The 45,730-nt window shown below is 46.8% G+C and carries 43 protein-coding genes and 2 pseudogenes; 17 read left to right on the plus strand and 28 right to left on the minus strand.

Going from position 1 to position 45,730, the window contains the following annotated elements; all coding sequences use genetic code 11:
• Positions 1–170 precede the first annotated feature (170 nt).
• Positions 171–1,121 (minus strand): hypothetical protein, encoded by a 951-nt coding sequence (locus MJ770_RS03635; RefSeq protein ID WP_239250248.1) that lies wholly within the window; start codon positions 1,119–1,121, stop codon positions 171–173.
• A gap of 521 nt (positions 1,122–1,642) precedes the next feature.
• On the minus strand, positions 1,643–4,468 hold the full coding sequence (gene uvrA, locus MJ770_RS03640) for an excinuclease ABC subunit UvrA (RefSeq protein ID WP_239250249.1): 2,826 nt from the start codon (positions 4,466–4,468) through the stop codon (positions 1,643–1,645).
• Positions 4,469–4,556: 88 nt separating this feature from the next.
• Here uvrA and MJ770_RS03645 point away from each other — a divergent pair, with 88 nt between their 5' ends.
• Positions 4,557–5,912 carry an MFS transporter gene (locus MJ770_RS03645; protein ID WP_239250250.1) on the plus strand — a complete coding sequence of 452 codons (1,356 nt, stop codon included), beginning with the start codon at positions 4,557–4,559 and terminating at the stop codon, positions 5,910–5,912.
• Positions 5,913–5,916: 4 nt separating this feature from the next.
• Positions 5,917–6,372, plus strand: coding sequence for a single-stranded DNA-binding protein (locus MJ770_RS03650; RefSeq protein WP_239250251.1), 456 nt, complete (start codon positions 5,917–5,919; stop codon positions 6,370–6,372).
• 426 nt (positions 6,373–6,798) lie between these two features.
• Here the strand turns inward: MJ770_RS03650 and ccmE are convergent, their stop codons facing one another.
• The 14 genes from ccmE to MJ770_RS03720 form a co-directional block, all read right to left on the minus strand.
• Positions 6,799–7,275 (minus strand): cytochrome c maturation protein CcmE, encoded by a 477-nt coding sequence (gene ccmE / locus MJ770_RS03655; RefSeq protein ID WP_239250252.1) that lies wholly within the window; start codon positions 7,273–7,275, stop codon positions 6,799–6,801.
• 159 nt (positions 7,276–7,434) lie between these two features.
• Positions 7,435–7,599 carry a heme exporter protein CcmD gene (ccmD, locus tag MJ770_RS03660; protein WP_239250253.1) on the minus strand — a complete coding sequence of 55 codons (165 nt, stop codon included), beginning with the start codon at positions 7,597–7,599 and terminating at the stop codon, positions 7,435–7,437.
• Positions 7,596–8,333 (minus strand): heme ABC transporter permease CcmC, encoded by a 738-nt coding sequence (gene ccmC, locus MJ770_RS03665; protein WP_239250254.1) that lies wholly within the window; start codon positions 8,331–8,333, stop codon positions 7,596–7,598. The genes ccmD and ccmC overlap by 4 nt, the downstream gene beginning before the upstream one ends.
• 33 nt (positions 8,334–8,366) lie before the next feature.
• Positions 8,367–9,050 carry a heme exporter protein CcmB gene (ccmB, locus tag MJ770_RS03670; protein WP_239250255.1) on the minus strand — a complete coding sequence of 228 codons (684 nt, stop codon included), beginning with the start codon at positions 9,048–9,050 and terminating at the stop codon, positions 8,367–8,369.
• Entirely contained in the window at positions 9,047–9,661 is a 615-nt protein-coding gene (ccmA, locus tag MJ770_RS03675; RefSeq protein WP_239250256.1) for a cytochrome c biogenesis heme-transporting ATPase CcmA, read from the minus strand. Before ccmA ends, ccmB begins: the two co-directional genes overlap by 4 nt.
• Positions 9,662–9,927: 266 nt before the next feature.
• Positions 9,928–10,926 (minus strand): endolytic transglycosylase MltG, encoded by a 999-nt coding sequence (gene mltG, locus MJ770_RS03680; protein ID WP_239250257.1) that lies wholly within the window; start codon positions 10,924–10,926, stop codon positions 9,928–9,930.
• Positions 10,913–11,728, minus strand: coding sequence for an aminodeoxychorismate lyase (pabC, locus tag MJ770_RS03685; RefSeq protein WP_239250258.1), 816 nt, complete (start codon positions 11,726–11,728; stop codon positions 10,913–10,915). Before pabC ends, mltG begins: the two co-directional genes overlap by 14 nt.
• A gap of 26 nt (positions 11,729–11,754) precedes the next feature.
• Complete coding sequence (gene fabF, locus MJ770_RS03690; RefSeq protein WP_239250259.1) at positions 11,755–12,993, minus strand: beta-ketoacyl-ACP synthase II; 1,239 nt, start codon at positions 12,991–12,993, stop codon at positions 11,755–11,757.
• Positions 12,994–13,033: 40 nt separating this feature from the next.
• Entirely contained in the window at positions 13,034–13,270 is a 237-nt protein-coding gene (gene acpP / locus MJ770_RS03695; protein WP_239250260.1) for an acyl carrier protein, read from the minus strand.
• Positions 13,271–13,511: 241 nt separating this feature from the next.
• Positions 13,512–14,264, minus strand: a complete 753-nt coding sequence (pssA, locus tag MJ770_RS03700; RefSeq protein ID WP_239250261.1) for a CDP-diacylglycerol--serine O-phosphatidyltransferase — start codon at positions 14,262–14,264, stop codon at positions 13,512–13,514.
• A gap of 30 nt (positions 14,265–14,294) precedes the next feature.
• Positions 14,295–14,945, minus strand: a complete 651-nt coding sequence (locus MJ770_RS03705) for a phosphatidylserine decarboxylase (protein ID WP_239250262.1) — start codon at positions 14,943–14,945, stop codon at positions 14,295–14,297.
• A gap of 121 nt (positions 14,946–15,066) precedes the next feature.
• Positions 15,067–16,083 carry a ketol-acid reductoisomerase gene (gene ilvC / locus MJ770_RS03710; RefSeq protein WP_239250263.1) on the minus strand — a complete coding sequence of 339 codons (1,017 nt, stop codon included), beginning with the start codon at positions 16,081–16,083 and terminating at the stop codon, positions 15,067–15,069.
• A 34-nt stretch (positions 16,084–16,117) separates the two neighbouring features.
• A complete protein-coding gene (gene ilvN / locus MJ770_RS03715; RefSeq protein WP_239250264.1) occupies positions 16,118–16,609 on the minus strand; it encodes an acetolactate synthase small subunit in 492 nt (163 codons plus the stop codon).
• Positions 16,609–18,315 carry an acetolactate synthase 3 catalytic subunit gene (locus tag MJ770_RS03720; protein ID WP_239250265.1) on the minus strand — a complete coding sequence of 569 codons (1,707 nt, stop codon included), beginning with the start codon at positions 18,313–18,315 and terminating at the stop codon, positions 16,609–16,611. Before MJ770_RS03720 ends, ilvN begins: the two co-directional genes overlap by 1 nt.
• Positions 18,316–18,653: 338 nt before the next feature.
• On the opposite strand from MJ770_RS03720, the gene MJ770_RS03725 reads away from it, so the two are divergent.
• The 4 genes from MJ770_RS03725 to MJ770_RS03740 all read left to right on the plus strand — a co-directional run bounded on the left by MJ770_RS03725 (position 18,654) and on the right by MJ770_RS03740 (position 21,926).
• Positions 18,654–19,223 carry an RNA polymerase sigma factor gene (locus MJ770_RS03725; protein ID WP_239250289.1) on the plus strand — a complete coding sequence of 190 codons (570 nt, stop codon included), beginning with the start codon at positions 18,654–18,656 and terminating at the stop codon, positions 19,221–19,223.
• The gene (locus MJ770_RS03730) at positions 19,220–19,564 is read left to right on the plus strand and encodes a DUF3619 family protein (protein WP_239250266.1); all 345 of its coding nucleotides are present in this window, start codon (positions 19,220–19,222) and stop codon (positions 19,562–19,564) included. The genes MJ770_RS03725 and MJ770_RS03730 overlap by 4 nt, the downstream gene beginning before the upstream one ends.
• 8 nt (positions 19,565–19,572) lie before the next feature.
• Positions 19,573–19,890: a DUF3106 domain-containing protein gene (locus MJ770_RS03735; protein WP_239250267.1), complete on the plus strand. Its 318-nt coding sequence runs from the start codon at positions 19,573–19,575 to the stop codon at positions 19,888–19,890.
• Positions 19,891–20,531: 641 nt separating this feature from the next.
• Positions 20,532–21,926 (plus strand): hypothetical protein, encoded by a 1,395-nt coding sequence (locus tag MJ770_RS03740; RefSeq protein WP_239250268.1) that lies wholly within the window; start codon positions 20,532–20,534, stop codon positions 21,924–21,926.
• 507 nt (positions 21,927–22,433) lie between these two features.
• Here the strand turns inward: MJ770_RS03740 and MJ770_RS03745 are convergent.
• From MJ770_RS03745 to MJ770_RS03755, 3 genes are all read right to left on the minus strand, one after another.
• A complete protein-coding gene (locus MJ770_RS03745) occupies positions 22,434–23,030 on the minus strand; it encodes a hypothetical protein (RefSeq protein ID WP_239250269.1) in 597 nt (198 codons plus the stop codon).
• A gap of 110 nt (positions 23,031–23,140) precedes the next feature.
• Positions 23,141–23,539: a hypothetical protein gene (locus MJ770_RS03750; protein WP_239250270.1), complete on the minus strand. Its 399-nt coding sequence runs from the start codon at positions 23,537–23,539 to the stop codon at positions 23,141–23,143.
• A gap of 43 nt (positions 23,540–23,582) precedes the next feature.
• Positions 23,583–24,209 (minus strand): DUF1294 domain-containing protein, encoded by a 627-nt coding sequence (locus MJ770_RS03755; RefSeq protein WP_239250271.1) that lies wholly within the window; start codon positions 24,207–24,209, stop codon positions 23,583–23,585.
• An 812-nt stretch (positions 24,210–25,021) separates the two neighbouring features.
• On the opposite strand from MJ770_RS03755, the gene MJ770_RS03760 reads away from it, so the two are divergent.
• Together MJ770_RS03760 and MJ770_RS03765 are read left to right on the plus strand one after the other, a co-directional pair.
• Positions 25,022–25,324 (plus strand): type II toxin-antitoxin system HigB family toxin, encoded by a 303-nt coding sequence (locus tag MJ770_RS03760; RefSeq protein WP_239250272.1) that lies wholly within the window; start codon positions 25,022–25,024, stop codon positions 25,322–25,324.
• A gap of 17 nt (positions 25,325–25,341) precedes the next feature.
• Positions 25,342–25,710 carry a helix-turn-helix domain-containing protein gene (locus MJ770_RS03765; protein ID WP_239250273.1) on the plus strand — a complete coding sequence of 123 codons (369 nt, stop codon included), beginning with the start codon at positions 25,342–25,344 and terminating at the stop codon, positions 25,708–25,710.
• 442 nt (positions 25,711–26,152) lie between these two features.
• Here the strand turns inward: MJ770_RS03765 and guaA are convergent, their stop codons facing one another.
• From guaA to MJ770_RS03785, 4 genes are all read right to left on the minus strand, one after another.
• A complete protein-coding gene (gene guaA, locus MJ770_RS03770; protein WP_239250274.1) occupies positions 26,153–27,718 on the minus strand; it encodes a glutamine-hydrolyzing GMP synthase in 1,566 nt (521 codons plus the stop codon).
• A 146-nt stretch (positions 27,719–27,864) separates the two neighbouring features.
• Entirely contained in the window at positions 27,865–29,325 is a 1,461-nt protein-coding gene (guaB, locus tag MJ770_RS03775; RefSeq protein ID WP_239250275.1) for an IMP dehydrogenase, read from the minus strand.
• Between the two features lie 599 nt (positions 29,326–29,924).
• Complete coding sequence (locus tag MJ770_RS03780) at positions 29,925–30,386, minus strand: Lcl C-terminal domain-containing protein (protein ID WP_239250276.1); 462 nt, start codon at positions 30,384–30,386, stop codon at positions 29,925–29,927.
• A gap of 207 nt (positions 30,387–30,593) precedes the next feature.
• Positions 30,594–31,079, minus strand: a complete 486-nt coding sequence (locus MJ770_RS03785) for an Lcl C-terminal domain-containing protein (RefSeq protein WP_239250277.1) — start codon at positions 31,077–31,079, stop codon at positions 30,594–30,596.
• A gap of 382 nt (positions 31,080–31,461) precedes the next feature.
• Between MJ770_RS03785 and MJ770_RS03790 the strand changes: the two genes are divergently transcribed.
• The 5 genes from MJ770_RS03790 (at position 31,462) to MJ770_RS03810 (ending at position 36,949) form a co-directional block, all read left to right on the plus strand.
• A complete protein-coding gene (locus MJ770_RS03790) occupies positions 31,462–31,845 on the plus strand; it encodes a VOC family protein (protein ID WP_239250278.1) in 384 nt (127 codons plus the stop codon).
• Between the two features lie 79 nt (positions 31,846–31,924).
• On the plus strand, positions 31,925–32,785 hold the full coding sequence (locus MJ770_RS03795; RefSeq protein WP_239250279.1) for a PA4780 family RIO1-like protein kinase: 861 nt from the start codon (positions 31,925–31,927) through the stop codon (positions 32,783–32,785).
• 74 nt (positions 32,786–32,859) lie between these two features.
• Positions 32,860–34,761: a molecular chaperone HtpG gene (gene htpG / locus MJ770_RS03800; protein ID WP_239250280.1), complete on the plus strand. Its 1,902-nt coding sequence runs from the start codon at positions 32,860–32,862 to the stop codon at positions 34,759–34,761.
• A gap of 453 nt (positions 34,762–35,214) precedes the next feature.
• The gene (locus tag MJ770_RS03805) at positions 35,215–36,465 is read left to right on the plus strand and encodes a hypothetical protein (RefSeq protein ID WP_239250281.1); all 1,251 of its coding nucleotides are present in this window, start codon (positions 35,215–35,217) and stop codon (positions 36,463–36,465) included.
• Between the two features lie 52 nt (positions 36,466–36,517).
• A complete protein-coding gene (locus MJ770_RS03810) occupies positions 36,518–36,949 on the plus strand; it encodes an HIT family protein (RefSeq protein ID WP_239250282.1) in 432 nt (143 codons plus the stop codon).
• Here MJ770_RS03810 and MJ770_RS03815 read toward each other — a convergent pair.
• The 3 genes from MJ770_RS03815 to MJ770_RS03825 all read right to left on the minus strand — a co-directional run bounded on the left by MJ770_RS03815 (position 36,946) and on the right by MJ770_RS03825 (position 40,152).
• Complete coding sequence (locus tag MJ770_RS03815) at positions 36,946–38,256, minus strand: FGGY-family carbohydrate kinase (RefSeq protein ID WP_239250283.1); 1,311 nt, start codon at positions 38,254–38,256, stop codon at positions 36,946–36,948. The genes MJ770_RS03810 and MJ770_RS03815 overlap by 4 nt on opposite strands.
• 85 nt (positions 38,257–38,341) lie before the next feature.
• Complete coding sequence (gene ppa / locus MJ770_RS03820; protein WP_239250284.1) at positions 38,342–38,890, minus strand: inorganic diphosphatase; 549 nt, start codon at positions 38,888–38,890, stop codon at positions 38,342–38,344.
• A 116-nt stretch (positions 38,891–39,006) separates the two neighbouring features.
• The gene (locus MJ770_RS03825) at positions 39,007–40,152 is read right to left on the minus strand and encodes a cupin domain-containing protein (protein WP_239250285.1); all 1,146 of its coding nucleotides are present in this window, start codon (positions 40,150–40,152) and stop codon (positions 39,007–39,009) included.
• A gap of 1,082 nt (positions 40,153–41,234) precedes the next feature.
• Here MJ770_RS03825 and MJ770_RS03830 point away from each other — a divergent pair.
• Together MJ770_RS03830 and MJ770_RS03835 are read left to right on the plus strand one after the other, a co-directional pair.
• Positions 41,235–41,720 carry an FKBP-type peptidyl-prolyl cis-trans isomerase gene (locus MJ770_RS03830; RefSeq protein ID WP_239250286.1) on the plus strand — a complete coding sequence of 162 codons (486 nt, stop codon included), beginning with the start codon at positions 41,235–41,237 and terminating at the stop codon, positions 41,718–41,720.
• A gap of 502 nt (positions 41,721–42,222) precedes the next feature.
• The gene (locus MJ770_RS03835) at positions 42,223–42,426 is read left to right on the plus strand and encodes a cold-shock protein (protein ID WP_239187831.1); all 204 of its coding nucleotides are present in this window, start codon (positions 42,223–42,225) and stop codon (positions 42,424–42,426) included.
• A 276-nt stretch (positions 42,427–42,702) separates the two neighbouring features.
• On the opposite strand, the pseudogene MJ770_RS03840 reads toward MJ770_RS03835, so the two are convergent.
• A pseudogene (locus MJ770_RS03840) lies at positions 42,703–42,888 on the minus strand (leucyl aminopeptidase family protein); the annotation flags it as partial.
• Positions 42,842–43,834: pseudogene (locus MJ770_RS03845) on the minus strand (M17 family metallopeptidase). The pseudogenes MJ770_RS03845 and MJ770_RS03840, both read right to left, overlap by 47 nt.
• A 291-nt stretch (positions 43,835–44,125) precedes the next feature.
• Here MJ770_RS03845 and MJ770_RS03850 point away from each other — a divergent pair.
• Positions 44,126–44,920 (plus strand): thymidylate synthase, encoded by a 795-nt coding sequence (locus MJ770_RS03850; protein ID WP_239250287.1) that lies wholly within the window; start codon positions 44,126–44,128, stop codon positions 44,918–44,920.
• Positions 44,917–45,435, plus strand: coding sequence for a dihydrofolate reductase (locus MJ770_RS03855; RefSeq protein ID WP_239250288.1), 519 nt, complete (start codon positions 44,917–44,919; stop codon positions 45,433–45,435). Before MJ770_RS03850 ends, MJ770_RS03855 begins: the two co-directional genes overlap by 4 nt.
• The last annotated feature ends 295 nt before the right edge of the window (positions 45,436–45,730 follow it).

Consider the following 45,730-nt stretch of genomic DNA (forward strand, 5'->3'; position numbering starts at 1 on the left):
ATTATTTAATCATGTGCTTGGTGAAACTTGCTTTCACACAACCCGTTTAAGCTAGCACGCTAGTATAAAACTGGTACCGCCCTGAATGGCGACGGTACCGTAATTTTACACAACTCACATGCACTATACGGACGGTACAGTTCAAGTTTTACAAGTGCGATCAGATCACTTTAAACTGTGATTGAAACACAAGCTTGAGTTCCAAGATTAACCACCTCATGAAACTCATCTACTATCTTGATACAGAAGTCATTCTTTCCTTTTTTCAGCAGATCCAAGCCAACTGTATAGCCATAGCTACCGTTTAACAAATGCACACCGGAATAATGCTTGCCGTTTATGTACAGATGACCATGCTCTTCACTGTATATAATGGCAGGGGATTGATAACGATATGTTCCTTCAGGTGCAAATTTTGTATAACCAGCATTTTGAGGTTGACGAGTCGTATCTACAAAGTTGCCACCGGGTGTGATTGCATATTGCAGCCTGACCTTTGATGGTTTTGAACCTGCATCTGGCATAGTATTTTCTGCGATTGCATTCATTGTGACCGTTGTGCCTTGACCACGTACGCCATTATCAAGTTTGAAGTATTGCAAAGAGCGGGTTAAGCCTGCACGGGTTTCTGCTGGTGTATAGCCGAGACCTGTCTCAATTGGAGCTACGCAATATGGAGCAGCACTGGCTACACAGCCGCCAGTTCCGTTCAGCCTGTCTCCCGCCCATGATTCGTCAAAGTCAGTATCGTATATAGGCTTGCCATCTACGTATGGGATGGCAGTTTTGTAATTTGGGACAAATTTAGTGGGCTGTTTGCCATGATAGCTGGCTTGTCCGGCACCACCTTCTTCACCCGCCCATTTATCGATATGATGTTTTCCAATGTTAAATTGGCCTTGCGTTTCATATTGGTATGCAGGTGCAACCTCACCGCCGCCGGGAGGATAGTTACCTGGTATGCCGAGTTGTGCTTCAGGATGCAGATTGCCGGCTTCTTCATCGAGTGAAATTTCACCTGCCGGAGGTAGGAAATTGTATTCAGCCTTTGGGCCATCATATGCCATCGCAACTGGGGAACTAATAGCAAGCAGTAGTGCCAGTGAGTTAACTCTGCGCATAATTATTACTCCTCTAAGTAAATTAATAAAAAAGATAAACCCACTCGTACCGTCCGCGGGGGCTCTTAGAAACTTCTAACAGCTGGTGCAGCGTAACATAATGTTAGTGAGTATTGCAAAAAATATTTAAAATTTTGAGCTATGACTTAATAGCTTTATATTCTCTGTTACCTAGCAGCTTGTCGGACTTAAAGTAAACCGACTCCAAATTAAGTTGAAGCAGCTATGTTCCGCCACTTTCTGGGTAACAGAGTTACTACTATACTCTGCTAAATTGTCAAAATCTAGCCTCGATCAGTTAAATTGTAGCTACGATTCTTTATGGACGACAGGCTGCCCGAGTTTAACAATGATGCAGCAATATGCTGTCATTAATCTAGAAGAGGTGCTGCTTCAGCAATAGATCTCCCCAATAATGGAGATCATCCAAGCTATGTAGCACGAGATGAGCTGCGGGTGGCACGTGATTCGACGTGATGCAAGAGTGGCCCGAGCGAGTGATGAAGGGAGTTAGTCTCGTGTTATCTGATCGTATTCAACACCTGCTCTAGGTATATACCAGTAACACTTGCTGGATTGGCAGCGATGTCTTTTGGTGAACCTTGTGCAATGATATGTCCGCCGCCCTCACCGCCCTCAGGGCCAAGGTCTATTATCCAGTCGGCGGTCTTTATTACGTCGAGGTTATGTTCGATTATTACTACAGTATTTCCTTGGTCACGCAGCTTCTGAATGACTTTTAAAAGTAAGGAAATATCGTGGAAATGCAGGCCAGTCGTGGGTTCGTCCAAGATATACAGAGTACGTCCGGTGTCGCGCTTGGAAAGCTCAAGCGACAATTTGATACGTTGCGCTTCGCCGCCGGATAGCGTGGTTGCACTTTGTCCCAATGTAATGTAGCCGAGTCCTACGTCGAGCATCGTTTGTAGTTTTCGTGCGATGATTGGTACCGGTTTGAAAAACTCATGTGCATGTTCCACGGTCATCTGCAAAATCTGGTGGATGTTTCGACTCTTATATTGCACCTCTAGCGTTTCGCGGTTGTAGCGCATGCTGTGGCACACGTCGCATGGCACATAAAGATCAGGCAGAAAATGCATTTCAACTTTGATTACGCCATCACCTTGACAGGATTCGCAGCGCCCGCCTTTTACGTTGAACGAGAATCGTCCTGGACCATAGCCGCGCTCACGCGATTGCGGTACGCTGGCGAATAGCTCGCGGATGGGAGTAAACAGGCCAGTATAGGTGGCGGGGTTGGAACGTGGGGTACGTCCTATGGGTGACTGATCTACGTTAATGACCTTGTCAAAAAATTCCAGCCCGTCGATTTTTACGAACGGCGCAGGTTCGGCGTTGCTTCCATACAGGTGCTGTGCGACTGCCTTGTACAACGTGTCGTTGATGAGGGTGGACTTGCCGGAACCAGACACACCTGTTACGCACACCAGCAGGCCGACAGGGAGATTAAGTGTGACTTCTTTCAGGTTGTTGCCACATGCACTCTGAATTTGCAGCATGCGTGCCGGATCGGGGGGTAGATATTTTTTTGGGGCTTCAATGTTGCGCCGACCGGAAAGATAATCACCCGTTAGCGATTGCGGGTGGGTACACACTTCTTGTGGCGTGCCTTGCGCGACGACCATGCCCCCATGCTCACCCGCACCGGGCCCCATGTCCACTACGTAATCAGCCGCATGGATGGCATCCGCGTCATGTTCCACAACAATTACACTGTTACCCATGTCGCGCAGGCGTTTCAGCGTCTCCAGCAAGCGATCATTGTCACGCTGATGCAGGCCGATGGAAGGTTCGTCCAATACATACATCACACCTGTCAGGCCGGAGCCAATTTGCGAGGCTAGGCGGATGCGCTGTGATTCGCCACCAGACAGAGTCTCTGCCGAACGATCTAACGACAGATATTCCAAACCCACGTTGTTGAGGAAAGTAAGGCGGCTAGCAATTTCATGTACGATTCTTTCCGCGATAGCCTGCTTGTGACCTGGTAACTGCACCTGTTGAAAGAATGTGAGCGCTTGCTTCAAGGGTAATGCGCTTAATTCGTAAATGGCATGGTCTGCGATGCGCACGTTGCGGGCCTCTAAACGCAGGCGTGTGCCCTTACATTCAGGGCAGACGCAGGTGTTGAGATGTTTCGCTAGCTCCTCGCGTACGGCAGGTGATGCGGTTTCCTTGTAGCGCCGCTCGAAATTATTAACGACGCCTTCGAACTCATGCTCGCGTAGCGTGGGCTTGCCGCGCTCGTTGAAATAGCTGAATGGAATTTTTTCCTTGCCACTGCCGTACAAAACAATCTCCTGTGTTTTTTCCGGCAGGCTTTCAAATGGGCGTTCCAGATCAAAATCGTAATACTTGGCCAAGCTGTCCAGCATCTGGTAATAAAATTGGTTGCGTCGATCCCAACCTTTTATTGCCCCAGAGCTTAGTGATAATTGCGGGAAAGCCACAATTCGTTTTGGGTCGAAGAAACTGGTGCTGCCCAACCCATCGCATTTAGGGCAGGCACCCATCGGGTTGTTAAATGAGAACAAGCGCGGTTCCAGCTCAGGCAATGAATAGCTGCAGATTGGGCAAGCAAACTTAGCTGAAAATATATGCTCTTTGCCACTATCTATTTCCACTGCCAATGCGCGTCCGTCGGCATGACGCAATGCAGTCTCGAATGATTCCGCCAAGCGTTGCTGGTTATCTGCGTTGGCCTTCAGCCGATCCACCACAATCTCAACAGTATGTTTTTTGTTTTTTGCCAGAGTGGGCAGCTTATCTATCTCATGCACGGTGCCGTTTACGCGTAGCCGCATAAAACCTTGCGCACGCAACTCGTTAAACAAATCGACTTGTTCGCCTTTGCGTTCAATAACTAATGGAGAAAGAATCATGATGCGCGTGTCTTGTGGTAGTTGCAGCACATGGTCCACCATCTGCCCAACGCTTTGGGCCTGTAACACCAGATCATGCTGTGGGCAATAGGGATCACCTGCACGCGCAAACAGCAGGCGCAGGTAGTCGTGAATTTCTGTCACCGTGCCAACGGTAGAACGCGGGTTATGCGAGGTGGCTTTTTGCTCAATGGCGATAGCAGGTGACAAACCTTCGATCAAGTCTACATCTGGCTTTGCCATTAATTGCAAAAATTGGCGCGCGTAAGCTGAAAGTGACTCGACATAGCGTCGTTGCCCCTCGGCATATAAAGTATCGAAGGCTAGGGAAGACTTGCCGGAACCCGATAGTCCAGTGATAACCACAAGTTGATTGCGCGGCAAATCGAGGCTGATGTTTTTCAAATTGTGTGTGCGAGCGCCGCGTATTTTGATACTGTCCATACCGGTTACCGTAGGTTGAGCTAAACCTGCTAATATACGCGATTTTTCGCGCTTTAAATACTTCAATATGGAACACAAGCCTGATTCAATGACTCAACTTGAGCGCCGTGCCAGCATGGGCTTAGCCGGTATTTACGGTTTGCGCATGTTGGGGCTGTTCATCATTCTGCCGGTATTTGCACTTTATGCCGCTGAGCGCCTGCCCGGCGGTGAAAATCATGTCCTGATTGGCATTGCCCTCGGTGCTTACGGCCTGACCCAGGCTGTGTTGCAGATCCCTGCCGGCTGGATTTCCGACCGTTACGGGCGCAAGCCCGTGATCTATGCTGGACTCCTTTTATTTGCGATCGGCAGTTTTATCGCAGCTTCGGCAGACAATATTTATTGGGTCATCGCCGGGCGTGCGATTCAAGGCGCAGGGGCAATCAATGCTGCAGTGATGGCGTTAACCGCCGACCTGACACGCGAGGAAGTCCGCACCAAGGCGATGGCGATGATAGGTATCACCATTGGTATTACATTTTCGATATCACTGGTTCTGGCACCGGTTCTGTATCAAGCGATAGATGTGCCCGGAATTTTTGCACTTACTGGCGCCTTGGCTCTTCTGGCTATGTTGTTTGTGGCCTTTATAATTCCTAATCCTGCTATCACGCGTTTCCATTCTGGTTCCGGGGCGAGTAGCAAGCGATTTGGCGATGTGCTGCGTAACAAAGATTTGCTGCGGCTCGATTTCGGTATTTTTTCCTTGCATGCAATCCTGATGTCGGTATTCATGCAAGTGCCATTCGTACTACAAAAGAACGGGCTGGAAATTGCGCAACATTGGCAAGTATATCTACCGGTTATGCTGCTAGCCCTCGTGTTGATGGTGCCACCCATCATCGTCGCCGAGAAAAAAGCAAAGATGAAGCAGGTGTTTATGGGCGCGATTGCGCTGGCAGCGCTAGGCCAATTATCATTAATGCTAATGCAGAATAGTGTATGGGGGGTGATGCTGTCACTGTTGCTGTTTTTTACCGCATTTAACGTACTGGAGGCGACATTGCCTTCAATGATCAGCAAGATTGCTCCACTGGCGTCCAAGGGAACAGCAATGGGCGTATATAGCAGCGTGCAATTTCTCGGCGCATTCCTTGGTGCGATTGTGGGCGGTTTTTTGATGCAATATTACGGCGGCAATGCTGTGTTTGCATTCGCAGTAGGTTTGTTATTGCTGTGGTTGCTAGTTGCCAGCACCATGCAGCCGCCTGCAGCGGTGCGTACCAAAATGTACCCATTGCCAGAAATGGATGGGCGCGCGGGCGCTGAATTGCAACAAAACTTAGTGCAATTAAATGGGGTGCGCGAAGCAATGGTGGTGCCAGCCGAATGCATGGCTTGTCTTAAAGTGGATATGAGTGGTTTTGACGAAGACGCGGTAAAAAATTTAGTGAAAGGGTAATGACATGTCGGTAAATAAAGTGATTTTAGTAGGGCGGTTGGGTAAAGATCCGGAAACACGTTACATGCCCAATGGCGAAGCAGTAACCAATGCCACCTTGGCTACCTCAGAAAACTGGAAAGACAAAAGCGGCGAAAAGCAGGAAAAAACAGAATGGCATAACCTGACTTTCTATCGACGCCTGGCGGAAATAGCTGGAGAGTACCTGAAGAAAGGTTCTATGATTTATGTTGAAGGCAAGCTTGCCACGCGCAAATGGCAGGACAAGGAAGGCAAGGATCGCTATACCACTGATATCATTGTTAATGAGATGCAGATGCTATCCAGTAAATCTGGTAGCGGTAGTTTTGACACGGTGGGTAATTCTGCTGCATCATCAACTAGTGCGCCTGCTACTAGTAAACCGACACCAGCCAAGAGCGGTGGCTTCGATAACTTCGATGATGACATACCGTTCTAAAAATCCTGGGACTGTTTTGTTGATATTAAATAATTAACCCCCTGCAAAAACAGGGGGTTAATTATTTAATATCCGATTTTATTGGTTAACACAGCCAGATGTGTATAAGTTACATTGACGCTCATGTAGTTGCATAGCACTTCGATTAGACCCTCTGCCCGGTATCAATACAGTTCAGAGCATTGAGGGTGGTAATCGGATATGTACGCTTCAAATAATACAAATCTGCACATACCTAAATATACATATTGAATTTAATACGTAGCAATTTAAATCTTATTGCGTGGCGTATTCACAAATTAAGCAAAAATCATTTGCTACGTGGAACGAAGTACATGGTCGTTGTTCCGCACGCGAAGGACCCGTCCATGCATGAAATCAAAATATAAAATAAGATATAGCAAAAATTAAGCTGTAATTATTGGACTATGGTGTAGCAGGCTCGCTTACGGATGATGCGTCATTCGCTGTAGACGCCCCTTTAGCAGCTTGCTCCATAGCATACACAGCTTCTGGAGCCATGTAGTTTTCATCATGTTTGGCCAGCACCTCATCCGCGCGGAACACGCCTCCATCTTCAATCTTGCCATGTACTACTACCCCTTTTCCTTCCTTGAAAAGGTCGGGCAAAAAGCCCTTGTACACAACCGGCATAGTCTTAGCGGAATCGGTTACGCTGAAATGCACAGTTAAACCATCGCTTTGTCGCTTGATACTGTCCATAGCAACCAATCCGCCCATGCGAAAACCACGCCCTTGCGGCGCTTCGTCATTAAACACTTGAGTTGGGGTAAAGTACAAGCTGATATTATTTGTTAGTGCATTTAACACTAAACCTGTAGCAGCACCCAAAGCAACGAGAGCGATAATTATGTAGGCAAGTTTTTTTTGGCGCGGTTTCATGTTAGTTTATTTCCAATATCAATATTATTTCAGTTTAAATGTTTTAATGAGTTGGCGCGACTTCAGTTGTTTCGAGTTGGTTTTGTAACGTTTGTTCCGTCGGGCAAAGAAGTTCTCCACGTTTGTGTTTACATAGATAGGTATTTTGTCCAATTTACGTCATAAATCTTCTGCGTTACTTGTCAGGCGCAATTGTTGCAAGATAACTGTTCTTCTGTGGCGCACCATCACCATTTCAACTATGAATATCAGCAGTGCCATGCCGAACGACCCCCATACGTACCAAGCATAGCCATTCATGGCAAAAAACTCACCCCAGTTCATCGTTTAATCTCCATGAGCTCAGATACCCATTGGGCTTTGCTTTCTCGCTCTAAAATGATACTACGCACACGTATTAATGAAATCGTAATGGCATATAGCCAGACCGCCAGCATCATGGTGTACATTCCCTGCTGCATAGCCACATGCATGCTAGTGCCGGTGAGTTTGACTGAGGCTCCTTGATGCAAGGTGTTCCACCATTGCACTGAAAAGTAGATGATAGGAACATTGACCGAGCCTAATATGGCGAGTAATGCACTGGCACGGTCGGCACGACGAGGATCATCGATCGAGGCATGCAAAGCGATAAATCCAAGATAAAGAAATAGCAAGATGAGTTCAGAAGTCAGTCGCGCATCCCATACCCACCATGCACCCCACATCGGCTTGCCCCATAATGCGCCAGTCCATAATGAAAGAAAGGCAAGTAGCGCACCTGTAGGAGCCAACGCACTAGCCATCATGGAAGATAAGCGCGTATTGAAAATGAGTCCTAGCGCGGCATAACCTGCCATGACCAGATAAATAAACATGGACAGGATGGAAACAGGTACATGTATAAACATGATGCGATAAGCTTCGCTTTGCTGGACGTCAGTCGGTGCCACAAAAAAACTAATATAAAGACCTGCAACAAACATGATTGCGGCCGAACAGGCGAACCACGGTACCATCTTGCCGGCTGCCCTATAAAAGGAGCTCGGCGAGGAATATTTAAACCAGTTTATAGCCAATATCTACTCAATTAAAAAAATACACTATGTGCTTTATTCCATCGAAATACGCAGAGCGAGAGCCGTCACCCATGGTGTAAATGCCAATGCCATCACTAGTAGCGCACCTAGCAATGATAAATGAGAACTTACACTGGTACCGCTTATAACGGCCTCCACTGCCCCTGCTCCAAAAATCAACACTGGGATGCACAATGGCAACACCAGTAGTGACACTAATGCTCCGCCGCCGCGCAGCCCTAGCGTCAACGCCGCGCCGACAGCGCCTATCATACTGAGTGTCGGCGTGCCAAGGAGTAGTGCAATGATCAATACCCCTATGGACTGCGCCGTCATATCAAACTGCAAGCCCAGCACCGGAGCCATGATTACCAACGGCAAACCGGAGACCATCCAGTGCGCCAAAATCTTAGCTAACACAAGCACCGACAGTGACTGCGGAACGAGTAACATCTGCTCCAGAGTCCCATCTAGATGATCCGCCGAGAATAAGCGACCCAGTGATAACATTGAAGCTAGCAAAGCTGCTACCCAAATCACGCCGGGAGCCATATTGCGCAGCATATCCGCTTCGGGACCTACGCCTAATGGAAATAGACTGACCACTATGACGAAGAAAATTAGTGTCGTCACTACATCAGCACGGCGCCGCATGGCCAACACCAGATCACGGCGAATCATTATGCTCAACAAACCAATCAGCGACAACTTGTTCATGTCAGTGCAAGTCGCCGCGTTGCAACCCCCACCACTTCCAGTGGCTGATGGGTTGTGTAGATCACCATGCCGTTATTCACCAGATGCTCACTAATCAATTCTTGCATTAGCTCAACTGCGCCAACGTCTAGCGCAGTGAGCGGCTCATCCAGTATCCATAAAGAGGCATTGCTAAGCAACAAACGCGCCAATGCCACACGCCGACGTTGTCCTTGAGACAGCACTTTGACCGGCAAAGTTTCCCGTCCGCGTAAACCCAGACGACGTAACGCAGCGATTACCTGCTTGTCATCCATCTTGCAGCCAGCCAGTCCTGCACCAATGCGCAAGTTTTCCAACGCATTCAATTCGTCTTTGATGGCATTCAGATGGCCAAGATAAATTATCTCGGCATAAAATTGATCGCCCAGCTCACGTATGTTCTGCCCGTGCCAAAGGATTTCGCCCGTATCAGGCATTATAAAACCGCATAGAGTACGCAGCAGGCTGGTTTTGCCACTGCCGTTGGCACCCTGCACCTGCAACAACTCGCCAGGTGACAGAGAAAAATTCAGGCCAGAAAATAGCAGATGATCTCCGCGACTACAAGCAAGATTACTAATTTCCAGCATTGCGTGGTCGATTTCCGCTCAATTAAAATAGCGCGGAATTGTATACGATTGCACAAGTGCGTGTTAGTCAAAAAAGTAAAACTGAGTGCTTCTGCAATATAACGGCATTTGTAAAATGGTATGGCTTTTAAAGCCGATCAGTATATGTTTGACTTGTCTGCCAGACAAGCTGCACGGTGTTGCGTACTATAAATTTTGCCTGTCCGCATCAACAGGCTTAAAGAGAATGTTAGATTCGTTGAGTAAGTATAGGGTAGAGAAACGCATTAATCGCGTAATTGTCGTTGATAACGATTCACTGCATTGTTGTGTTCACTTAATGTATTTGAAAATTGTGAACTGCCGTTCCCACGCGCGACGAAATATAGAGCATCGGTCGAAGCGGGATGAAGCGTCGCCTGTATCGAGGCTAGCCCTGGCAGCGCGATTGGAGTAGGTGGCAGGCCTGCTCGAGTATAGGTATTGAAAGATGTATCAGCCAGCAAATCGCGCTTTCGTAAATTACCGTCGAAACTCTCTCCCAATCCGTAAATGACGGTTGGATCAGTTTGCAGTGGCATTCCCTTGCGTAGGCGGTTGATAAATACGGCCGCTATCATGCCTCGATCACTTGCCAGTCCTGTTTCTTTTTCCACAATAGAGGCCAGTATTAATACCTCATAGGTTGATTTAAAAGGCAAGTCAGGCGCGCGTTTTTGCCAGCTTTCCTGCAGGTGCAATTGCATAGTCTTGTAGGCGCGTTTCAACAACGCGAGATCACTTGAGCCTTTGGTGAAATAATAGGTGTCAGGAAAAAAATGTCCTTCTGCATAATCACCTGTTGCGCCGATATGTTGCAGTATCTCTGCTTCGGAAAGGGTCGCGCTATCATGCTGTATGGCTGAATTGCTATTCAATGCTGCGCGGAATTGATTGAATGTCCAGCCTTCAATTATGCTGAATTTACTCTGAGCGGCTTTTCCTTCGGTCACGATAGTTAATAACTCCAACATCGGGACCGCAGTTGTTAGCTCATAGTTACCAGCCTGTATCTGTGCAGATTTGCCCAGCATGCGCGCCAACAAGACAAACATCCAATCATTGGGTAGTGCGCCAGCGTGATGCATCTGTCGCGCCGCGACTTTTAGACTGCTGCCCTTATTGAGGGTAAACTCCAATGGAGACGTAGGCAGGGTCAATGGACGGGTAACATAATAGCCAATTGCACTCGCCAGTAGCACGGCCAAAAGTAGCACCAAGAGCAGCAAACGTTTAATCGTGCGCATGGCTCAGCCATTCCTGCACTTGCATGGCAATCGGATGATGGTTCCAATCAATGCCTGACAGCTCACGAACTGGCCATAACCCAATCACACTATTCACCATAAATATTTCGTCGGCAACCAGTAATTCCGCCAGCCCAAACTGACTGACCCAACACGGCACACCATGTCTGGCGGCCCATTCAATCACGCGTTCACGCTGTATCCCGGCCACACCGCAGTTGGACAAATTCGGTGTAAATAATTCGCCGTCCCGAACCATAAATAAATTGCTTCGTATACCTTCAATCACATTGTCAAAATTATCCAGCAACAGTCCCTCTGCGATGTCTGGGTCACAACATTCCGCAGCAGCTAATACATTTTCCAAACGGTTAAGGTGCTTAATGCCAGCCAATTTTGGTTGATGAGCCAAGCGTAATTCACATACCCTAAGCTTTATACCGTGCGAATAATTTCTGTCTGGACAATCAAATGGAGGAGCGAAAGTCAGAATGCGTGTTGAAATCATATTTTCGGCTGGAGCATAGCCACGAGCTGACTGTTCGCCACGTGTAATGATTATTTTAGCTACACCATCGGAGGGCCGCTGCTCAATCAAACGCTGCAATTCCTCTGACAGCAGCGCCGCTTCTGGACAAGTGATTTGTAATGCAATGCAATCTTGTTGCAACTTGTGATAATGACGCGACCAACATTGTATGTATCCACCGAGGACACGAAGCGTGCGGAATACGCCATCCCCATATATCAAGCCGCGGTCATGAATGCTAATATGATCTCTAGGCACGCCATTGATTAGCATGTAGCTCCTTGAGATGTGCAAAAGTTTTAAACCTTACCGAACACCAAAGTTGCATTGGTGCCGCCAAAGCCGAATGAGTTGGACATAGCGACATTAATTGTCATATTGCGCGCAATATTAGGGACATAATCCATATCACACGATTCATCCTGCTCGAAAATATTAATGGTAGGCGGGGCAATCTGGTTGTGAATGCTAAGTGCTGAAAATATAGCCTCTATGCCGCCCGCTGCGCCCAGTAAATGTCCTGTCATGGATTTGGTAGAACTGACCTTGACCATCTTCGCATGTTCGCCAAGGCAACGCTTCATTGCCATGGTTTCAGCCAAATCGCCTAGCGGGGTGGAAGTGCCGTGCGCATTAATATAGTCTACCTGATCCACATTAAGTCCAGCGTTGCGCAAGGCATTATTCATACAGCGCGCTGCGCCCTCACCGTCCTCGCGCGGCGCAGTCATGTGGTATGCATCGGCACTCATGCCATAACCTGCTACTTCGGCGTAAATTTTTGCACCACGAGATTTGGCATGCTCATATTCTTCCAGTACTAAAACTCCAGCACCTTCTCCCATCACAAAACCATCGCGCCCTTTGTCCCATGGACGGCTAGCGGTAGCAGGATCGTCATTGCGAGCGGAAAGCGCTCGTGCAGAGGAAAACCCCCCTAACGCTAGTGCACAAATGGACCCCTCAGAGCCGCCTGCGATCATAATGTCGGCGTCCCCATATTCGATTAACCGGGCAGATTCGCCTATGCAATGAGTGGCTGTGGAACAGGCTGTCACCATGGATAGATTTGGTCCTTTGAATCCATATTTGATGGACAGATTGCCTGAAATCATATTAATAATTGTACCTGGAATAAAGAACGGCGAGATTTTGCGTGAACCTGCCGCCAGATAGTCGTTGTGACTATCTTCAATCATCGGCAGCCCGCCGATACCAGATCCAATATTGACACCGATGCGCTCGGCATTTTGTTCAGTTACCTCGATCCCCGCGTCTTTAATTGCTTCTATACCAGCTGCCAGGCCGTAATGCATAAATAAATCCATACGCCGCGCATCCTTAGCCGAGATGTATTGGGTCACATCAAACCCTTTTACCTCCCCGGCTATCTGCGACGTAAACAGGCTGGCATCAAAACGAGTGATGTGGGTGATGCCCGATTTGCCATCAATGATATTTTGCCATGCTTGGGTAATTCCTGTACCAACAGGTGAAACAATACCCAAGCCAGTAATGACGACTCTGCGTTTTGTCAAACCGAACTCCGTTATTTTAAGGAAAAAGCGAAAGGATTAATTACTTAGGATGATCGTTAACGTAATCGACTGCCTGTTGCACTGTAGTGATTTTTTCAGCTTCTTCGTCTGGAATTTCACACTCGAACTCTTCTTCCAGTGCCATCACCAGCTCAACTGTATCCAATGAATCAGCCCCCAAGTCATTAACGAACGAAGACTCATTCTTTACTTCAGTCTCATTTACACCGAGTTGTTCAGCAACAATTTTCTTAACGCGTTGTTCGATACTAGACATGTAACTCTCCTACTCTGGTTAAAGTTCAAAAAATTTCGGGATTCTACCAAGCTTACCTCAAATTCCCAACTAACAGCTTCTCCCAACATTAAAATGAATCTGAAGGTTTATCTTATTCCCATCGAGGAATGAATCTTAAATTGAATCAACGATGGATATAAGCTCAGGTATTCAGCATCATTCCGAACAAAACAGTGGACCATGCTTACTCTCTCTGCCACATTCTCTCTTTTGTGATCCACTACGTGTGAGGGTTGGAAGTTTTCTTTCGAAAACTGAGCAACCACAGCACATAACCAGATAGGGCATAGCATAAGAAAAGCACAAATAATACTCCGGGCGGATAACTGGAAATCAGTATAAAAAACAATGCAACCAAGATAATGACGATAAACGGCACGCTCTTACGCATATTAAAATCTTTGAAGCTATAGAAGCGCACGTTGCTCACCATGCTCAAGCCGGCAAATACCGTGATGGCGACAGCATACCAACGTGCCTCCTGACCGCTATAGTGGTTATCCAGCACCACCCAAACGAAACCTGCGATCACTGCGGCAGCAGCAGGGCTGGGCAGGCCTTGAAAAAATCGCTTATCTACAACTTCAATATTAGCGTTAAATCGTGCCAGTCGTAATGCTGTGCCAGCGCAATATATAAAAGCTGCGAACCAACCCAGTTTACCTAAGTCCTTAAACGCCCATTCATACATGAGCAAAGCGGGCGCCACACCGAATGAAACCATGTCGGAGAGGCTGTCATATTCCGCTCCAAATTCGCTTTGGGTGCGGGTCAGTCGCGCCACACGACCATCCAGACCATCTAGTACCATAGCAATAAAAATTGCAACAGCAGCAAACTCAAACTTGCTATTCATTGCCTGCACGATGGAGTAAAAACCGGCAAACAGCGCCGCCGTAGTCAATAAGTTGGGTAGCAGGTAGATGCTGCGCCTGCGCAGATTCATCGGCTTTCTGTCATTCGGGTCAGTCATGATTTTGAAAGACTCTCATTATATTGGCCTTTAGATCTTGGTCAAAGCCGCCAATATCGTAGTAGTTGCCTGTACTTTATCACCAATAGCTACTTTTACGGTAGCCGTCAGCGGCAGGTACACATCAACGCGCGAGCCGAAGCGGATGAATCCATACCGCTGGCCACGTGTCAAATTACTCCCTTCTTTTACGTAACAGAGTATACGACGTGCAATCAAGCCAGCCACCTGCACACTGGTTACGTCTTGCCCGTCAGCCCTTTTAATCCATATGGCATTTCGCTCATTTTCCAGCGAAGCCTTAGCCAGGTCAGCATTCACGAATTTGCCAGGGAAATATTGGATGCGCTTCACCAAACCATCTATAGGACTACGATTGGAATGCACATTAAATACATTCATGAACACACTTATCTTGATGGCATCGCGCTGAACATAGGGATCCTGCGTGCGTTCAACCGCGACAATGCGACCATCAGCAGGTGATAACACTGCATCGACATCTTGTGGGATTTCACGCGGTGGGTCGCGGAAAAATTGCAGCACAAACAGCGCAACCAACCAAAACAAGAGCGACCATATGCCACCGCCTAAGAATGATACCAAACTTGCGATGAATACAGCGATAGCCAAGAATGGCCAACCTTCGCGCGCAATGATTGGGTGGGGATAATTAGACATTAGAAGGGCGAAACGAAGAGTGAGTTTTTAGATGCAGGATTAAAGAACAAAAAAATGTAGCTTGGGATTGAGAGCGATCCAGCACTTACCATTCAAACTCTCAATCCCAGCCCCATCATTCTTAGTTCTTGCTTTGGTCAACCAATTTGTTTTTGCTAATCCAAGGCATCATGGCACGCAATTGGGCACCCACCATCTCAATCGGATGTTTGGCGTTAAGACGGCGACGCGCAGTCATCTCAGGATAGTTGGTGCGGCCTTCCAAGATGAACTGTTTGGCATATTTGCCAGTCTGAATATCCTTCAAACAGTTACGCATGGCCTCTTTGGTTTCATCTGTAATAATCTTAGGGCCGGTGACGTATTCGCCATATTCTGCATTATTTGAAATGGAATAGTTCATATTGGCGATGCCGCCTTCATACATCAAGTCGACGATTAACTTCAATTCATGCAAGCACTCGAAATAAGCCATTTCCGGCGCGTAGCCAGCGTCCACCAACGTTTCAAAGCCAGCCTTCACCAGCTCCACGGCACCGCCACACAGTACGGCCTGCTCGCCAAACAGGTCTGTTTCCGTTTCTTCACGGAAATCTGTCTCGATCACCCCGCCTTTGGTGCCACCAATGGCTGCGGCGTAAGATAGAGCGATATTTTTGGCCTTGCCGGACTTGTCCTGATACACAGCAATCAAAGATGGCACGCCACCACCCTTCAAATATTCAGATCGAACTGTGTGTCCAGGGCCTTTTGGCGCTATCATGATTACGTCCAAGTCGGCACGTGGAATGACTTGGTTGTAATGAATGTTAAAACCATGGGCGAACGCCAACGTAGCGCTCGTTTTCATGTTTGGTGCAACTTCAGTGTTATAAACATCAGGGATGTTTTCATCTGGCAACAGCATCATGACCACATCGGCATTCTTTACCGCCGTCGCGACTTCCATAACCTTATGTCCAGCCGCTTCAGCTTTTTTCCAGGAAGCGCCACTCTTACGAAGGCCGACGGTCACATTGACTCCAGATTCCTTCAGATTCAAGGCATGAGCATGGCCCTGTGAGCCGTAGCCGATAATGGCCACTTCCTTGCCCTTGATTAGAGACAGGTCTGCGTCTTTGTCGTAATAAACTTTCATGTTGGCCTCTTCAAAATATTCATAAAGTTAAAAATTAAAGTTTTAAAATGCGATCACCGCGCCCGATACCTGACGCGCCAGTACGCACGGTTTCTAAGATTAAGCTGCGGTCTATAGCTTGCAAGAAGCTTTCCAGTTTTTGGCCGGTGCCGGTTAATTCAATGGTGTACGTTTTGTCAGTCACATCAATAATGCATCCACGGAAAATATCTGTCATACGCTTCATCTCCTCACGCACCGAACCTATCGCACGCACCTTTACCAACATTAACTCACGCTCTAGATGTTCGCCTTCGCTCAGGTCCATCACCGCGACCACTTCAATTAGCTTATTGAGCTGCTTGAAAATTTGCTCGATCACAGCGTCAGAACCACTAGTTACAATAGTGATGCGAGACAGGGTAGGATCTTCCGTGGGCGCCACAGTGAGTGACTCGATATTGTAGCCGCGCGCTGAAAACAAACCAGAAACACGTGATAAAGCGCCCGCTTCGTTTTCCGTCAACAAGGACATAATATGCCGCATTACAAATCCTCCGCCAGAATCACTTCAGACAAGCCCTTGCCACCCTGAACCATTGGGAAAACGTTCTCAGTCTGGTCTGTAATGAAATCCATGAATACCAGTTGTTGCTTACGCTCAAATGCTTCTTTCAATGCTGGCTCCACGTCTGATGGCTTCTCAATGCGTATGCCAATATGTCCATAAGCTTCCGCCAACTTCACAAAATCGGGGAGCGCATCCATGTAGGATTCGGCATAACGGTTGCCATGGAAAAACTGCTGCCACTGGCGCACCATTCCTAGATAACGATTATTCAACATGATAATTTTGAGCGGCAATTGAAACTGTTTGCAGGTGGAGAGCTCTTGAATGCACATTTGAATACTGCCTTCTCCAGTAACGCAAGCCACATGGGCGCCTGGATGAGCAAGTTGTACGCCCATTGCGGCGGGCAAGCCGAAGCCCATGGTGCCCAATCCACCGGAGTTAATCCAGCGACGCGGCTTATCAAATTTGTAGTATTGCGCCGCCCACATCTGATGCTGTCCGACATCGGAGGTGATGAAAGCCTCGCCTTGGGTAACTTCATACAGTTTTTCGATCACGAACTGCGGTTTAATGATTTCATCCGAATGTTTGTAAACTAAGCTATTCTTGCCGCGCCATTCCTTAATTTGCGCCCACCACGGTGCAATAGCCTGCTGATCTGGCTTCTCTTTGCTACCGCGCAATTCAGCCAGTAGATCGTCCAACACATTGGCTACATCGCCGACGATAGGCAAATCTACCTTCACTCGCTTGGAGATTGAGGAAGGGTCAATGTCAACATGGATGATCTTGCGCTTTTCCTGATTAAAGTGCTCAACATTACCAACCACCCGATCATCAAAGCGTGCTCCTATGGCCAGCAATACATCGCAATACTGCATTCCCATGTTTGCCTCGTACGTGCCATGCATGCCCAACATTCCAACAAATTGTTTGTCTGTTGCTGGATAGCCCCCTAAACCCATCAACGTGTTGGTGCAGGGGAAGCCCAATAAATGCACCAGCTCGGTTAATTGCTTAGACGCATCAGCCAGGATTACACCGCCGCCCGCATAAATCATCGGTCTCTTGGCTGCTAGCAGCAACTGCACGGCAAGCTTGACCTGTCCCAAGTCACTTTGCTGAACCGGATTATAAGAACGGATGTTCACCGATGATGGATAGCTGAATTCTGTTTTATGACTGGATATGTCTTTTGGGATATCCACCAGCACTGGCCCAGGGCGACCGCTTTTGGCGAGATAAAAGGCTTTCTTAATGGTGCCGGCGATGTCCTTAACATCTTTCACCAGAAAATTATGCTTTACGCAAGGACGCGTTATGCCAACAGTATCTACCTCTTGAAAAGCATCTTCACCGATGGCATGAGTCGGCACTTGGCCGCTGATAATTACCATCGGAATTGAATCCATATAAGCAGTGGCAATACCTGTGACTGCATTGGTCACGCCGGGGCCAGAGGTAACTAACGCTACCCCCACCTTGTCAGTGGAACGTGCATACCCGTCGGCAGCATGCACCGCAGCCTGCTCGTGACGCACTAATATATGTTTAACTTGATCTTGAGTGAACAACGCATCGTAAATGTGCAAGACCGCACCGCCAGGGTATCCGAACACATATTCAGCCCCTTCTTCCTGCAAACATCTAATGGTTATCTCAGCGCCCGTCAGTTCCATGTCAAACTACCTTAGCAAACAATAATTAAAGAACCGTACAAGATAAAGGTTAGCCGCATTTTGGTCAACCCCTACGCTAGGGCTGGATTAAAAATTATCTATTGAGCTATAGTTAAATTTGTTAGTATTCAATACTAACTGAATTCAGCATGGCATCTATAAAGATAATAGATAGCGATTATCCTACATTGCAATGTTGCTCGTAAATATACTTGTCCGCATATATTTAGTTACCAGTAGCGCTGTATAATTTTTCGCACCTCGAGTTTGGAATTTCAGTAACCTTTGAACTTTCAATGTTGTTCTGTAGTTACCACCCATCATGAGGAGCACTTCAACTGGCCAGTCACGACGAACTTTCCGAATTTCTCGCTGAAACCGAACGACGTGCATACAAACAAGCGTTTTTCGCAATACGTGATGAACATGTGGCGCTAGATCTCGTACAGGACTCCATGCTTAAACTTGCCGAAAAGTATGGCAGTAAGCCCGCAAATGAGTTGCCCATGTTATTTCAGCGGATCCTGCAAAACACCATACGCGACCATTGCCGAAGGCAGAAAGTGCGTTCCAGGTGGACATCGCTGATGTCCTCGCTGATTCCTCACCACGAGGAGGCTGATTATGAGCCACTGGACAGCCTTCAAGACGAAGATAACAACAGCCAAGGACTTGCTCCTGATGCATCGTTTGAACAATCCCAACTTATTGCTCTGATTGAAGAAGCATTAATCTTGCTTCCAGCTCGTCAACGAGAGGCCTTTCTGTTGCGTTACTGGGAGGATATGGATACTGCAGAAACAGCGACGATCATGGGTTGTTCGGAGGGTAGCGTCAAGACACACTGCTCACGCGCTACCCATAGCCTCGCGGTTATTATGAGGAAAAAAGGAGTTTACATGCCATGAAAAGAAAGGAGCTAAGCCATGAAAATATCAAACAACTGCTTAATCACTCTGTTGCACAGCTCGAACGACCGACGCTGACACGCCTGCACCACGCACGGGAACAAGCCATGGCACGCTATGCCACGCGTTGTGCAGAGCCGGCGCTTACTCGGGCTGGGCATGCCATATGGCATGCTGTCGGCGCGCAACACAAGTCGCGCTGGTTAGCCACCATGTTGCTGCTCGCGACCATTCTGTTCAGTGCTACGACTTATTGGAATCAAAACGCAAAATCTGATATAACCGACATAGATATTGCCATTCTGACTGGTGATTTGCCCATACGCTTTTACGTTGACTGATTCAAATCATGACCCTGATCCGCCATCGCCTGTTCGTATTATTTTGTATCACCATATTATTGTTTCTGCCAGCTATAGCTGGAGCACAGTCGTGGGAGAGTCTTACCCCAGCTCAACAAGAGGCATTAGCTCCGCTCTCAAAGGAGTGGAATACACTGCAAATACAGCAGCAGAAACACCTTATCAAGTTGGCGAAGCACTATCCACAGCTTGATGCATTGCAGAAACAACGGTTGCATAACAGACTGGATAAGTGGAGCAAGCTAACGCCTGAACAGCGAGACCGTGCCCGCGAAAAATTCCAGTCAATTAGCAAAACTCCTTAGGGGAGCGCAGATTAATTCAAAATTTGCATCAGCTTTCACTCATGAATTAATTTCTCGCAAGCATTTGATTTGTTAGGTTTTATTTTTGTTTTATTTCAGTAAATCCTATTGCAGTTCTATCTGAAGATTTCCCCCTTGCATTACTCACCAGGGGCACAGCTTTGCCCTGACCATATAGTAAATTACTAAAAAATACTCAGTACATTTATCTGCGAATCGTTTATCTTGAGTCGCTTGTGCCTTGCTTTTTATGCTTGAAGAAATTCTTGACGACCCGAACCGGATGTTCGACTCAGGTTTAAATGCGTGCCTTGAGAGCTTCATAGGCCAGCGCCAATATTCTGCTATTTTAAGAATCGATTGGTTGCGCTTGGCTATGTACTTGCGAACTTCATGAGGCGTGTTCTTCAGTTTTTTTACATTTTTTCCTGTCAAGTTGTCCCAATATACCTGGAAAAAAGTGGAAGAAGAGGAGGGCGAAGGTGCTCTGAGGAGGTCTCGGCAGCAAGGCGAGTACAAACATTCGATTTGTACAAAATTGTTATATGAGAAACGCATTGTTTGAAATTGTTACTTTGCAATTTCTATTTTTTTTCAAAATTCGGGTTATTATACCCACCATAAAATTTTGTCTACCAAGTGTGAATCGGTCATCTCAATCCCCCCCCTCTCTGCCCCTTGTTCGCGTTATTGCTGTTGTTGGCTGCGATGGCTCGGGTAAGTCCACGCTAACCGCCGATCTGCTCAATCATTTGCGTAGTAAGGGCTCGGCTAAGTTACTCTATCTTGGTCAATCCTCCGGCAACATTGCTGACTGGATCAGAAGCCTGCCGTTAATCGGGGCGCCATTAGGGCGTTATCTTGTTCGCAAAGCAGATCGGACTCACAGCAAGAAAGCCTCAGCCCCGGATACTGCTACCATGCTAGTGATCTATCTGCTTTCGCTATGGCGCGCGTACAAATTCTGGCGCATGTTGGCATTGAGTCGTCGCGGTGGAATAGTGATTACTGATCGCTACCCGCAAGCGCAAGCGTCCGGCTTTTCATTCGATGGGCCGGGTCTTGGCGCAGTGAACGGCCAAAGCTGGCTAGCACGCAAATTGGAGGCGCGCGAGCTGCGACTATATCAATGGATGGAAAGCCATGTGCCGGCGCTGGTGATCCGCCTCAACATCGACGCGGATACCGCGCATGCGCGTAAACCTGATCATAAGCTGGCGACGCTGCGTGACAAAGTTGCCGTGATCCCAACCCTGAACTTTAATGGGGCACGCATCCTTGATTTGAACAGCCACGACCCCTATGAACAGGTATTGGACATGGCGTTGAACGCTGTCAGTGCCGTTCCGCTGCCTGCTCCTCATGAGGGGGTTGTCGCTGTTGTTGGCTGCGACGGTACGGGCAAGTCAACACTGACCACTGATTTGCTGGCCAGCCTGCGAAGCAATGGCCCAGCCGAAAGGTGCTATCTGGGTCTGGTATCGGGCGAAATGGGTGACAAGATCAAACACCTGCCTGTTATCGGGATCAGGCTTGAACGCTATCTCGCGGCCAAAGCAGAGCGGGCTCAAGACATGAAACTGAAACTGCCGGGAACGGGAACCGCGCTGGTGATGCATTTGCTTTCATTGTGGCGCGTGACACAATTGCGACGGGTGATACGCCTTTCGCGGCGCGGCGTGCGGGTAATCGCAGACCGTTACCCGCAGGCGGAGATCCCTGGCTTTCATTATGATGGCCCAGGCCTCACCGCTGACCAGTCCCATAACTGGCTGGTGCGCAAGCTTGTGGCACGTGAGCAGATGCTATATCGGTGGATGGCCGAACAGAAACCGGCGCTGGTTATCCGTCTCAACATCGATGCTGAGACCGCGCATATGCGTAAACCTGATCACAGCCTGACCGAGTTACAAGACAAAATTTCGGTAATGCCGCGGCTGTGCTTCAGTGGTGCACGGATTGTTGATCTGGATACCCGTAAACCTTATCCAGAGGTACTGAGTGCAGCATTGCAAGCAATCAACACAACCTTGTAGCGCGTCGTTCCAAGCAAGGCAAGGCTGACTAATTTCTTGCGTAGGACACAGGTCGCAACCGCGAGATCCTTCAAGTCGAAGAAAAAACAGAGTGTTTCTGTATTGAACGAATCAATGGTAGATTTATTGATTGTGGCTGGCGGGCGATGGCGGTGTTTGAGTTGTTCGGACATGACGGCGGCTTAACTGGGGCTCGTTCCAGAGGAACGACAGTCGGGTAGTTTGGTACTAGGGCGCTTGCTAATGTGCAAGGCCGGCCCCGCCAGAATACGAGTCGTGTTTATATGGCTGCCGCCGTGGGGGGACACGCTACAACCCACACGTCAAAGCTGTATATGAAAGCCTGCTTGCACGAGGTAAGTCCAAGATGCCCTTCCTCATTGTCGCAATGCGTAAGCGGGTGCATTCGTGCTTTGGCGTACTCAAAATTCAACAGCAATAGCAAAATTATCTGAAAAATGCTTGACTGTAAAGTCGGTATCTACAGGGCTTGGCTGGATTTGACTGTTAGGGTTGTATTTCACTGGCCGATCCGAATGCGGACATGCCTTGCAATGGAAACAAAGCCAGCCGATCACAATAAGTTTTATTCCTTACTTCCTTATTCAATGAAATGATGAATTCCTTAATTGAACAAATACTTTTCTCAGCGTTTTGCTTCGTAATAAGCTCATGCAAAGTGCTTTGAATATTTATTGCTTCGGGGCCATTAGACGCCTCAACAACCATGGATATCATCTCAGTTTTTCCATGTGCCACGAAATCTCTAAGAGATTTCAGTAAGCGAATTTGTTGATAAGTGGCATCCCCTTTGTTGGGGAAAATCACGCCAGCAACTTCACATACTTTTCTCAGCTTTCCTTCCGTTCCTTTGTACGGCGCTTTTGAAAAAAATTCTTTCTCGTTAGAGAAAGTTTCAGGCGCGATGAGGTGAAGCACATGATTTAGAAATGCCTCATAGCAAAAATAAGCCATAGTCATCGCTGTGAAGTAGTAATACCAAGGACTACCTGTCGTCTGTTGAGCATCTTCCATCGCTTTTTCGCAAACACTCCATAGATACTCGTAGGTATTACTAGCCATTTCAACCTGATATTGTTTCATAATTTTAACCAGTTATGCTTGCAACTTAGAAGTTACCGGTCTTGCGGCGGTAACATCTCCGCAAGACCGGTATGGGCTACCATGAAATGCATCTATTGGCACGAGTGCCGCTAACCTGTCCTTGACCATTTCCACAAAGCAAACCCAAGCCATGCGCCGACCGGAGGTAGAAAGAAGAGTGCAAGATATCGTTCGGACGAAAACTCGCTCTCCCACTCGACAATGTAGCCCCAAGCTCCCACCAAAAATAACCACATTAGAGTGGCACTGACAAGGTAGCGAATTTCCCGTGGCGATTTTCGTAAGATTGGCAAGACCACCAATATGAGTAGGTAGATCGCAATTGGCACACCGAAAAATATAACCCAGCCCATCGGCTGCACTTGGGAAAAGCCATTCGAGGCAACTCCGATCCAGGAGACCCATGACAGCACCGCGGTGAATAAGAGACTGAGGCTCAGTCGGCGTGTGCGCTCAGACTCGCATTTGAAAGGGTTAAATTGCTCCAAGGCGAAATCCCATCGATTTTTATTGGTTTTTGCAACAAGCGGCTCAGATTATGGCGCCTGAGAAATCAAGGATGGCGCTTAAAAAAGCTGAACCGCTTTGTGTGAGAAGCCAGCCTAGTGTAAAGCAATTGATAATAACCGTAGCCCAAAATTTTATTTGGAACTTTTTTTTCTTTGACTTGTGACGTAACGTTTTCTGTGCGAGTAAAGCTCCAGGCCAGCCACCAACCAACCCAAATAAATGCAATGTGTCTTCTTGAGTTCTCCAGCGATTATTTTGTGCGGCTGATTTATCAATTGCGTATGCAAGGAAAGTAAGAACACTTGCTGCAAAATACACACCAAGAATGGCGAATGGAAGCTTACCTGTAAATACTGCCAAAGCTAGAAATGAACAAAACAAAATGGCGAAAATGGTAGCAAACGGCCTTTTTTCATGTGACGCGGTGGAGGTTGGTCGCTCACCAGAAAACCGAATATTCTCTGCTTGGAAACGACGTTTCTCATCGGTCGCCAGTTCATAAGTAATGAGATCGCCTTCGCTGGGTCTACGTGAGCGAGTAGAAAAGGCTTTTATATGCACAAATGCTTTTTCACCACCGCCATTCGGTATAACGAAGCCAAACCCTTGATCGTCTTTCCAGTTTGTAATTTTGCCCTGATAGCGCATACGTACTCTTAAAATAAATGGCTAACAAATGGCGTTTATCTGCCGCTCTGCCAAAATTTGTTAACTCGCGTCCCATATTGGCGACAGATAAACCTTGATTGTTTCTTCACGCCCGAAGACTCCCTCTCTCTAATAACCCGCCTGACAACTGTCCGCTTCTCCCGCACTATCGCCAGCGAGATCTTCGCCGGTTCGCAGCAGCCGAAGGTTAGCGACCTTGAACGGAGCCGTGCTGGGCTAGAATTATTTACCTAGGCCGGTGTCGACAAACATCTTTTGTTTTTCTCTTTTGAAGAATGCTTATATCGTCAAAAGATTAAAAAACTTAAAGATGCCGAAAACCTGCATGAATTTGAGCTTTTCGAGTTGAGTTTTACCGTCAAGACCTGAATAGAATGAACGGTAAATCTGGGACTAAATCCGCTGCTCAAACTTATCGTCGGCTTATGCTGATAAATCGTTTGTTTGGGTTCAATGGCCACTGATAGGTGTCATTAAGTTAAGTCAATAAGTTAGATTATCTATTCAATAGCTATCGATAGCCCTCAAACAACATCAAATCATTCCCACTCGATTGTTAATAAGCTATTTTCGCTTTATTTTATATAGTTATTGTTTGGCATTATCACTAATACCATGAAAAAATACCTTGTTAAAAAATTTCTTAAAATGGGGCATTTTTTCTTGAATCGGTACTCAACCAATGACTCTCTTTTCCACCATCGCTTGATGATATGTAGATTTGTAGTATAGGAATAATGTGTGGCCAAAGTTTGTTGCAATAGTCCCAATACGGGACTATTATTTGAACCATGAGAATCATCGCACTATCGACACTGAAAGCCTTCTGGCAAGAAAACCCAGAATATACAGATGCCAAAGAAGCAACATTGGCGTGGTACCGCCATACCTTGCATGCCGATTGGAGTTCACCTGCTGAGGTAAAGCAGGACTTCAGGAACGCGAGTATCCTCAAAGATTGCCGGGTGGTGTTTAATATTGCGGGAAACAAGTATCGACTTGTCGTTTGGATCAACTACCCCTATCGAGTCGTATACATCTACTTTATTGGCACCCACGCGCAGTATGACAAGATTGATGTACAAACCATTTAATTGCCGGAGGAAAGACTATGAACATCAAACCGATTAAAATTGATGCCGACTACCGTGCGGCATTAAAAGAAGTTGAAAGCCTGATGATGGCAGGGCCTGATACGCCAGAAGGCGAAAAGCTGGATGTCATGGTCACTCTTATTGAGGCTTATGAAGCCAAGCACCTCCCGATGGACTTGCCTGATCCTGTTGAGGCGATCAAGTTTGAAATGGAACGCAAGGGCTTAACCGTAAAAGATCTGGAGCCCATGATCGGCAAAAGCAATCGTGTTTATGAGATTCTCAATCACAAGCGTTCGCTGACTTTGAAGATGATCTGGAAACTCCACGAAGGCTTGGGTATTCCAGCAGAGTCTTTGATCAAACCACCTCAAGTTCATGCCTAATCAATACCGCAGCAGGGATAAGTTTCGTGATATCTCCGCCATCGATGCAAACTTGGCTGAACTTGAGCAGGAAAAACAGCATCTCGTTACGCTCACATAAGAGTTGCAAAAATACAAACCAACGTCTTCGGTTTTAGATTCACTCTCTCCAGAACAAAAGATAGCGATTTTCAGAAACCTGTTTCGTGCTCGCCTCGTTGGCCAATCTGGATATCATGACCACCTAAATGTTCCTTACATGGTATTTTGCGCAGCACCATTCTTAGCTCGAAAAATACCATGTAAGATACTGCTGGCCGCTACCAGTGACTACCTGTCATTGTCAGATAAAAAAACAAAACGAACCCTGTAGAAATGACAAAAACCCAGCAATTACGCTGGGTTTCGCAATTTTGGTGCTTGCTGTTGCTAGACATTGCCAGTCGTTGCTTGTCAGTGCCGGTCACTCCCACTCAATAGTTGCAGGCGGCTTCCCGGAAATATCATAAACCACGCGGTTAATGCCGCGTACTTCGTTGATAATACGGTTAGAAATTTTGGCCAGCAAGGCATGCGGCAATTCTGCCCAATGTGCGGTCATGAAGTCCTGTGTTTGCACCGCACGTAGCGCCACCACCCACTCATAAGTACGCCCATCGCCCATCACGCCTACCGACTTAACTGGCAGGAAGACAGCAAATGCCTGTGCGGTTTTCTCATACCAGCCGGACGTATGTAGCTCTTCAATGAAGATTGCATCAGCACGACGCAACAAGTCTGCGTACTCTCGTTTGACTTCCCCAAGGATGCGCACTCCCAGCCCTGGTCCGGGGAATGGGTGGCGGTACACCATGTCGCGCGGCAAGCCGAGCGCCACGCCGAGTTCGCGCACTTCATCCTTGAATAATTCTCGCAATGGTTCCAGCAACTTAAGGTGCATGGTGTCGGGCAAACCGCCAACATTGTGGTGTGATTTGATGGCTTGTGCCTTTTTGGTTTTGGCGCCAGCAGATTCGATCACGTCAGGGTAAATGGTGCCTTGCGCCAGCCATTTAGCCTGCGGCAATTTGGCAGCTTCGCGCTGGAATACTTCGACAAATTCGCGCCCGATAATTTTGCGTTTTTGTTCTGGATCAGACACACCTGTCAAATGCTTTAAGAATTCCGTGCTAGCATCAACGTGGATAACTTTTACGCCTAAGTTTTGGGCAAAAGTTTCCATAACTTGTTTGGCTTCATTCAAGCGCAACAGGCCATTGTCAACGAATACGCAAGTGAGTTGTGTACCGATGGCACGGTGCAGCAATGCTGCGGCCACTGAAGAATCCACACCACCAGAAAGGCCGAGGATGACTTCTTCCTGGCCGACTTGGTCGCGAATTTTTTCTATTGCCTCAGCAATGTAATCGGGCATGTTCCAGTCTTGCCCGCAGCCGCAAATGTCGTGAACGAAGCGGCTGATAATCGCCTTACCTTGCGGAGTGTGGGTCACTTCTGGATGAAATTGTACAGCGTAAAAACGGCGTGCTTCGTCGACCATGCCGGCAATTTGCGTGATTGCATTGGAAGCAATCACCGTGAAGCCCGGTGGCAACTGGGTGACCTTGTCGCCGTGGCTCATCCATACGTCCAGCAAGCCGTGGCCTGCCTCGTTGTTGCGATCTTGAATGTCGCGAAACAATTTTGAATGGCCGCGTGCACGGATTTCTGCATAGCCAAATTCGCGCACCAGGCCGATTTCCACCTCTCCACCCAGTTGCTCGGCCATGGTTTGCATGCCGTAGCAAATACCCAGCACCGGCACGCCTAGTTCAAATACTACTTGCGGCGCACGCGAGGCATCACCATCCGTCACAGAATTTGGACCACCCGAAAGAATGATGCCGGCCGGCTTGAAATTGCGAATAAATTCATCATCTACGTCGAATGGATGCAGCTCGCAATAAACTTGAGATTCGCGCACGCAACGTGCTATGAGTTGCGTGTATTGCGAACCAAAGTCGAGGATCAGAATTTTTTGGTGGGACATAAAGTTATCAGAATATAAATTATTAATTAATAGTTTGGTGCAGCGACTATTGCCAGCTTACAGGCAGTTCGATTGGCATTTACCAAGTGTTCAGCTTAAGATGTTTAACCCATTTTTTTCCAGCTAATGAAAATGGCAAACAACAACTAATCAATATGGTAATTCGGTGCTTCCTTGGTGATCTGCACGTCGTGAACATGCGATTCACGGATACCAGCAGCAGTTATTTGCACAAACTCAGCTTTGGCGTGCATTGTGGCGATATCCGGACAGCCAAGATAGCCCATGCTGGCACGCAAACCACCCATCAGTTGGTGGATAACTGCCAGCCCGCTACCCTTGTAAGGCACGCGTCCTTCCACTCCCTCAGGTACTAATTTGTCTTGATTGGATTCGTTGTCCTGAAAATAACGATCACTGGAACCCTTGTGCATCGCACCTATACTGCCCATGCCGCGATAAGATTTATAGGAACGCCCTTGGTATAACTCCACCTCACCTGGCGCTTCTTCTGTACCAGCAAGCAGACCTCCCAACATCACGACGTGCGCACCTGCTGCAATCGCTTTTGCGATATCGCCGGAATAACGCACCCCACCGTCTGCAATTAATGGTATGTCGAAACCTTGCAATGCTTCCGCCACATTCTGGATAGCCGATATCTGCGGCATACCTACACCCGCGACCATGCGCGTAGTGCAAATTGAGCCGGGGCCGATACCTACTTTAACGCCATCCGCACCATGATCCATAAGAGCCTTGGCGGCGGCGGCAGTAGCAATGTTTCCGCCAATCACATCCACGTTCGGAAAGTTCTTTTTTACCCATTTAACGCGGTCCAGCACGCCCTGCGCATGGCCGTGAGCGGTATCGACTATGAGCACATCCACTCCGGCTTCTATCAATAGGGTAGCGCGTTCGTCCGTACCTTCGCCTACACCAATCGCGGCGCCAACGCGCAAACGCCCGAGCTCATCTTTACACGCCAACGGATGTTCGCTGGACTTGAAAATATCTTTTACGGTAAATAGACCGCACAGCTCAAATGCATCATTTACTACGAGTACACGTTCAATACGATGCTGATGCATCAAAGCGCGCGCTTCTTCACGGCTGGCGTTTTCCTTGACCGTGATCAATTGTTCTCGCGGCGTCATAATGTTTTGGATGGGTTGATCAAGGTTGCTCTCGAAACGCAAATCGCGGTTCGTCACAATACCAATCACTTGCTTACCTTGCACCACTGGCAATCCGGAAATACTGTGCTGACGAATGAGGTTCAGCACATCAAGTACAGTCATCCCGGATGTAACAGTGATGGGATCCTTCACCATGCCGCTTTCGAAACGCTTAACCTTGGATACTTCAGCAGCCTGCATCTTGGCGGTCATGTTTTTATGAACGATACCAATACCGCCTTCTTGTGCTAAGGCTATTGCCAGACGCGCCTCGGTGACGGTATCCATTGCAGCGGATAACAAAGGAATATTTAAGGTGATGTTACGGGTAAGCTGAGTACGTAAACTGACATCACGCGGCAACACATTGGAGTGCGCCGGAATCAGTAAGACGTCGTCAAAAGTTAGCCCTTTTTGGGTGATACGCATAATAGATCAACCTCAACAAATAATTACCGGTGGATTTGCATTTTATAGGTTTTTGCCAATGCCAACCTCAATTTGTGCAAATGAATAATTGCCGATATCTCAAAATCTTGTATATGGATGTCCCGCTTGGTACCGGGCGTTGATTATTCTGCAGAATAATATTAAAAGCCTTCCACAGGGTACTCAGTAGAATCAGTGGTAACTCGAAATGAAAATATCTTTAAACAGGGTAAGCGACACTGGTAAATTAATGCAACCGTAAAACTGAGGTGCAGAACGAACGAGGTCAAGACACTTCGCAAGGATTTAAACAAACGTAAGAAAGGAGATTAAGGGCGGTTTGTTTTAGAGGTGGTTAATTTACTGATTCGTTGAAAATTTTTTATGTCCACCATCGAGCACCGCTCCCGCATTTATAAACAGCAAATTCTCTTGTAAATTACAACCACGGCTTATATCTTCTCGATACAAGCCGCAGCATTAAACAGTTGTATAAGCAGCTTTTTAAATTTAGTCAAATTCGAGATACGCTGGTTATACTCTATAACCAATATAGCTTGGTATTTCTTGGTCCAAATGATGAGGTAGTAGACCCCTCATCAACTAGAACGTACCAATCTTACGTGACTACGAATTTCACTGTATTCGCTAAACGTTTTGCCAATGTAGAAACTGACAAACCAAGATAAAGAACCATCGGGCGAAGCTGTAAAAAAAGGTGCTCCTGGCGTTCCAGGAAAAATGTCTGTGTCAATAGATGGATCTCTACGGCTCATATCTACGATGCTCGCCAGTTCTTCTACTTTAGGTAAGCGCCAAGCTTTGTCCGTGGCCTTTGCTTCGGCTTTAGCCAAAGCTAACGAATCTGCCAAATTATAAGTACCGGGAATCCCAATGCAGCCATCGGTACATGCTGTCATACCTTCAGGACAACGGCGCCAGATCAGGCCAGTTTTATTGTCCGTAACTTCAGTACCATCCTCAGAAATGATAAATCGTGCGGGCGGTTGCTCATTTGGGTTGTCTGCCTGCGTCTGGGAGTTATCAGTTTCATTTTGCATATTTGATTTTCTTTCTATCAGTTAATTATCAGTTAACAGGAATAACCCTGTGTTTCGCAAAAAATATTAATAATTACTGTAACGAATTAACTACACTGCGTTCAGTAGAGAACGCGTATTTGTAAGACAATTATAATATCTTGTCAATGTTAGCATCCTACTCCAGAGCCGCTTCGTTTCGCACCTCCCTCCCGGTCAGTCAATTCATCACTGACCTGAGCGCACTAAGCGAACCTGGAATTTACCGCCGCAGACATAAGTATTCAAAAATCCACCATAAAACATGACATACCAAGCTTTTAACGGATTATTCTCTACGGGCGTAGCCGACCAGAAAGGAGCTGCAGGTGTCCCTGGAAAGGCATGCGTATCAATCGCTGGATTTCCGAGGCTGGCATCAACAATGCTTGAAAGTTCTTTTGCATTGGGAAGTCGCCAGGACTTGCCACTAGCCAATGCAACTTCATTGGCTAAGGCGAGCGACTGATCCCAACTATATGCGGCTGCAACCCCACTGCATCCATTACTGCTGGCTGTCATTCCTTCTGGACAACGCCTCCAGATCAGTCCGGTTTTGCTGTCAGTCACCTCGCTTCCATCCGCCGAAATAGCATACCTTGTTTGAATTTGTGCATCTGAGTTGTTTGGCACAGCTGATGTATCTGCCAACGGCTGGGGAGTATCGGTTGTCATGATAACGTTCTCCTTCGGGTTAATTAAATTATGCACGTTGTACTTATACTGCCCAGAAAAAAATCATAGAAATCCAAGATTTTATTCCATTAGTGTTCCTGTGCATAAAACAGACAATTTAACTGCAATATTTTTATATAATGAACTTTGTGATGAAGCACAATTGTCAAAACAGCAACATCTTGCACATATCAAATTGTGCGCCGATACAACTTTTAGTTTTTTCTCCGATTAATTTTTTTAACTTAATCGGCGTAGCCGACATTTCATATGGCGTAAGACTGCCTCTTTTTTTAATCTAGTGTTACCAAGCATATATACGGGGTACAAATGATAAAGTCCGACTTTGACAGTATGCATAATACAGGACGCTACTAGGCTTATGCACATCACCCACTTACTTCATGCCACCTTTCTTGTGGCAGACCTGAATAAAGCACGCATTTTTTACGAAAAAGTTTTAGGGTTGATACCTGACGGCAAACGCCCAGAAATGAGTTTTTCCGGCGTGTGGTATAACGTTGGTATACATCAGCAAATTCATCTCATGCAACTCCCTAATCCGGAAGCTAGTCTACAGCGCCCAGCGTATGGAGGACGCGACCGCCATATAGCCCTATCGGTAAATAATCTGAATGCGTTGATGCAAAAATTGGATTCAGCCTCGATAGGCTACACGATAAGTAAGTCCGGCCGCCCCGCCTTATTCTGCCGCGACCCGGATGATAATGCGCTGGAATTTATTGAGTGCAAATCTTCCCTTTAATATCCAGGTAGAAAAATTGCCCTGTTTTAAAGGTTATTTACTTTTTTGTAAAGTATGTACCTGGTAACATATTGATTATATGAAAACTCCAAAAAGAATTGAGCCGCTCATCCTGGATGGCATAGTTGACAAAGTTGACCGTCAGCTCATGAGCGGCAAAGAAGCCAATGTATATATTGTCATCTGTGGAGAACATATCCGCTGTGCAAAAGTTTATAAGGAAACTAATAAGCGCAGCTTCCATCAGGCCGTTCACTACACAGAAGGCCGTAAGGTGAAAAATAGCCGTATGGCCCGTGCCATGGAAAAAGGCACCCGCTATGGACGAAAAGAACAGGAAGCTGCCTGGCAAAATGCCGAGGTGGACGCTTTGTATAAACTTGCTGCTGCAGGGGTGCGTGTGCCGCATCCCTATGGGTTTTACGAGGGTGTTTTGCTGATGGAGCTGGTGTCTGACGAAAATGACGAGCCCGCTCCGCGACTCAATGACCTAATCCTTACTGATGAGCTTGCGCGGAAATATCACCTGATTTTGATCAGACAGGTCGTGCGCATGCTGTGTGCTGGCATTGTCCACGGCGACCTGTCCGAGTACAACGTCCTCGTTGATAGCAACGGGCCGGTAATCATCGACTTGCCTCAAGCAATTGATGCTGCGGCAAACAACAATGCCTGCAAAATGCTGGAGCGAGACGTCGATAATCTGGCAATCTATTTTGGCCAATTCGCCCCCGAGCTTCGATCTACAGACTATGGCAAAGAAATATGGTCGCTCTATGAGAAGGGTGAACTACATCCTGAAATTAATCTGACGGGCAAATTCAAACGGTGCGAAAAACAGGCTGACGTCGGCGCTGTAATACGGGAAATTGATGCCGCTCGTGATGCGGACACGGCACGGCGACTCTTGCGTCAAGCAGCTAAAGCAGATGGCAGATGAAATATTCCTCTTGAAAATCGTGAGACCACCCCAACCTATGCGTGCGTCCTGTCTAAAAAATAACGGAGAGAGTAATGACCGATAATGTAACCAGCAATCGTGAAACCATGGGCTTCCAGGCCGAGGTAAAACAGCTACTTCAATTAATGATTCATTCGCTATATTCGAATCGCGAAATTTTCCTGCGTGAACTGATATCCAATGCGTCCGATGCTTGCGATAAATTGCGCTACGAGGCGCTGCACAACCCAGCATTATTGGAGGATGATTCCGAGCCGGCTATCCATATCAGCTACGACATCGATGCAGAAACGCTAACCATTAGCGACAACGGCATTGGCATGAACCGCGACGAGGTCATCAATAATCTTGGCACTATTGCCAAATCCGGCACGCGCGAATTCTTTACGCAGCTTTCTGGAGACCAACAGAAGGATGCAAACCTTATCGGTCAGTTTGGTGTGGGTTTTTATTCGGCTTTTATCGTCGCTGACAAGGTGAGCGTGCTGACGCGCCGTGCCGGTGAGAAAGTCGATCAAGGTGTAAGCTGGGAATCTGACGGTGGCGGAGAATTTGCCATTGAAATGGTCGAGTTAGCCTCCCATGGTACAACTATAACTCTGCACTTGCGTGAAGGGCAGAAAGACCTGCTAAATGGCACAAAATTGCGCAGCATTATTCACAAATATTCTGACCATATCGTTCAGCCTATCTTGATGAAAAAGGAGGAATGGAAAGACGATGCTCAGCATGTGCTCGATGAAGAAGAGACAGTCAATCAAGCTTTTGCATTGTGGGCACGCCCCAAATCCGAAATCGACGATGACGAGTACAAAGGTTTCTACAAACATGTAGGTCATGACTATGAAGATCCGCTGGCTTGGACTCATGCGCGTGTAGAGGGGCGCCAGGAATACACGATGTTGTTATACATACCGGCCAGAGCACCATTTGATCTATGGGAACGTGATGCGAGTCATGGCATTAAATTGTATGTACGCCGCGTCTTTATCATGGACGATGCCACCCAGTTAATGCCACATTACATGCGCTTTGTGCGCGGTGTTGTTGACACCAATGATCTCCCGCTAAACGTATCACGCGAGATTCTGCAAGAATCGAAGGATATCGAAGCAATCCGTTCTGGCTGCACGAAGAAAGTGCTTGGTCTGCTGGAAGATATGGCTGCAAAAGATCCCGATAAATATGCCAAGTTCTGGGATGTGTTTGGCCGCGTGCTGAAGGAAGGTGTAGGTGTAGACACTGCTAATAAAGACAAGATCGCTGGTTTGCTGCGTCTCGCTTCTACTCACACTAACTCTCCAGGAGAAATCGTTTCTCTGGCCGATTACATCAGTCGTATGAAGGAAGGGCAGGACAAAATTTATTACATCACTGCTGACACTTTCAATGCTGCGAAAAATAGTCCACATTTGGAAATATTTCGCAAAAAAGACATTGAAGTGCTTTTATTGACCGATCACGTCGATGAATGGGTGGTGAGTAATTTATCCGCATTCGAGGGCAAGCCGTTGGTGTCTGTTGCTAAAGGAGGGCTTGATTTAGGTGAACTCGAAGACGAGGCAGAGAAACAGGAGCAGGAAAAAGATTCCGGTGCATTTAAAGATCTGACCGACAAAATTAAAGCTAGCCTTAACAAGCGCGTTAAAGAGGTACGTGTGACTCACCGCCTGACCGATTCGCCAGCCTGTCTTGTGGCGGACGTTCATGACATAAACGCTAATCTGGCTCGCCTACTAAAGGCGTCAGGACAGAAGGCGCCAGTGTCGCAGCCTATCCTCGAAATTAACCCCAAGCATCCGGTTGTGTTACGCCTGAAAGCTGAAGAGAACCAGTTTGATGATTGGGCCTCTGTATTATTTGACCAAGCTTTGCTGGCCGAGGGTGGTCAGCTTGACGATCCAGCCAGCTTCGTGAAACGAATTAATCAGTTGATGTTAGAGATGAGTAGCTAACGCTGAATTACTGTAGGCAGGGTATGTATGTTTGAGCGTCATACTCTGCTCTAGCAGCCAGTCGGAATTAAAGGAATTTGGCTGTAAATTGAGCTGAGAAGTGATTATTTCGCCGATATTTTAGCAATTGAACAACTATTGCCTTGTAAATTCGTCAAGTGGGATAAGCAGACATTTAGCCGCAAAGTGAAAGCTCACAAAATCATCCCTCGCTCAGTTTATTGTTCGCTACGATTCTTTTTGTCCGGCAGCCTGTTTGGCTGCCCAGCACTAAATATTTTAAATGCTGGGCAGCATACTTATGCTGATGCACCCAAGGTTATACAAGTAAAATCGGTACCATAGTCGCATTAACTTTAAAATAATGCGGCTATGGTACCGATTTTACTTGGCACTAATCTTTGCACTTTTGTAATTGAGTAAGAATAAACAAATGTGGATAAAAGCATACAGATGCGGACTATATTAATACTCACCATCGGTGCCTGGTTGGCGCTACTATCTGCAATTTATTTAAGTGTTGAGAATCGACCACTCATCACTGGAATAGCCGAATTTACTCCAGCTCATATCGAACGCGCCAAACATATACTGTCGCATAATAATCCTCGCAAAATGAAAGGAGGGGCGCTGCGCACCATTGCTATTAGTCAAGAAGATCTCGACCTTGTAGTCAATTACCTTGTCAACAGTTACAGCAAAGGAAGCGCCACCAATATAACTTTAAAACAAGGCATTGCGAACGTACGTGCAACTGTCGAATTACCGCCCAACCCATTCGGCCACTATCTCAATATTGATGCCAAATTACGCGCAACGAAATCACTCCCTCGATTTGAGTATCTGCACATAGGTAAGTTACCGGTGCCCGCATTTGTAGCAAATTGGCTACTCAAGTTTGGCATTAAGAAGTTGCAAGCCAGCGAGGACTATGGGGCAGCCGTCGATATCATAAAGAATGTGAGTACAAGCGATAATATGCTGCGTGTTGTTTTCGAATGGAACGAAGCACTGCCAAATCACATCAAAGCTTTGCTGGTACCGCCCAAGGAGCAAGAGCGACTAAAGGCATATCATGAGCGACTGGTCGAGCTGACCGGAAAACCTGGCTCAAAACGCAATTTGCAATTCAATGAGCTGTTGCGAGCTTTGTTCGAGTTCGCCACACAACGTTCAAACGGTGGTAACCCGGTAGCGGAGAATCGCGCCGCGATTATTGTTATGGCATTTTATGTAAACGGAAAAGGACTTGGTGACATTATTCCGGCTGCCAGACAATGGCCCAAGTCGACTTTGCGCAGTATGACCTTGAACGGACGCAGAGATTTCACTCAGCATTTCACGATTTCTGCGGTACTTGCCGCTACTGCTGGCAGCCCGCTGTCAGATGTTATCGGCTTGCACAAAGAAATCAAGGATTCTCAAGGTGGTAGCGGTTTTAGCTTCAATGACCTCGCAGCTGATCGTGCCGGCACTCGTTTCGGCGAACTTGCCACAACAAATGACAGTGGCGCGAAAAAAGTGCAGCGGCAACTTGCGGCAGGTCTGCGCGACTCCGACGTTATGCCGGACGTAAAAGATTTGCCTGAATATATGCAGGAAATCGAGTTCAAACGCCGCTATGGCGACATTGGTAGCCCTGCTTATACAAAAATGACCAACGAAATCGAGCGACGCATCGCAGCACTGCCCCTATATCACTAATTTCATAAAGTCACTTTCATAATAATTTTGTGTAACCATTAACTAAACAATAATGAGCTGTGAATTCTGTGAAACAACGAATGAAACACTGCTATGGCGCAGCGAACAATGTCGTGTAATGCTGGTTGAGGATGCTGATTATCCTGGATTCTGTCGCGTGATATGGAACCGTCACGTCAAGGAAATGACAGACTTAAATGTTGGCGAACAGCATGATTTGATGAGAGTGGTATTTGTCGTGGAAAGCGTGCTACGTGAAGTGATGCAGCCCGACAAAATCAACCTTGCCAGCCTCGGAAACATGACACCGCACTTGCACTGGCACGTCATTCCGCGCTACGTCCTCGACAAACATTTTCCCAATCCGATCTGGGGTACACCTCAACGTGCAGGCATTCAAAAGCTACCGTTAGATTGGCAGACTCGGTTTGCAAAGAGCATACGTCAACGACTTCAAAGTGATCAAAAAATATCTATTTCTTAGGGCTTCACTAGTAATAATCCACGCTTGGCCAACAAGGCTGCTCCGACGGCAGATTCAGTATATTCAGCTACCGACAGTGGCACACCTAACATGCGTTCACGTATTTTTCTCCACACTTTATTTTTCGCTCCGCCGCCGACGGTGGTAACAGATTTTAATGGGCTTGCACCAAGTTCAGCCAGCTTGGTGTAACCCGCCGCTTCGATGCGGCTCAAGCCTTGCAGTAGACCATGCAGAAAGAGTACGTCGTCCGCAGGGCGTGGGGTAAGGCGTGGCGCCAAAGTGGGATTGTTAATCGGAAAGCGTTCACCAAGCCGCGGCAACGGGTAGTAGTCCAGAGGGCTATTAGTGACTGGATCAATGTGTTGGCTGAGTTCACCGATTTTCTGATCGTTAAAATATTGCCGCAACACACCGCCGCCCGCGTTGGATGCGCCACCCGCCAACCATAAATTTCCAAAGCGATGACTGTACACGCCATATTTTTCTGCTTCTACTCGTTGTTTAGAGAGTAGTTTGAGTACCATCGTGGTGCCTAGTGAAGTGACCGCTGAGCCGGGTTCATGCACGCCTGCGGCAATGAAAGCGGCGATACTGTCAGTAGTGCCCGCATGCACCATGCACGCTGGGTTAATCTTGAAATGCTGCGCCACAAAGGAGCTGACGTTAGTAATACTTGCTCCGGGGGCGACAACTTGCGGCAGTAAATGGGCATGCGGCAAATGCATAATCCAATCCGGCCAGCACAGGCGTTCTGCATCGTAGCCGCTCTTAAGCGCATTGTGATAGTCGCTGACGCCGCCTAGCCCAGTAAGCAATGAAGCGAGCCAATCCGCCTGATGCAGAAAATACGCTACGTTTGAAAGTTCGGTGTGCCTTGTTAGCCATAGAAACTTAGCTAATCCTGAGCTTGCGCTACAAGCAATGTGGCCAGGTGGAGCAAGCTGTTTTAGTTGCTCCGATTCTGCTCTTGCGTGATTATCGAAATAGAGCAAAGCGGGAGTAGTCGGTTCTAACTCTTTGTCACACAATAACACTGTGGCAGAAGTAGCAGCAATAGCGATGCTATGTAATTCAGCTGCAATCGTTGTGGGTAGGCGTTTAAGCAGTGTATGCAACGCATTGCGCCAAATCAGATGACTTTGTTTGGCTGTATTAGTGTAGGCGATAAAATCTTCATGAATAATAGTCTCGGCTTTGTCCACAACACAAACGCGTGCGCCGGATGTGCCAAAGTCCAGACCGAGATAAGATTCCATGTGGGAAGTTAAGGGGCGACCGCGTAGTTCATAAGTGTCAGTTATCAAGACTAATTCAACTGATACTTAGAAAAGGATATGGTCTGGCCCCTTTTGGTGACTTTCGTTTACTTATTGATGTAATGTAGATTATTTAAGATATCGATTTCTTTTCTGTTGGCTTATAACACTTGGCCCCATTCAAAATTTCCTCCTTGGCTTCCTTGACTCCGACCCAGCCATCTATCTTGACCCATTTGCCTGTTTCCAGGTCTTTATAGTGAGCAAAGAAATGCGAGATTTGTGAAGTTATTAGTTCAGGCAAATCTTCATGCGATTCTATTTTGCTGTAAAGACTGCATAATTTGTCAACGGGCACAGCCAGTATCTTGCCATCCTCGCCAGCTTCGTCAGTCATTTTTAGCATGCCCAACGGTCTACAACGAACCACCACACCTATTACAAGCGGTACGGGTGAAATGACAAGCACATCTACAGGGTCTCCGTCTTCAGACAACGTATGCGGAATATAACCATAGTTGCACGGATAATGCATCGCTGTGGACATGAAACGATCAACAAACATGGCACCGGTTTCCTTATCTATTTCGTATTTAACAGGATCAGCATTCATAGGTATTTCTATGATTACGTTAAAATCGTTGGGAAGGTCGCGACCAGAATTTACTCGATCTAGATTCATTTCTATTCCTTGCTAAAATACTCCATTATACCTGTGAGTCCGACAGATCATCCAGCCTGAGCTTTGTCAAGACAGTTGCAATGTCTCAATTTCTCATCGGAGTATTCAAAACATGCCTACTTGTCTATGTGTTTACACGTAGTAGGCACAATATAGCCGTCTGTGTACCATAGATAAAGCAATTCAAGTGTTTCCTGTGACAGGTTTACTGTGGAATCAAGCTGGCGCGTATCGGCGAGAGACCGTAATTCTCGATAAGCAGATTTACCGACGGCATGCGTCATACCATTAATGAAAACCTTACCACTGTGACACAACATTTGTGATTTCAAGGCTATCGCTACACCGCTGGTTTGTATCTTCTGTTCGAAGCGAGTGCGACTAAGTGGTTTAGGAGGTGGATCAAAAAATATATGCGGCTTAGGTTCGCTTAGATAACTACCTAGGAAATTGGCAATGTCGGATTTAGTCCATTGCGTCCGCCGGATGATCTGCTCAACCTGACGTAGCATATGCGTACCTATTTCTGAGGGATGGCGTTGAATTTTTAGATCCGGGTCGACGTACATACCGTCCAAGCAAACCTGATCCTGCAAATACACCAGAAACTGTTCTGCCAATTCCTGATGACTCGGGGTGCGGAAGCCAATGGAATATGTCATGCAATCACTTTCGGCAATGCCGTTATGAGCATAATGCGGTGGTAGGTAGAGCATGTCGCCTGGTGCTAGCACCCACTCTTGTTCCATCTGAAAGCGTTGTAAAATTCTCAATGGAGCGCCTTCCACCAGTGCATGATCCTGCTGTGCAGAAATTTGCCAGCGACGATGACCAGAACCCTGCAACAGAAACACATCATAAGAATCGAAATGCGCACCAACCCCCCCCCCTTTGGGGGCATAGCTCACCATCAGATCATCCAAGCGTGCATGCGGAATAAAGCTAAAATTCTTTAAAAGCGCGGCTGCTGTTAGCAGGTGCTGATTCACTCCTTGCACTAGCACAGTCCACTTACTCTTTCCTAAGCTATCAAACTTTGACGCTTTAAACGGACCATCTTGCATTTGCCACTGACCGTGCCGTTGAGTCACGAGGCGTGATTGCACATCCTCAGTGCAAGCTAAGTCGAACAACTGCAAGCGATCAAGTAACCCATTGAATTGCGGGAATGCTTGGCGAATAAGCAAGGGTTTTTTTTGCCAATAGTCGCTTAAAAACTCCTCTGCCGATAATCCACCTAACATGGTGAAGTTGGTTTTCATAATTCGTTCTCGTTCATAAACACCCGATTTTTCGCGCTGCCCGCTGAATATTTTCGGTCAAACACCATAAGTCAAGCACTTAATTTCTTTATAAGTAGACGAATAAGCCACCTTGGTTCGTCCATCCCGATTTCAACATATCTGGATCGAATTTTTCCAGCGCAATAGTTGGTATTTTTAATTTCCCCGTTGTGACGCATTATCAATCTTGTGGCGACAGCTTGGCGAATAGTTTGAAGAGCTCGCTAGTATTGCTGACATCACGTAAGACTGGAAGTGCTCCAGCCCTTTCCCTGTATTGCGATTAAACTAGGCACCTGTTTCAAAATTAAGATGTTGTCTTCGATTCTCGCACGAATAGGTGAGTTCTATTAAAGTATTCAGCTCGTTGCATGCAATCCGTTTTTGTTGTTGTGTCACAATATCATTCGCCGTGCGCAAGGTATGGCACACGTTACAGATGAGCTTGCGGTAATGCTCACGCAGTTTTGAGTCGAGTTTCAGTTGTGAGTCGACATGATAATCCATTGTCGGTGTTGCTTGAGCAGTCCGCAAAATAATCTCGCTTCGATGCACATAACACTTCGCACAGTATCCTTGACCTGTTTCCCTGAATGTCATTCATCTACCCAGATGATTGCTTCAACATGATGATCCAGGTACTTGGAAATGGCTTATAATGCTCTGTTAATTTCGTGATCTGGAAATGTCTAATATATACTTCAATTTAGCGTATTCGCTTCGCACTAAATTTGGATGTTTAAACAGTTGAGTGTTTGTACAATCAATTGCTTGACTAAAACCATACGCATTTCTATTAGGTTTTTTATCGATTAAGTTATATTTTCATAATAGATCAATATGTTATGTTGATTGTCGATGGCTGATTAACATTGTGCCTACACCAACGCATACAAAAATATTTTCGTCCAAATTACGAGAATGCAAATAAACATAACAAATATCAATCAAACGCTCCACATTTGTGATCGTCAAGCAAGCAAGTATGCGCCATACCTTAATATAGTGGTCACGCACACGGTAATGCCGATAAAATTCTCAATCTGATATAAGGAGTTAAAATGAAAATTGCAAAAGATACTGTTGTATCGTTGCGCTATGAATTGTTTGATGCAAACGGCAGTCCGCTGGAAAAAACGGAAGATCCCATCAGCTACCTGCACGGAGGTTATGACGGCATATTCCCGACTGTGGAAGAAGCACTACAAGGTAAGGATGTCGGTGCTGAAATTAAAATTTCGATGGAACCAGATGATGCTTTTGGAGAGTATGAGCATGACTTGGTGCGCGTTGAGCCACGCAATTTGTTTCCGGATGAAATTGCCATCGGCATGCAGTTCGAGGGGGGGGTAGAAGATGGTGACGACGACGATTACTCGCTCTACACTGTTGTGGATGTAACCGATACCGAAGTAACTGTAGATGGTAACCACCCTCTTGCTGGCAAAACGTTAAATTTTGCAGGTGTTGTTACCAATGTGCGTGCTGCTACTGCCGAAGAGCTGGAGCATGGCCATACGCATGACGAAGGTGGACATCACCACTAATGCAGGACTTTTCCAGATTATACTGTTGCTGTAACTCTTGCTTATTTGATGTGGCAGAAGGATTGTATTCATAAAAGTGCCCGATACTTCGCGGTAGAATAAGTTTGATTATCCTCGTTACAGCTCGGTAATTCGCACCGTGCGCTATTATGTTCATGACGTTGGGATACGTCACAGCTAGGCACAGGAAAGATATGTGTTCAAGGGTTAACATTTTTCGCTTCAGTTCTCTGTGTCAAACAGCCAAAATATCGAACGGGATTCGGTGTTTCTAAAGCGAGTTAGTCAACCCCGACTTTTTTGCTGATGGCTTGAAGACAAATTGAGGCAGAGCAAATGGCTCTTATGAAAATAACCTTGACAATATCTACTAAACAAGTGCAACATGACAGCTGGCGTTTGATTCAAAGTTTTTGCGATACTGGTTTTTTCCATGTGCAATCTTCGATTCAAATGGTTTCGCGGGGGAGTTTCCTCGTTTTTAGTTAAGGAAGTAATTCACATGGCAACTGGTACAGTAAAATGGTTTAACGACGCAAAAGGTTTTGGTTTTGTTACTCCTGATGATGGTAGCGAAGATTTATTCGCGCACTTTTCAGCAATTAACATGAGCGGCTTTAAGTCTCTTCAAGAAGGTCAAAAAGTTACGTTTGACGTGACTCAAGGCCCTAAAGGTAAGCAAGCATCCAATATTCAAGCGCCTTAACAGTTCTTGGTTGGACCAAAAAAGCCCAGCACGAAGGTGCTGGGCTTTTTTTAGTTTTGAAAACTGACGCCTACGAATTGACCTCTTATAGTATGAATTTGTGGTAGCCCACCTGCGCAGGCAGCAATAATAGTGGATTGCCATTTTTGCCAAGTGCACTTCTACAGTGCCTGACTTATCGTATGAACTAAGTTGCAACATCTGTACGCCCCATGCCACGTCAAATCCTGTCACTTCGCTTGCTACTATACCCAAGCCGCCTTCGCAACGGCTGGCAGATAAATCCACATGTAGCCAAGGAATGTCATTGACAAAACGTTTAAGAAAGCGAGTGGCTAAGATGTGATCGGCCCCGCCGTCCAGCGTGCATTGCTTGATGTCAGCAACTTTTGAGTCCAGCGCAGCTTCAAAGTCGTCATCCAGCGGGAAGGCGCACAGGCGCTCGCCGCTTTGCTTTCCCACTCTGACCGCACGCTGCAACAGCTCCTCGCGAGTTCCCAATACGCCGCTGTAGCGCGCCTAAGGCTATGGCTATGCTGCCGGTTAGGGTGGCGAAGTCAATTATCAGATCTGGTTTGGCACGTGCCGCCAGCGTGAGTGTGTCAGCTAGTACCATACGACCTTCAGCATCGGCATGAATAATTTCAATGGTAGTGCCGTTCAGCGCTGTTACGATATCGTTTTGTCTGTACGCTTTGGCGCTGATGTGGTTTTGCGCAATTGCCAGCAATCAATCAATATTTACTGGCAGCTTTCCCTGTGACGCTGTAAGCAAGATACCCAGCGCTACGGCCGACCCATTCATGGCTACGTGCATGCCATGCATATAGCGCGTTGGCTGCAGGATATGCCCACCGGTATCGAAGCAAATTCCCTTTCCTACCAACCCAACGGTTTGTTTGGTTTCCGGATGAGTGTAGCGCAGATGTACGATGGCGGCATCTTCGTCTGCGCTACCCTGCGCCACAGCCACAAAAGCACCCGCACCCAATTTACGCAATTCTTTAAGGTCAAACTCCATATGCTTCCAGCCATGTTGTTGCGCGAGTTTTTTTACCCGCGCCCGGTATAAAGCTGGAGTCAGTTCGTTAGGCGGAAGCACAGTCAGTTCGCGACATAGAATATTGCCTTCGGCTTGCGCCTTGAGTGATGCCAATGCTTGCTTGTCGGAAAAACCAAATAGTTCAATTTTTCGCAGAGGCTTGCGTTTATCAATTTTCTTATGTTCCGGTAGCATGATGCCATTAACCCACGCACCATATACAGCCAGCTCTGCAGCCAGCTTGCGTTGCGCAGGCTCACCGATCACCACTATAGAAATGCTCTTCGACATTTCAGCCAGAAGCAATTGCCTGGCTTTGCGCACTTGTGTCTGGATGGTAAAGGTGTCCGTGGAAAAATCCAGCATCGCCCATGTTATCAACGCGCCATTAGCTGCATTGGCAGAAATTGGCGTGTTCGTCAGCTCATTCACCTTAAGGTTGCGTTGCGCTAGCACTGTCTTATGTCTTAAGTATGTCCCTATGCGGCAAGTTGCGGGGTAGCGTTTTGGCTTTAGGTAGCAGAACCAACAGATGGGTTAATCATATTCTTGGGCAGCGTCAGGGAAAGTGTAAGTTGTGCTAGCATTTGTTCCTCAATAAATTTTTTGCATTGTTTGGCATTATACAAACAGTCACAATCTATTCCCTGAATCTATATGCGCCAGTATTTATATTTGATGCAACATGTGCTAAATCATGGCACTAAGAAGAGCGACCGCACCGGTACCGGCACCGTAAGTGTATTCGGTTATCAGATGCGCTTTAATCTGGAACATGGCTTTCCGCTGGTGACTACCAAAAAATGTCACATGAAATCTATCATCCATGAATTGCTATGGTTTTTGAATGGCGATACCAACATCCGCTACCTTAAAGAAAATGAAGTCAGGATTTGGGATGAATGGGCGAACGAAGATGGCAACCTTGGTCCGGTGTATGGCAAACAATGGCGGTCGTGGGCAGCAAAGGATGGTCTCACCATTGACCAGATTTCAAATGTTATAGAGCAGATTAAATGTAATCCCGATTCACGCCGTCTGATCGTTTCAGCCTGGAACGTAGGCGAGCTGGATCAAATGGCGCTCGCACCGTGCCATGTCCTATTTCAGTTCTATGTGTCTGATGGCAAACTCTCCTGTCAACTGTATCAACGTAGCGCGGACATTTTCTTGGGTGTACCTTTCAATATCGCTTCTTACGCTTTGCTTACTTTGATGATGGCGCAAGTGTGCGGTTTGAAACCAGGCGATTTGGTGCATACGCTCGGCGATGCACATCTGTACCTCAACCATCTGGAACAGGCTGAGTTGCAATTGACGCGTGAGCCGCGATCACTGCCAGCTATGCACATCAACTCAGAGGTGAAAAATATATTCGACTACAAGTTTGAGGATTTTATGCTAGAAGGTTATGACCCATACCCGGCGATTAAAGCCGCAGTGGCTGTATGACAAATAACGCAAGAAGAAGAAAAAAGAGCAAGCTTGCGATCATTGTCGCAATGGCTCGGAATCACACTATTGGCATCAACAACACTCTGCCATGGCGCATTCCGGCAGACCTCAAACACTTTAAATCGCTCACCATGGGGCATCATCTTATTATGGGGCGCAAGACATTCGATTCCATTGGCAAGCCGCTGCCTGGTCGGGTCAGCGTGGTGGTAACTCGCAATAGTGCATTAAATATTGAAGGCTGCGTTATGGCGCACTCGCTGGAAGATGCGATAAATGCTTGTGAGGATGATGATGAAATTTTTATAGTAGGCGGTGCTGAACTCTACGCATTGGCCATGCCGTTTGTGGACACAATCTATCTTACCGAAATCATGCAAGACGTAGCAGGCGATGCTCATTTTCCAGAGTTTGACAGAACTCTATGGCAGGAATTGGCACGTGAGGGATGCAGGCAGGAAACTCCCCAGGCACTGGAATATAATTTTGTTACGTATGGCAGGAAATCATAAATGGTGGTATCTGGAATCAAGTGTGGGGAAAGGCAAAAATAGGGCGCGCCAAACTTTAGTTCGCAGTGTAAATCTGGCTATATTTTGAGGCTGCATCCGGTAGGTTTTTGAGGTCAAAAGTGGATGAGATTTCAGATGGTCCGACAAAAAATTAGCCAACTATCATGACAAGATGGTGAAAACACCTACTGCCACTTACATCGTCCTTAGCATTCCGTAGAAAACAAAGATCCAGCCTCGTCAAGCAAAATTAATTCTATTCGTTTTAATTACGAATAATTATATTATAAAATAC

The sequence above is a fragment of the Candidatus Nitrotoga sp. M5 genome, from assembly GCF_927904885.1.
Classification (GTDB): Bacteria; Pseudomonadota; Gammaproteobacteria; order Burkholderiales; family Gallionellaceae; genus Nitrotoga.

Excerpts from the sequence above, each read along its gene's own strand:
- MJ770_RS03635 (WP_239250248.1), bottom strand. The coding sequence starts at position 1,121 with ATGCGCAGAGTTAACTCACTGGCACTACTGCTTGCTATTAGTTCCCCA.
- uvrA (WP_239250249.1), bottom strand. The coding sequence starts at position 4,468 with ATGGACAGTATCAAAATACGCGGCGCTCGCACACACAATTTGAAAAAC.
- MJ770_RS03645 (WP_239250250.1), top strand. The coding sequence starts at position 4,557 with ATGACTCAACTTGAGCGCCGTGCCAGCATGGGCTTAGCCGGTATTTAC.
- MJ770_RS03650 (WP_239250251.1), top strand. The coding sequence starts at position 5,917 with ATGTCGGTAAATAAAGTGATTTTAGTAGGGCGGTTGGGTAAAGATCCG.
- ccmE (WP_239250252.1), bottom strand. The coding sequence starts at position 7,275 with ATGAAACCGCGCCAAAAAAAACTTGCCTACATAATTATCGCTCTCGTT.
- ccmD (WP_239250253.1), bottom strand. The coding sequence starts at position 7,599 with ATGAACTGGGGTGAGTTTTTTGCCATGAATGGCTATGCTTGGTACGTA.
- ccmB (WP_239250255.1), bottom strand. The coding sequence starts at position 9,050 with ATGAACAAGTTGTCGCTGATTGGTTTGTTGAGCATAATGATTCGCCGT.
- ccmA (WP_239250256.1), bottom strand. The coding sequence starts at position 9,661 with ATGCTGGAAATTAGTAATCTTGCTTGTAGTCGCGGAGATCATCTGCTA.
- mltG (WP_239250257.1), bottom strand. The coding sequence starts at position 10,926 with ATGCGCACGATTAAACGTTTGCTGCTCTTGGTGCTACTTTTGGCCGTG.
- pabC (WP_239250258.1), bottom strand. The coding sequence starts at position 11,728 with ATGCTAATCAATGGCGTGCCTAGAGATCATATTAGCATTCATGACCGC.
- acpP (WP_239250260.1), bottom strand. The coding sequence starts at position 13,270 with ATGTCTAGTATCGAACAACGCGTTAAGAAAATTGTTGCTGAACAACTC.
- pssA (WP_239250261.1), bottom strand. The coding sequence starts at position 14,264 with ATGACTGACCCGAATGACAGAAAGCCGATGAATCTGCGCAGGCGCAGC.
- MJ770_RS03705 (WP_239250262.1), bottom strand. The coding sequence starts at position 14,945 with ATGTCTAATTATCCCCACCCAATCATTGCGCGCGAAGGTTGGCCATTC.
- ilvC (WP_239250263.1), bottom strand. The coding sequence starts at position 16,083 with ATGAAAGTTTATTACGACAAAGACGCAGACCTGTCTCTAATCAAGGGC.
- ilvN (WP_239250264.1), bottom strand. The coding sequence starts at position 16,609 with ATGCGGCATATTATGTCCTTGTTGACGGAAAACGAAGCGGGCGCTTTA.
- MJ770_RS03720 (WP_239250265.1), bottom strand. The coding sequence starts at position 18,315 with ATGGAACTGACGGGCGCTGAGATAACCATTAGATGTTTGCAGGAAGAA.
- MJ770_RS03730 (WP_239250266.1), top strand. The coding sequence starts at position 19,220 with ATGAAAAGAAAGGAGCTAAGCCATGAAAATATCAAACAACTGCTTAAT.
- MJ770_RS03735 (WP_239250267.1), top strand. The coding sequence starts at position 19,573 with ATGACCCTGATCCGCCATCGCCTGTTCGTATTATTTTGTATCACCATA.
- MJ770_RS03745 (WP_239250269.1), bottom strand. The coding sequence starts at position 23,030 with ATGAAACAATATCAGGTTGAAATGGCTAGTAATACCTACGAGTATCTA.
- MJ770_RS03755 (WP_239250271.1), bottom strand. The coding sequence starts at position 24,209 with ATGCGCTATCAGGGCAAAATTACAAACTGGAAAGACGATCAAGGGTTT.
- MJ770_RS03760 (WP_239250272.1), top strand. The coding sequence starts at position 25,022 with ATGAGAATCATCGCACTATCGACACTGAAAGCCTTCTGGCAAGAAAAC.
- MJ770_RS03765 (WP_239250273.1), top strand. The coding sequence starts at position 25,342 with ATGAACATCAAACCGATTAAAATTGATGCCGACTACCGTGCGGCATTA.
- guaA (WP_239250274.1), bottom strand. The coding sequence starts at position 27,718 with ATGTCCCACCAAAAAATTCTGATCCTCGACTTTGGTTCGCAATACACG.
- guaB (WP_239250275.1), bottom strand. The coding sequence starts at position 29,325 with ATGCGTATCACCCAAAAAGGGCTAACTTTTGACGACGTCTTACTGATT.
- MJ770_RS03780 (WP_239250276.1), bottom strand. The coding sequence starts at position 30,386 with ATGCAAAATGAAACTGATAACTCCCAGACGCAGGCAGACAACCCAAAT.
- MJ770_RS03785 (WP_239250277.1), bottom strand. The coding sequence starts at position 31,079 with ATGACAACCGATACTCCCCAGCCGTTGGCAGATACATCAGCTGTGCCA.
- MJ770_RS03790 (WP_239250278.1), top strand. The coding sequence starts at position 31,462 with ATGCACATCACCCACTTACTTCATGCCACCTTTCTTGTGGCAGACCTG.
- MJ770_RS03795 (WP_239250279.1), top strand. The coding sequence starts at position 31,925 with ATGAAAACTCCAAAAAGAATTGAGCCGCTCATCCTGGATGGCATAGTT.
- htpG (WP_239250280.1), top strand. The coding sequence starts at position 32,860 with ATGACCGATAATGTAACCAGCAATCGTGAAACCATGGGCTTCCAGGCC.
- MJ770_RS03805 (WP_239250281.1), top strand. The coding sequence starts at position 35,215 with ATGCGGACTATATTAATACTCACCATCGGTGCCTGGTTGGCGCTACTA.
- MJ770_RS03810 (WP_239250282.1), top strand. The coding sequence starts at position 36,518 with ATGAGCTGTGAATTCTGTGAAACAACGAATGAAACACTGCTATGGCGC.
- ppa (WP_239250284.1), bottom strand. The coding sequence starts at position 38,890 with ATGAATCTAGATCGAGTAAATTCTGGTCGCGACCTTCCCAACGATTTT.
- MJ770_RS03825 (WP_239250285.1), bottom strand. The coding sequence starts at position 40,152 with ATGAAAACCAACTTCACCATGTTAGGTGGATTATCGGCAGAGGAGTTT.
- MJ770_RS03830 (WP_239250286.1), top strand. The coding sequence starts at position 41,235 with ATGAAAATTGCAAAAGATACTGTTGTATCGTTGCGCTATGAATTGTTT.
- MJ770_RS03835 (WP_239187831.1), top strand. The coding sequence starts at position 42,223 with ATGGCAACTGGTACAGTAAAATGGTTTAACGACGCAAAAGGTTTTGGT.
- MJ770_RS03850 (WP_239250287.1), top strand. The coding sequence starts at position 44,126 with ATGCGCCAGTATTTATATTTGATGCAACATGTGCTAAATCATGGCACT.
- MJ770_RS03855 (WP_239250288.1), top strand. The coding sequence starts at position 44,917 with ATGACAAATAACGCAAGAAGAAGAAAAAAGAGCAAGCTTGCGATCATT.